The sequence below is a fragment of the Bacteroides sp. NSJ-39 genome (assembly GCF_014287315.1).
Lineage (GTDB): Bacteria > Bacteroidota > Bacteroidia > Bacteroidales > Bacteroidaceae > Bacteroides > Bacteroides finegoldii.
In genome coordinates this window covers 1-56,959 of record NZ_JACOOB010000019.1, presented here as the reverse complement: position 1 = coordinate 56,959, position 56,959 = coordinate 1, and the positions used below count along the sequence as shown (strand labels likewise).

Genomic DNA, 56,959 nt, shown 5'->3' with positions numbered 1-56,959 from the left:
AGAAAATGAGTCATAACGAATAAAAAACCGGAAACATGGAATTTAAAAGTTTGAAAAATATCGAAACGAGCTTCAGGCAGATACGGCTCTTCACGCTGGTATTCGCCAGTCTGTGCGCCGTGGTGACGGGCTTCGCCCTGTGGAAGTCGTACAGCTTCGCCGAGGCGCAGCGGCAGAAGATCTACGTGCTGGACAACGGCAAGAGCCTGATGCTGGCGCTCTCGCAGGACGTGCGGCAGAACCGCCCGGTGGAGGCACGGGAGCACGTGCGCCGCTTCCACGAGCTGTTCTTCACGCTCTCGCCCGACAAGTCGGCTATCGAGGGCAACATCAGGCGTTCGCTGCTGCTGGCGGACAAGAGCGCCTTCAACTACTACAAGGACCTCTCGGAAAAGGGGTACTACAACCGCATAATATCGGGGAACATCAACCAGATGATAGAGATAGACAGCCTGCGGTGCGACTTCGACAAGTACCCGTACAGCGTGCGGACATTCGCCCGGCAGATCATCCTTCGGGAAAGCTCTGTTACGGAACGCAGCCTTGTAACCCGCTGCCGCCTGCTGGATGCGGTCAGGAGCGACAACAACCCGCAGGGCTTCATCATCGAGGGCTTCGAGGTCACGGAGAACAAGGATTTGCAGACCCTTAAACGCTGACGGCTATGATAAGGAAATTCATCGTAAAGGCGCAGGATTGGGCGGACGGGAAGCTCCGCCGCCTCGCCGGGCGTATCTCGCCCGACATGCGTGTGGCAATCATCCTCGTGATGCTGGCGGCGTTCGGCGCACTGTCGGTCTATATGACCGTCTCCTCCATCTACCGTATCGGCAGAAACGACGGGAAGGAACTGGGGATAGAGCATATCAGGCGCCTGCAATTGCCCAATGACAGTATTATCAACCCTTTTGAAAGCGGACGGCATGGGACTGGCGGAGAAGTTGAGTGAGTGGCTGCTCCGCCGCCGGGAGCGGCAGGAGGAGCGGAACATGAGGCAGGTGGCGGCGTATTTCGGGAGCCTGCTGAATAAGAGGCGTGCGGATGCCGGTGCAATCCTCCAGTCCGTCAGGGACTACCGGGACTGCCCGGAGGTGACAAGGAAACAGGCGGAGCTGCTGCTGGAACACAGGTTCTTCCGGTACGTGTACCAGACGGGCTATCCCGAATGGCGGGCGGTCATGGACGCCCTGAAAGAGACCCGTTACGGGATGCGTGAGGGGGCGGCAATCCCCCGGAGCGTGAAGGAGGCGGCGGAAAGCCCGATGCTGCGTCTGTCGGCGCAATACAAGGTGCTGGAGCACGAGTACACGAGGCGCAACGCCCCGCAGCCGCTATCCCCCGAAGCGCAGGCGGAACGGGATGCGGCGCACCGGCTGCTGAACTGCTGCATGAGGGAGGGCGACCTCGACGCACTGAAAAGGCTTGCCCTGAAAGGCGAGAAACCGGACGACTCGGTGGCCATCCGCCACGGGCTGGCGGAAGGCTACCGCAGGCTCGAAGAACTGAGCCGGGAATGGAGCGAGGAGATGCGGGGCGACAACCACACCGTCATGGAACAGATCGAGTTGCGGGAGGCGGACGAGCGGGGAAAGCTGATGCGGCAAGCCGCCGCCCTTTACGAGAGGAAGACGGGCGGCAAACTGCCCGGCGACTATCTGGAAGCGGTGAAGGCGGAACGGGCATTGCTCCACGGGCTCGCCCGCCACGGCTGGGACGGTCAGCGGGAAGTCCCGAAGGAGACGGTGGAGAAGTACGGGCTGACGGAGGACTTTGCCGGTATCGCCCGGCTGAGGTGGGACTACCACCTGAGCGAGGACAACGGGGACCTCTCCCGGGACTACCCGGAAGCCGCCATCGGACGCCACAACCGTGCCATCCGGGAGCGTGCGGCGAAAGAACTGGCAGGGCTGGAAGCGAGGCTGTTCCCCGAAAAGGCGGCAAGCCGGGAACGGAAGGCTGCGCACCTGCGGGCGGACAACCGGGCAAGCCCCACGGCATCGCTCAAACGGGAACGGAAGGAGCCGCCCGGCAAGCGGCAAACCGGAGAGACAGGCAGAAGGAAGCCTCCGGGGAGAAGAATCAGAATGTAGGACAACCATAAATTTTTGACATGATGGAAGAACAGAACCAAGAAAAAGCAACGGCAACGCAGCACGTAAAGGCGGCGGATGCCGCAGCCCCGGAGATGGGGAACGGAAAGAAAGAGGACAAGGGCGGCGGAAAAAAGGAGAAGAAGACAGCCAAGCCGCTCACGCCGAAACAGTTGCAGCAACGGAAGAAGCTGATGGTATATCCGCTGATGGGCTTGCTGTTCCTCGGCTCGATGTGGCTGATATTCGCGCCTTCGGAAGAGCGGGAGGTGAACCGGGACACCGTGGGGGCGTTCAACGCCGACATCCCCCTGCCGGAGAACGACGGGATCATCGGCGACAAGCGGAAAGCCTACGAGCAGGCGCAGGCGGAAAGGCGGCAGGCGGAGAAGGTGCGCTCGCTGGAGGACTTCGCCTTCTCCGGGGAAAGCGATGCGGACGGGGTGGAAATGGAACTGCCGGACAGCGAGCCGGAACGGGAACCGTTCAGGGACTACTCGGGCAACGGCGGCAGCCGCTCCTCCGTCGCCGCCTACCGGGACATTAACCGGAAACTCGGCTCGTTCTACGAGGAGCCGAAGGTGGACGGGGAAAAGGAGGAGTTGAAAAGGCAGGTGGAGGAGCTGACCGCCAAACTGGAAGAAAGGGAACGGCAGGCGGGCGGAATCGACGATCAGGTGGCACTGATGGAGAAGAGCTACGAGCTTGCCGCCAAGTACATGGGGCAGAACGGGCAGGACGGCGCAACCGTGCAGGCACCCGCCACCGGGCAGGGCGGCAACGGTCTGGGACAGCCCGCCGTGGCGGTGCAGGCGGCACGGGAACGGACGGTATCGGGGCTGCAACAGCCATTGAGCGATGCGGAGTTCATGCGGCGGTACAGCCAGCCGAGGAACTACGGCTTCAACACGGCGGTGGGCAGCGGGTACGCCCTCGGGAAGAACACGATAGCCGCCTGCATCCACCAAGACCAGACGGTTATGGACGGTCAGCAGGTGAAGCTCCGGCTGCTCGAACCGTTGCAGGCGGGAAACCTGATTATCCCACACAATACGGTGGTATCCGGTACAGGCAAGGTGCAGGGGGAACGGCTCGACATCACGGTATCGTCCGTCCAGTACCAAGGTAACATATTGCCGGTGGAATTGGCGGTCTATGACAACGAGGGAATGAAAGGGCTGTGCATAGAAACCTCACTGGAGCGGGAAGCGGCAAAGGAGGCGATGGCGAACATCGGCGGCGGGCTGGGAACGAGCATCTCGTTCGCACGGAGCGCCGGGCAACAGGTGGCGATGGACATCACCCGTGGGCTGATGCAGGGCGGCAGCCAGTACCTCGCCAAGAAATTCCGCACGGTAAAGGTGCACCTGAAAGCGGGTGATCCGCTGATGCTCTACGCCAAACAGCAATAAATCAACAAATTATAAAACCATTAAAAAGTAAAGACAATGAAAAAGATTTTTGGATGGGTCGCCCTGCTTGTGGGCATGGTGACGGGTGCGAACGCACAGGTGAACGACACGATACAGCGGACCACGGGCAACGACCTGTATCAGGGGATTACACGGAAGCTACCCTACCGGCAGATGGTTACGCCCCACGGGGTGCAGGTGACGTTCGCCAAGACGGTGCATATCATCTTCCCCTCGGCGGTGCGGTACGTGGATTTGGGAAGCGACCGGATTATCGCCGGGAAAGCGGACGGTGCGGAGAACGTGATCCGGGTGAAGGCGACGACCGAGGGGTTTCCGGGGGAAACGAACTTTTCCGTCATCTGCGAGGATGGGAGCTTCTATTCGTTCAATGCCCGGTATGCGCATGAGCCGGAGATGCTGAACATCGAGATGAAGGATTTTTTGGAGAACGGGGACACGACGGACTTTTCGCATACCCGCATGAACATCCATTTCCGTGAGCTGGCAGGCGAAAGCCCGCTCTTGGTGAAGCTGATCATGCAGAGCATCTACAAGGAGGACAGGCGGGAGATCCGGCACTTGGGCTGCAAACGCTTCGGGGTGCAGTTCCTCCTGAAATCCGTCCACTCGCACAACGGGCTGTTCTATTTCCACACGGAAACGAGGAACAGGTCGAACGTGGCTTTCCGGACGGACTTTATCCGGTTCAAGATCGTGGACAAGAAAGTGCCGAAGCGCACCGCCATTCAGGAGCGGGTGATCGATCCGGTGCGCAGCTACAACGAGGTGCTGGTGACGGAGGGGAAAAGCGACGTGCGCACGGTGTATGCCGTCCCGCAGTTCACCATACCGGACGACAAGCTGCTGGTCATCGAGCTGTTCGAGAAGGACGGCGGCAGGCACCAGACCATCCGGGTGGAGAACGCCGACCTCGTGGCGGCAAGACAGATTAACGAACTGAAAATCAAGTAAGCGATGAAAAGGTTACTGTTCATTATCCTGCTTTTCGGGGTGTGCCTGCATGTGAACCAGGCACACGCCCAACGGTGCCTGCCCGGAATGAGGGGCATACAGCTCACGGGCGGGCTGTCGGACAACATGCGCTGGAAAAACGGCGACGGCTTCGGCTACCACGCCGGGATAGCGGTGAGCACCTACACGAAGAACGCCCACCATTGGGTGGTCGGTGCGGAATACTTGGAGAAGCGGTACGGCTACCGGGACTGCCTCTATCCGGCGAGCCAGTTCACGGGCGAGGGCGGCTATTACCTGAACTTCCTGTCAGACCGGAAGAAGACGTTCTTCGCCGCACTGGGGCTGTCCGCCCTTGCCGGGTACGAGACGGTGAACTGGGGCGAGAGCCTGCTGCCGGACGGCTCCCGGCTCACGGATGAGGACAATTTCATCTATGGGGGTGCGCTGACGCTGGAGCTGTCCGCCTACGTGACGGACAAGATTGTCTTGCTGGTAAACGGTCGCCAACGGGTGCTGTTCGGCGGCGACTGCGGGAAGTTCCACACGCAGGTCGGCGTGGGAATACGTTTTATGATTCGATAACTGCTATATTATAATAATGTATATATGAGGACAATGATTTATAAAATACTCACGGGCTGCTACATTGTGGCCGCCCTCGTGCTGGTCGCAGCCTGTAATGACGGGCTGGATATTCAGACGAAATACCCGTTCACGGTGGAGACGATGCCCGTCCCGAAGGAGCTGAAAGTGAACGAGACGGCGGAGATACGGTGCGAGCTGAAACGGGAAGGACGCTGGGAGGACACCCGGTACACGATCCGCTGGTTCCTCTTCGACGGGGAAGGCACGCTCAAACTGGACGACGGCACGGCGTTGCTGCCCAATGACCGCTACCCGCTGGAGAAAGAGACGTTCCGGCTCTATTACACCCCGCTGTCGGACGAACAGAGCGGCTTCACCGTCTGGGTGGAGGACTCGGACGGTCAGGTGGTCGAACTGGAGTTCGACTTCAATGCGGACAACGACAAGGAGGACGGGTATGGAACGGAATGATCTGGTTCTATACCTCGACATACCGGAATTTTCCGAAGCCCTGCATGCCTCGAAGTGGCGGACGGACATTGTCCTTCCACAAGCGGGGGACAATATATGTCCGGAAAACCTGCTGTCGGAGAAAACGCTCGCCATGCTGGAGACGGTTTCCGCCGGGGAGGTCTGGGAAGACATGAAGGACGACTGCCGGACCATGCGCCGGGTCGTGGAGCACGAGCTGTTCCGGGTGACGGAACGGGGATTTCACCTGCGCAGGGACGGGACACCGTGCTGCACGCTGACGCTGCAAAGATACCGTGTGCACGATGCCGGAAGGCGGATGAAAACAGAAGTGCCGCCACCTTGTCCAGCCCGGGGCGTGGAACGGAAAAGCGGGAAAATCCGGTTTTATTTCCGGAAATACTTTGTGCATATCGACGTGCCGGACACGCTGCCGCAATACCCGGAGGTACGTGAGTTCGTGAACATAAAGTCGCTGCTCTCGGAGGCGGATAAAAAACTGCTGGCGGAAACGGAATGCGATGAAGCGGAAAGCCTGCTGGAGTGGATAGAGAATGAAGGCTATTGCCATGTCCGGGCGAGGTGCTGGACGCCGGACGAGGAGAGCGGCGGATGGATGTGCGTGTTGTCGGTGGATGTTTAAAGGGGTTTATAACAAGAAAAAATGTAAAAACATGGAACGAGAAGAAAGAATGTATCAGGTGCCTCTGGAGATGATATGCAGGCACGACCGCACGGCGGAGGTCTGCCGTGCCGCCGTTGAAGAGGACGGCTGGCAGTTGGAGAACGTGCCCGAGGAGATGAAGACGCCGGAACTGTGCCGGAAGGCGCTGGAAACGGAAGCGGGGTTCGGGAACGACTTCCACCGGGGGCTGGTCCAGCATATCCCGTCCCCGGAGGTGTGCATGGAGGTGCTGAAGGAGTGCCGGGAGAACAACCCGGAAGAACTCTACGGGGTGGCGGTGGCTATCCGCCCGGAGGTGATGAACGGCGAAATGGCGGACTTCCTGCTGCCGCTGGACGGCAGGTGCATCAGCATCCTGCCCGTACACCTGCAAACGCCGGAGCGGGTGCGGGTGGCGGTGGAAACGTCGGGGATGTCCGCCGTCGGGCGTGGCGGAGTGCCGAAAAGCCTGCTCACGCCCGATGTGTATGTCAGGTGCGCCGCCCACAGCCGGGAGTCGCTGATGATGATCCCGTGGGCGGAACGCTCGCCGGAGGTCTGCCTGATGGCGAAGACGCTGTACCCGGACTGGGTGAGGAATCACCCGGAGTTCGTGCCGGAGAGCGTGCATAACCAAGACAGCGTATATACGCTGAACAGCCTGATGGAAAGCCTGACGGGGGAAAAGTTCAGCTACCGGCAAATGACGGACTTCTACAACGGGAAACCGCTGAATGTGAAACGGATGGAGACGCCGGACGGCGTGCAGAAGGACAAGTCGGTGAAGTTCGACAAGGAGACGGGGAAGTTCTCCTTCTCCGACATCCGGCAGGAGCGGAAACGGGGATTGAAGATGTAGCGTGAGCTGTGCAGCAGACGAAATGGAAAAGCATCCTTTGGGATGCTTTTCCTATTATTTTAGAACTAATAGATGTTTAATCGAAATAAGCAGGACTTAATTATGGAAATACATATACCTTTATTATCTTTGCAAAAGACGGAATATCTAAACGGTAACTGTCTCAAAATGAAATTAATTGTGATTGTATGTCAAGGCTGTATTATATAAAGAATTTAGTTGTATGAATAAAGATATTAAAAATTATTTCAATTCTATTTGGAGTAAAAATCATCAAGTAGTAGTTGCACCTCCCCAAAGTACAGATTTTGCTAATTTTACATATTGTGGTTGTGGATTTGTTGTACAATATAAAGGCTATAAATTTTTTATAACAGCAGATCATGTTATTCATGGAGAACATTTTGAGGCTGATGAAAGGAATGTAGAAGATAATGTTGTAGGTGTGTTACAATGTAAAAATGATATGGAATGTTATGCTTCATTAGTTGTTCCTCTTGGGGGAATATATGATTTTACAAAATATCAAATACCAAAATCAAAAGATGATTTAGTATTTCCAGAATTAGTTGATGTAGCTTTTTGTAAAGTAGATGAGGAGTTAGAAGCATGTGTTACAATAGAACTTCGTATAGAGAATGAGATAATTGTGTCAGCAGGAGAACCCAAAGGATTTATAACCACAGAGCTGTTTCTTGAACATCCTTCTAAAGATGAATTATATGTAATTACTGGTACTATTTTGAAAGTACATCAGAATGGTATTCGTTTTTCCCCATTAAACGCTGTCTATTGTGGATTAAAATATATAGAAACTGAAAATAATTTGTTTCATCTAAAATACCCCCAAATAATAGATTATCAACAATGGGCAGGATTGAGTGGTTCACCTGTTTTCAATAATGAAGGGAAATTATTAGGAATGTTACTTAGAGTAGAAGATGGAGGACATGCTGTTTGGATAAAACCAATTAGTGAGATTGTTAAATTATTAGATTATAGTTTAACCATAGAAAAGCTCGATTTAGATAACAAAATACAGTAAATTGAAATTATTACAGTTATGTTACAAGATTATAAATTGGAAATAGGATTTGATAATTGTTCATACGATAGTCCATATTTAGTAGAAGGCTGTGCAAACAGCTGTATTACATTAATTATAGATTCTGAGAAGTTTCCGACACTTCAGTCTAAAAAGAATGTTCAGGAGGAACTGCAAAATGTAATAAAAGCGGAATTAGCAAAAATTAAATGGATTATATACAATGATGTCAATCTTGAATTTTTTTGGTACTTTTCATGTTTGCGCAAAAAGGAGTCAGATAAAATTGGAGATTTAGACAACCTGATAAAACCCATTATTGATACATTTTCTGGCTGTAATGGAATATTCATAGATGATTCTCAAATAGGTTCAATAAATAGCTTATGGATGTCCAGAGATGTTAGTTCCTCTCGAAATTCTATTTTAAAACTCTGTATTCATTTCAATAATGATGATTGCTGTATAAAAGAGAATATGCGATTTGTTCAGATAGAAAAACAAATGTATGCTGTATATAATTTTGATATAAATAGCATTAATGATTTGCATTGTATATTAATATTGCATCATATACAAAGAAAAAGAAGAAAAAATTTCGAGAAAATGTTGCAGGAAAATCCTAATATAGAAACGTCTTTAACAGATTTCAATTTATTTCATAGAACCCGGTTAAAGGATATTCCTAATAACCAAATCTATACATTGGATAAGTTTAAGCAATTATGTATTGATGCAGGATTAAATTTCAAGGAATTAATTAAAAGAGAGCGAATAAGATTGCAGAAGAGGTAATTTGTTGATCTAAATTTATTCTTATTTCAATTTACATTATTTTTTCACTCGTTAAAAGAAAAGAAGTGTAAAGTAGCTGGCGAACAAAAAAGGGGGTGCTTAAAGCATCCCCTCGTCCGTGTAGCTGAGGTAGGTGTCCTCGGTCAGTATGATGTGGTCCAAAAGCTGTATGCCGATTGCCTCGCAGCCTTTCTTCAACTGGCTGGTCAGGTTGTTGTCCTGTGTGCTTGCCACCGTCGAGCCGGACGGGTGGTTGTGCGAGAGGATGATTCCCGAAGCATGGGAAACGAGAGCCGTCTGGAGGACGATGCGTATGTCCACCACCGTACAGTCTATCCCGCTGCGTGAGATGCACGAAACGCCCAGCAGCTTGCCTGCCCGGTTCAGGTACATCGCCCAGCACTCCTCGTGGTGCTGCATACAGTCCTCGTAGAAGGGCTTGAGGATGTCGTAAGACTCCTTGGAAGAGCGGATTCTAACTCTCTTGGATGCGTCAGCGTCCTTGTAACTTACGGTGATTTGAGGAAAAGACAGTGTATTCATAATGCAAAAAATTAAAAGTGAAACATTTATTTTTTGCTTTGGGGCACGGGGAAAGAACGGACTTCATGCAAGGCTTTTGCGTGGAATACGACCCGAAGGTGTGGAGATTGCGCGCAAAACCGTCAGGTTCAGCCTTGCTGCTTGTCCGTTTTTCCCCGTAGGTTTGCTAAAAAATGAGTGTGGAGCTTGGCTAAAAATCCGGTGGGTCAAAGGGGTTCTTTTTGCTTCTTTCTCTTTTCCCGCCCACGGCTCACCGAAAGAAAAAGAAGTGCGTCCGAAAATCGGGTCAATCCTTTCCCACGGGCGGGTAAAAAAAGAAGTCCGGGCGGATCGCTACCCGTCCCGGACTTCCGGCGATGAAACACAAGGGGGGGATGTTATGGCGTGATTTCCCCCGTTGCGATTAGGTTTCCGTCCGAATAATACGCTATCTTCCCGTAGGTAAACCCCATGTCGGGAATGGCTACGAAAGCGATATAGTCCGAATACTCCCTGCCTTTGAGGTTCTTTCCGACAAGGTTGTTGAATATCATGGGGATGCTATGACCGTCCCCGCTGTAAAGGACGGTTTTCCCGTTCTGTCTGATTTCCTGCTTCATGCCGTTTCCTTGAAAAGTGTCCCGTCGATAAGGTACTCCCAATTATTCCTGTGGCTCTCGTCCGTGAAATATTCCTCGCTCTCGCAATACTCGCAATCGTCTCGGCACGAGCGGAAGAAGTTTTCCAGACAGTCACGCATGAGTTCCTTGAAATTCCGTGTGTCGGGCGAGCGCATGAAGTCCATGAGGGGTTGCAAGATGATTTCGTCCGACACAACGCCCGTGAAGGGGCATTCGCAAGTGACGGAGATACGGCTCCTGCGCCTTTTCTTGCGGTCTTTCGTCCAATAGACCTTGGGCTTGTACAACCCCGCATGGAAGTTGTTATAGAGGTAAGCCAGCAAGCGGACGCCTGAAAGTTCCTCCGTGTCCGCCTCGTGCTTGGTATAGAAACGGTAAGCGTATGTGCAACTGTCGTAACGGTAGTTTGTGCAGACGATACGAAAAAGATTGCAGAAGGCTTCGAGCGTGTCGCAGTTCTCGGAAGCATACGGGTAATCGTTTCCCTTGGCAAGCCAGTCGGTATAGGCTCTCTGACGGGCTTCGTCCTCCAGTTCCGCAATGCCGAATAGTGTATAGGTTCTTTGTACGGTTCGCATAAGTTTGAAAATTTGAAAGTTTGAAAATCGGTTTCTTTGCTATCTTTCTTTTTCGCTACGGCTCACGAAAGAAAGTAGCGGGCGGATTTCTCCGCCCTGCCCTTTGTCCTTAGGCTGCAATCTCTTCGGGTTGCGGTTGTTCCTCGGGTTGCGTTACCTTGCGCTCCCTTGCCCGTTCCTGCACCAAGAGGACGGCTTTCTTTTCCTCGATGCGCTGGTGACGCTTCTCGTACACCCCGTTGTACTCCCTTTCGATGTTGGCGAGTTCCTCCGGCATGTGCCTGCGTGCGAAGTCAAGCAAGAGGGTCGCCACGGTGTTGTTCCCGTACGCTCCCTTGAAGTTGGCTACAAGGAAGTCCCTGCGGATGATGGTCTTCATCCTCACGGTGAGGTTGCCGATAATCCCCATCTTGTCCTCGTCCGTGATATACTGCTTGTCTTCCGCAATCCCCACGGCTGCGAAGTGTTCCTTTCGGAGAGAGGACAGAAGGAAGAAGTACAACATGGTATCTTCATCGGCACTGAACTTACCGCCCGTGATGTCGGCTTCGAGGATTTGCTTCTTGGTGTCCTCCACCGTGCGTTCGAGTGCGATTTCCTTGTTGCGCTCGTCCTGCTTCTCCAATTTCTCCACGGGTGAGAGCGGTGCGGGTGCGGGCGTTCCGTCCGCTGTCTGCGCTTCGGTCATGTTCTCCACGTAACAGAATGTAATCTCCTTCTGCCCGATTTTGGCATAGACGGTGATTTCCCCCGTTCCGCTCCTGCGGGTGATTTCCTCCTCCTGCTCCATGTAGTCCGCCCATTGCTGCTCGTAGCGGGTGCGGGCTTCCCCGTAGCGTTCGGGGTCGTTGAAATTTTCGGCTTTGGGTTCTTTCGGGCAGCTTGGAAAGGCGGTGTACCTGTCAAGGGTCTCCACCTTGTAGCCCGAAGCGGTTAGCCGTTCTACCACCGTCTCGTTGGCGGTGTAGCGGTCACGGCAGAGCGACACCTCCGGCTGGTTCCGCATGATTTGCACGGCTCGCTCCATGAGGTAGGATGCGTTCATCTCGGCAAGGCACGTGCGATTGGCGCAATGCCCGCACCCGCCATCATGGAACAACAGCAAGTTATTGGTGTTGTGTGCGCACGTGGCGCACTCGGTCTTGTCGAAGCGGTAGTATTGCAGGTCGGTGGTGAAGTTCTGCTCGATGCGCCTTGCGACATCGGCGGCTTTCAGTCCCCGCCAACTGTTATACGTTCCCTCGTCCTGCAAATGCTTCTCGTACACCTCACGCTGAATGTCCTCCCCGTATCGGCAGATTTCAGCCGCCACGCTGATGGTGATTTCATCCGCATCCAAAAGGGCGGCGATTTCGGGGATAAGGGCGGTGAATTTCAGCCGTGTGCGGATATAGTTCTCGTTCTTTCCGAAGAGTTGCGCCAAGGTCTGCACGGTGTGGCGTCCGCTCTCGATAAGCCGCTGATAGGCTGCGGCTTCCTCCACGGGTGTCACATCCTTGCGCTGCAAGTTCTCGGTAATCGCCATTTCCTCGGCTTCCTCGTCCGACAACTCGGTTACGATTGCGGGAATTTCGTCCCTGCCCGCAATGACGGACGCACGGTAACGGCGTTCCCCGAAAACAATCCCGTAACGGTCTGTCCCGTCAACGGGGCGCACGGTGATGGGCTGCAACACGCCCTGCCGCTTGATGCTCTCGGCAAGCTCGTAAAGGCTCGTTTCATCGAAACGCTTGCGTGGGTTGAAACCGCTCGGCTGAATGTCTGCCAACGCTACCATCGTGATGTTTTTCTCTGCTGCTGATTGATTTGCTTTTGTCTTCATAATCTGTTATTTTTAAGTTGATTGTTTATAGTTGTTCTTTTTGATTTTTGACAAACCGTCCCGTTCGGGAAATCGGTTTCTTTGCTATCTTTCTTTCCCCGCTCCGGCTCACGAAAGAAAGTAGCGGGCGGAAAATCCGCCCTTGCGGGGCTACCTGCGGTTATAGCATACGTTCGCGAACTTCTTCTTTTGCTCTACCGCCCGTTTGAGGGTGTAGAACGTACCGCCCACGGCTACCGCATCGTAATAGACCATCAGAAAAGCGGAGTTTTCCAAAAGGTAGTCGTTACGGCGTAAGAAACAGCCCTCGGTATATCCGTCCTGCAAGGTTACCACTTCATCGGCTTGCGCCAAAATGGTGTCGTAACGCCGCTTGTCGGCTTGGGTGTACCGCTCGGCTTGTCCCTTGAAGGGGACAACGCATTTCAAACGGATATGCGGGTATTCCTTTTTGAGGTTCAAGACTTCCTCTGCTGCGATAAGGTCGAAGCCCTCGCACATTCCCGACAAAAAGGTGTCGTAGCCTTTTTTGATACAATAACTTTCGATGGCTACAAATGTGTCGAACGCCACCTCCCTGAAGAGTTTCTCACGGTCTGCCGTGAACTTGGCTATACGGTTGGTGCGGTGTCCCGAAAAGGTTACCGTCTTTTCCTTGCTAACGGGTGTTCCGTTTTCTGTCCATGTCCTTGTTTCCATATCGGTAAATTTTAGAGTATTAAAAGAATGATTATCAAGATGAACACGAAACCGACAAACAGACGCCACGCAAGGGCGAAAACAAGCCGTGCCACGAAGTAAAACAGAGCCACGACAAGCGACAAGGCGAAAAACCGCCCTGCGGTGGTGGTGAGGAAATAAACCATCGAAGCCCAAAGGATTAGGCGGTATATCAGTTTGTAAACGGGTGTCGTTTTCATGTTCTTTGGTATTGTCGGGCGGATTGCTCCGCCCGTGGTTCTTTAACAGTTTCCTTTCGGGATATAGCGGTTATCAGCCAACAGCCGGAAAGTGTCGTAATCAGCCGTTCCCCGATAACTTAGGGACAGTTCAAAGGAGAGGTGTCCTTTCTCTATGTAGAAAGTGAAGCGCAAGCCGTTGCGGGTTATCGTCCCTTCCGCACGGTTTCTCCCTTCCCATCTTACGGGTTCGTTCTCGATACTTTTCAAGAAGTCGGCTACCTTTCGGGCGTTCTCCGCATTTTCCTGCTCCACCTGCCTGTATATCTGCGTGCAGTAGTTTATCCAATCGTTTATTTTCTTGGCGGTGAACACACCGATATTGCACGGCTTTTCGTATTGGTTGCCCGCCCTTTCGATGTCGTAGCGGTTGACATACTCAAAATGCCCCATGTCGGCGGCTATCCTGTATTTGTTCTCTTTGTTTATCCTGTACACATGGAAACGGATGCCGTTGTACGTGAACTCTATGCGCACGCCGTAAAATGCGGGGTATTCACCGCTTACCACGTGGTAGCCGTATTCCGCTTGGGGTATGTACTTCCTTACCTCCTGCATGAGTGGAGACAGTTCTTTTTTTGCCTGTTCCACCTTCTCGGTAAACATAGCTTTTATGTTTAACCCGTTAAATTCCTTTTCCGATAATGTTTTCATCGTCTTATGTCTTTAGTGGGGCGGACTGCTCCGCCCGTTGGTTTATACTCTTGTTCCTTTGCCGTCCCGCTTAGGCTGCTGCGGGTTCGTTTATCGGTTCGGTTACCTTGTCGGCAATCATCTTCGCCGCCTTGTTCACGTCCCCCAATATCTCCACCAAAAAGGCGGGTTCTTCCTTTAGCTTGGTGAGCCAGTGTTTCAGATAGGCGGCGTTGTTCTCCTGCGGTGCGGCTGCGTAGCCGAAGAACGCACCGCAAAGGGCTGCGGTAAGTTCCGCCACAAGTTCCTCACGGGCATAGAGCGCATCCCCGAAGAAGCTGCCGAACGTGCGGTTCAGCCGTTGGGGGCTTCCCGTGCTGTGCGCCATCTCGTGCAGGAGCGTGCCGTAATATTCCGCTCCCTGCGGGAACTGCTCACGCTGCGGGCAAATGATATGGTCGGAAGAGGGCGAATAGTAGGCACTGTCCGAATACTGCACCTTGATGGGGCAATACCAATTTTGCAGATAGACAAGCTCGTCCAACGCCTCGTAAATCATCCCGTCCGAACAGTCTTCGGGCTGCTCTCCCTTTTTCATGCGCTCGTAGCGTTCGGGCTGCTTTTCGGCAAAATCGGTCTGGTCGATGTTGAAGACATTGTAATACTTCATCTGCGGGATGACCTTGTAATTTTCCTGCTCGGTTGCGGGCAACTTGCGGTATTCCTCGTACTTGATTGTCTTTTTCGTTTCCTTGTGTACCACGAACTTAAACCAATAATAGACGGGAAACGAGCGTGCGCCCTTGCAAACACTTAAATCCTCTTCCTTCGCTTGGTTGAACGTGAGGAACACGGGCAAAGTGAATTTCATGAACTCGGTGTAGAACAATAACATCAAGACATTCCCGCCGTTATAGAGCGTCCCTCTGATGTTGCGGGGCAAACCTTGTTCAAGGCTCGCTATCCACGGTTTTTGCCAATCCGTTTTCAAGCACTCGATTTTCTTGATTAACAAATCGGTGAACATCGGTGCAATCTTTTCGATGGTGCTGTTCGTTGTTGCCATAACTCACAAATTTTAATCGTTATTACTCTGTTTTCATCGCTTGTCGTCCCAACCAATTTTTTTCCCTTGGCTGATTGGGAAGAACATTGACCATCATTGATAGCGGAAAAGGTGAATTGCAACCATCTGAAAAAATGGTAAATACTACCCGCAGGGTGGAGATTTGGCATTTTTTGCGGATTTGCTTTCACCTCCGCCTACCTTCGTCAATGTTTTTCCAATCAGCTTAGGGAAAAAATGCCCTGTCAGTCATTCCAGTCAATGGTAAGTTACTTGCCGGGTGCAGGAAAAAGAAGCCTTCCGGAGAGCCGGGAACGCCCGTTTCCCAAGGCAAGGAGATACGGGCGGGAGAAGTATATGTGAGCACGGTCAGGTTCCGGCTGCCGGACAAACACCGGGGAACTCTTTCGGGCGGGACGGACGGATGTGTTCCGTTTGTCCTTCCGCCCCGATGTCCGGCTTCGGCCATGCAGTCTCACGGAGTGGTCGGAAACGGACGCCGGGACGGGACAGCCCGTGCGCCAAGGTGTAAGCGCAAGACAGTGAAAGCCCTTTCACCCACGTTAGGGATTGCAGGGGAAAGCCCACAGCATAGCGAGGACTTGCAGCGGAAAGCCCGACCCGAAGGGGAACGCCCAAACAACCACCCGCAAAAACTGCTTTTAAGCATACCATAGAAAAAAAGGAAGACCGAATATTCCGAAGTTTCGCCCTTATGATATATATTTGTAATTGAGCGAAGATAATAGCGGAAAACGTGGATAATTACATATTACCGTTCATAAAAAATAAATGGAATGAATAAAATAGAGTCATTTAAATATATTCGCCCAATTTCTCCGGGTACAACATCATGTTACTCTGTTGGAGATATTCTTCCTATTGAGATTTCATGGGAATGTAATGGAAAGGTGTATAATCGGAAACAAGAAAAAGGTGGTTTGTGCGCTATTTTATTAGAACATGATAATGTAGTCGGTGTTGTTGAGAATCCATATACAGGTGGATTCAATTTAGCTTATGTATTGAACGGAGCAAATCAGGTAGTTTGGAATGTGTCTGATTTGTTTATTGCTACTTACGGGAATCTATATTATGGTAGAGCACTACATTTCGTTGATGTGAGAGTTGAAAATGGAATTTTATACTTTTTCATCAATATATCAAATTGCGATTTTCGCTTTTCAATTAATGTAAAAACAGGAGAAATAGGGCAATTAATAGAAACAAGATAACAGAACGATAACAATCGGCTAAACCTCCCTTAATGGTCGGTTAGCCACCGGACATTATCAATCAATAGAAATTTATGAGCATTGGAATTGTAAATAAATTAGATACTCCTTGGGGATTTACAAAAGATATACAACAAGATAACTGGCATATTCAATACACAAATTTGAATGAAATATGCCAAGGTGGTCCTCTGGTTGGCAATCTTATCGTAAATGGGCAGAAAGTCTTTTGTGACAAACGCTTTGGAGGTCCATTATTGTATCACGAAAATTTAGTATTTATTCCAATGTATATTCGTAAATTTTGTATTTCAGGATTTATGCTATCTGTAATAGAACTTAATTCCATGCGATTAATACGGGTAAAAGACATTTATGATTTAGTATATCTTGATAGTATTAATGAAAATGAAATACTATTCTATAAAGATATAGATAGAACTAAATTACATAGAAAGAAGATTGATAACAAATGGCTTAACATCTAAATAATAAGTTAGACACCGAACATTATAATAAATAAAAATCAAAGCATTATGGCAAAATATGAGTTGGGGGCAATTTATAAAATTAATGGTCGAAATGGTGAATTATATTATGTAAGACTTTTGACAAACGAATGTTATGGCGTTTTTTCATCATTAGAAGGCGAACTGAATGAAGAGACATTTGCTCAAACCCATTATCGTCTCTATTTTAGCTGTAACTCTTTTCCTATAAAACGAGGTATATGGGGAAAAGTCGTATCATCTCCAGACAGTACAGATATTGCGCGGTGGCAACGCCCTCAATATTTAGCTAATTTTGCTAATTTCAACATGAAATTATTTCTTGATCAATGCAGAGTTTTTCATGAAGATGGGAACCTTTATCAATGTGAAAGTAAAGAGGAGTTTATTAGATTAGTAAAATCTGGTAAGATTTTATTTTGTTTTAATACTTATAAAATTATACCAGACTTTCTAATGAGGTATTACAAGGATTTCCCTAATAGCTATATTGTAAATAAAGATTTTATCCATAGTGGAACTTTAGAATACCAAAAAGAACAAACAAATGTATTAAAAGAATTAGGCTTTGATATTGGAAACTTATTATAACAAGCGGCTGAACATTCCTATAAAGGTTAGTTAGCCACCAAACATTAGTGTTTAACATGATGAATGAAAAATTACAAGATAAAGTCGTTGCTATTGAATTGGCTGGAAATAATATATTTATAGCCAATGATAATGACAATTTTAAGAATGAACTTATCAGTATTGGATTTGAAAAAGTAGAACCATACTATTCTATTTCAATGCCTACTGGCGATGTAGAAAAGCGAGCAGTTCTTTTTCAAAAGTTAATAGAAATCGGAACATTATTTTCCGATGCCAAGGATTGGTCGCCCTCTGAAATAGTTAGACATTACCGTGATAAAGGTTTAATAAGAGGTAATTATCTTAGGATAGCATGGAGAAATAAACAAGATCTTAATATTACTACTGAATAGGTTCTTAAAATTACAAGGAATAAATAATATGAAGTTATGATTGCCGACAATAAAGAAATAAAAAAGAGGATTATAGAGCTTCAAGCAAAGCTCAACATTATTTTTCCGCAACTTTACATTGATTTTCTGGCTAAAATCAATGATGGTGATGTGTATGAAGTGGATGATTCGGGTATATGTCTGTATTCATACTCTGATTTAGAGGAAAGAAATCAAACATATCAAATAAAAGACTTTGAGCCAAATTATTTTATGATAGGACAAGATGGGGATTTAGGGTACTTCATAAATGTCGGTAACCCCACTGATAATTCTATATATTCAAATGATTTAGGCGCTTTGGGTTCTTTGGAAATGGAAAAGGAATCAAACAATATCTTTGATTTCATAGGTCAAAATGAAAAATAAATACTAACACGCACCTCAATTGCCCATAAAGGTCGATTAGCTGCCAGACATCATGAACTCTAAAAAAACAATAATATGAGAACTGAAATTTTACAGTTGAAAGATTTAGGTCGTATGCCTAATGAAAGCATCAATGATCCAGATAACATTGTTGAAGTTATACGTTCTTATGATGAATTATTAAAGCGAATACAACTCCCCATATCATTTGATGAAGCTGAAGTATTGGTACAAATTTTTCCCGAGAGTTCTTTTTATGATTTGCAGTGGGACTTATTAAAACTGGGGGAATCTGTCATACGTATTGATGATGGCGACAAATATATCCAGTTAATAAACGCCTGTCCAAGTCAAGAATGGAAAGGTGTTCTAAACATTCGCTATAAAAATTATAAAAAGGAGAATATGGAATTTTAAGACCTACAAAAGCCCGCCCGAAGGGGAACGCCCAAACAACCACCCGCAAAAACTGCTTTTAAGCATACCATAGAAAAAAAGGAAGACCGAACGCTCCGAAGTTTCGCCCTTATATATATATTTGTAATTGAGCGAAGATATACAGCGGAAAACGTATATAATTACATGTTATCTATTTAATAATAAGCATAAAACTATGAGATTCTTAAAAACTATGGGAATATTTACTTCTATCTTAAGTTTATTGAGTTGCGGGCATGGGAATAAACGAGTGACGCAAAACGACGGTATAAACTCCAATATCCCGGTTGCTGCCCGGATTACGATAGACAAACTGCCGGATGTATTGAGAAACGTGCAGGCAGGAAATACTGATTATGATTTTATAGGTATTTGTTCCAATGGTGTGGACTGCATCTACTTTGTGCTGGAGAACGGAAAGTTTTACATAGATTTTGAAGCTATGGGTAAAGAGCAGCTTCCCTACATAGATACCTTGAAACAGTTCGCAAAGGAACATAATTATCCTATTGTCGAAACAACCTATAACAATACTCCGGTCGATTACGAACATCGGAAATACGCTCCCGTCCTTAGCCTGAAAGTCAATGCGGACATAGACAGTATCGTAAAGGTCGGAAGCCAGATTGAGCATACCATTTTCAGGAACAATGAGCGAACCGTTTACGAAATAGTGCCTTGATTTTGCCAATAAAGACATTAAGATTTAGATAACAAACAGCACTGCCGCTTAAAGCGAAGCGCTGCCAAGCATCATCTACATAAGAATATGAGAACATTCGCCATAATCCTGCTTTTAGCAAGCCTGTTTGCCGCAAGTTGCGGAGAGCCGCCCATGCCGCCGAGCGACGAGGAAATGATACGCCACTTCGCCACGCACGAGGCGGCGTTCCGCAAGGTGTACGAAATCATGGCAGAGAGTTCAGAAGGCAGTTTCCACTATCCGCCGCTTTCTCCGGAAGAGGTCATTATACTTGATTCAACAGAGCAAAGCGATACATCCCATGAAACGAATGACGAACAAGACCTCCCGGTATATGGGCTGCTGAAGCCAGACCGAATACAGCTCGATTCCTTGTTGTCAGAGATTGGATGCGGTCTTGTCCTTGTTGACCGCAGGGAATGGGAAACGGCGGATTCGGTATATGTGAGCCTCGTTATGCCGTACTATTCCCACGGCATCGTGGATGCGGGAACGTCCAAGAGTTTCATTTACGATCCCGGATTGGAAAGCCGCCGGAACATCCGTATCACCGAACACGGCGACCTGAACGAGATCTATCGCAGGACGTACAACGACACCACGCTGTACAAGCCCGTCAGGGAAGGCTGGTACATTGAGTTAGACCATTCACGATAACCTGCAAAGAGGGACGCATGAGGATATTCCAATACATGCGCCGATTCTTCCAGATGATGACAAGGATGCGTAAGGTCATCCATATCGTTTCTATGACCTGTCGGCATGAACAACGCAAGAACGGGCTGGTTCCGGTGGAATCCTACAAACGGGAAACAGACCGGAATCTCTGGATACGCAGCATAGGAACCCGTCATTCCACACGGTACAGCATCGTTCTTTTTACAGCTGGATGATGGTATTGCAGCCGCCCTTTGGACTTCCCGATCTGAATGACATTCCGGGGACACCAGTGTACGCAAGCATGGCAAGCCTCGCAACCGGTTCCCCACCGGGGCACTCCGTTTTTCAGCGTAATATTGTTCACGGGACATACACGTTCGCAGACACCACATCCCATACAACCATTTTCCAAGGAGAAGTTCAAGTGCGAGCGACTGAAAAAAGCATTGAACAGCCCTTTGTGCAACAGATCCGATAACCTGCAATACGGGAAAGGCTTTTTCCGTTTGCCTTTTTTCAAGTCGTCGATTATTCGTGAAGTGTAAAGCTCCGCCCGTTCCAGTATCTTCGTCCTCCTTACTGAAGATACCTCGTATTCCTTCAGGCAGTTCCCTACGGTGGGCAGGTTGTAGCCATAGTCCAGACGCACGCCTTTGCCGGACATGATTTTGTCCACAACGGACACCGCACAGCCCTTGTACGTGTAATATGTGCCTATGGAGAAATAGTACACGCCTTTCCTGAACGGATAACTTTCCAAGAACCGGCGGACAATGCCGGGCAGTCCGCCCATATATACGGGGAATATAAAACCTACGATTCGGGAGTCCGATGCGGTGATTCCAGCTGACGGTGTCATTCTGAACAGCCCGGCTCCTCCAAAAGCCGCCGCAATATCCTGCGACAATTTCAGGCTGTTGCCTGTGGCGGAGAAATAATAGATGGATATTTCTTTGTCGTTTGCCGTTTTGCTTTTATAGTCCATAACATTTATTTTTGCGACAGCAAAGTTAGTAGGTCTCTTTAAAAAAAAGAAGAACTGTCTTGGTTATCAGTAACTTACATTTAGGTTAGTTTTCCTGTATATCAATTTGTTGGATAAAAGAAAAATGAGAAAAAAGTTAGATTACGATTATTGTTCTGCTTCCCCTATACTGGAATGGCTGGGTGACAAATGGGCTTTAGTTGTCTTATTGAAGCTACATGAGAATGAAGTAATACGTTTCAATGAACTATACAAAACAATCCCCTCTATATCGGAAAAGATGCTATCTACTGTTTTGCGGTCATTGGTAACGGACGGATTGGTAAATAGAAAAATATATCCCACAGTTCCACCCAAAGTGGAATATTATGTATCTGAATTTGGAGAAACTTTAATCCCTTATTTAGAGCAGTTGAAACAATGGGGGCAAGAAAATTTTGAAACGATAATGGAAAATAGACGGAAAAATAAGTATTGAAATTTAGTGCAAGGTACAAGTATATATTTATATATAGCTTGCACCTTGCAATAACCTTAAAATGTTTATTTTCAACGATTTGCATAATCCAAAAATAATGCGAACATCTGAACCCAAGATGTTGGCAGACAGACACCGGACAACAGCAGATAGCTTTTAAGGACTAAAAGCGTGACGGATGCAAAGCCAAAATTTCAGAAAGTGCTGATATTTAGGAATAAATAACGCTTAATTTATAATCCAAGCGGCACGATGCCTGTTCTCCTGAATCGCCCGGATACAGCTGCCGGAATCAAGCCTGTACATGAAGCCCGCCAAGTTCCCGCTCTCGTACAAGCCCATGCCGATGGTCAGGCGGCTGTTGAAGTCGGTCTGGCTGACGACGTACCAGCCGCACCGGGCGAAATGCTCCTCGTAGCCGGAACGGGTTTCCAGCAGGAAATAGAACTTGCCGTCGTCCTCGAAACGGATGACGTACTCGCAACGCAGGCGGCGTGCGATCTTGCCCAAGATGCGGCTCTCCTCCTCGATGACCGCAGGAGTGGCAAGGAAGGTGTATTGCGCGATAAAGACAGCCTCGTCCATAGTGATGATGTTTGGTCGGTTACAAATATGCGAAATGTCCGGCACACGGCAAGCGGAAGAGACGGGAAATATGCGGAAGGGCGTGCGGATATGTAGAGCTTCTCCCTGCTTTTCACCGCCCGGAACGTGACAAGGCTACAAACGTGAAGCAAAACGAGGACAAGCGGTACGGTTTTGATACACGGACATATACAGACCGGTATATTTGCAGGGAAGTATAACAATAAAAACGTATCGGGACAATGGAAATAGTAAGCATCGAGAGAAAGACCTTCGAGGAGATGAAGGAACGGTTCGGCAGCTTCTCGCAGCACGTGAGGGAGCTTTGCGCCCGCTACCGACCGCCCGAAAAGATGAACTGGATGGACGGGGCGGACGTGTGCGAGAAACTGGGCATCAGCAAGCGGACATTGCAGACCTACCGTGATCGGGGGCTGCTGCCGTACAGCCAGATCAACCACAAGATTTACTACCGGACGGAGGACGTGGAGGCGTTCGTGGAAGCCATGAGCCGGGAAATGACGGAGGACGAGTGAGATGGAAGTGATCACAAGGGACACGGAAGAGGTACGGGCGTACTTCGAGGCACTGGAGGAAGGCATGAGGTACCTTGACACGGTAACGGCGCACTTCCGCCCGGCGATGAACGGCGAGGTCTATCTCACGGGCGAGGACGTGTGCAGGCTGCTGCACATCACGCCGAGAACGTTGCAGGACTACCGCACGCAGCGGCTGATCCCGTACATATCGCTGCCGGGCAAGACGCTCTACCGCCAGTCGGATCTGCTGCGTATGCTGGAGGAGAACTACGTGGACATGCGCCCAAAGCGCAAACGGGGGAAAAGTCCAACATAAACGCACGGGGGTGTGCATCGGGAAATGCAGCAAAGGCAGGGACACCGCATCGGAAGTTCCTGCCTTTGCCGCATTCTGCACCGGGGGAAGGCGTCAAGCCGTTTCCCGGAGGGAGCGGCGCACCCGCTTCCCGTCCTGTTTCCTGTCCTTCTTCTCCAGCACGCTCCGCTGCATGGCGGCGAGGTTGCCGGAGATCGCCCGGAAATCGGAGCTTACCATCCTGTTGGTCACCTCGGCGTAGATCTGGGTCGTGGAAATGTGCTTGTGCCCGAGTATCTTGGAGAGCGCCTCGATGGTGCCTCCGTTGCAGAGATAGACGGTCGTGGCGAAGGTGTGGCGGCTTAGGTGGAAGCCGATCTCCTTGTGGATGCCGCAGGCTTTGGCTATCTGTTTGAGGTGCCTGTTGCACACGCTGTTGCTGGGCATGGGAAACACGAGGTCGCCTCCGGCAAGCCCTTTGTAACGTTCTATCAGCTCCTTGGCAATCTCCATGAGGGGGACGTTGCTCGACACACGGGTCTTGGTGCGCCGGGTGATGATCCATTCCTCGCCGTCGAAGTCCATGCGCTGTATCTTGTCATGGGTGAGCGTCTTTATGTCAATGTAGCTAAGCCCGGTGAAACACCCGAAGAGGAACATGTCCCGCACGAGGCTGGTCTGTTTCTTGACGAACACGGCGTTAGCCAAGGTACGCAACTCCTCCTCCGTGAGATAGCCCCGATCGGTCTCCTGCATCTCAAGGCTGTACTCGCCGAAGGGGTCGGTGCGGACGATTCCACGCCGCCACGCCTTGTCGGTCAGGCTGAGCAGGGGCATGGTGTATATCCAGAGGGTGTTGGCGCTCAATCCCTTCTCCACCCGCAGGTACTTGTCGAAATCGGCGATGATCTCCTTGGTCAGCTCCTTGTAAGCCATGTCGGTGCGCTTCTTCTTCTCCCAAAGGAAGGTCTTGAAATGGTTGTAAACAGCCAGATACTTGTTGTAGGTGGACTTGGCTCGCTGCCCTTTCTCCACCATCGCCCCGAACTCCTTGTTCATATTCTCGAAGTCTTTCAGTATGCAGTTCTCCATCACGCCGACACCGAGGAAGGCGTTGCGCAGCTTCTCGGCGGTGACGAAATCCTCTTCCCGGAGGATGCGGTGGTAGTGGTTGGTGAGCCGGGCGGAGACCTCCTTCAGTTGCCCGTTTATCTCGTTTGCCTCTGCGGACTTGCCTTTCGCCTTGCCGTTCTCCCAGAGGTCGGGAGTGACGAACAGCTTGGTTCCCACTGCCTTGTCATCCCCGTCAACGGAGATTTTCACCATGATGGGGGCTTTCCCGTCCCGGTTTCTCACTGCGGATCTCTTGATGTAGAACGAGGTCGCAAACGTACTTCTCTTTGTTTCCATAACTCTAAAATTTTCGTTTCTAAAGGTAGTTACTTATTTCTTACCAAGAGCTATGCAAAACAAGGCAAAGCGATGAAACAGAACTTGTTATGCCGTATATACCCCGTTTCGGAACCGGTAGCTGTTTAGTAGCCGAACTTTGTCCGAAAGGGGTGTTTTCAGGCTTTTTATGCCGAAGCCTGCTTCCACCCGCTCTGCATACAAGATGCTGACCTGCATTTATTTATGTAGAACTTTGCTTTTCTTTGCGCCTTATGCCGATTTTTTATTCAAAAACAGTCAAAAGATACACTATAAATAAACTTATTGACAATCGTTTCTTTAAAAGGAATAACCAGTTCCTTTTAAAGGAACGATTCATTGATCGGTGAGAAACACTTTATTCCTTTAAAAGGAGCATATAAAACTTTATTTTAAGTGCTATCCCAAAGCTAACCCTACACCTGAAACAGCCAACACTCCACATATCAATTTGAGACAAAATAAAGGCAAGTTCTATACATCTATTCTATAAAAGACACAGACTAAAACAAATTATTCCAAAACACAATCGATTTATTTCTTTTCTAAATTCGTAAACAGCAAATCCTTCTCATTTTCAACTCATGCCTAAATATATCCTGCATATATGGAATTATACAACGATAAAATATACGTTTTTTCATATATTATCGCCAAAACCGTATATACTTATCTTTCTCACGATCCAACGCACATTCATCAACACAATCATCCAACCGGAACCATGAATGTTCTATCAATGAGCCTCTCTTTTTAACAGACTTATCCCAGTTTCCTATCACTTGTCCTTCATGAAGAACAATCGGATAAAACAGACCATTATTGGTAAATGCTTTCGAGTAATGCTCTTTAGGTAAAACGTCTGTCCGGTCTTTATAGCCAAGCAAATATTCATCATAAGAAGGAAGAAGATGCAAACTGCCGGTAACTTTTCCACGAGTCCGGCAATCTTCATGAATATACCATGTCTGTCCATTCCATTCTTCTGCCGTTAATTCCGAATCAATCAAATAAATAGCTTGACGTGCATCTGTAATAGGCAGCCCCGACCACCAGACAAAATCTTGCAAAACAGCAGGAGCATGACTACGAAAATAGCTTCTAGCCAAACGAGCCAAAGATTCATCTTTGGTCAATTCCGGCATCGGCGGAACACGCTCTTCCAAAAGCGCATACGTACATTTACTTCCTTTATCTTCCCCACTACATACAATCCCCACCTGCTCCGCACGAGCCATAAAGCGGGTCATACGATGATTATCCGCTACAATCCCCGAACGGTTAAAATGTTCGGCAATCTCCTGCCTCGTCAGGTTTTTCTTCCCACAAAGAATTTTCTCCAACAGATTATGACTTTTCGTATAGAGTTCTTCAGAAATTTCCAAGTCATGCCCCTTCGCATAAGACTCATTAGCAGATATAATACGCCCGGCGGAAAGTTTCAACATCCACCGGATATCTTCTGCTGCTACGAGATGCCATGTCGGACGCATTACATGAGTCCGCAGGATTTCACCATCACGCAGTGCTTTTTCCACAGTTTGAATCGTTGCTGACTTCAAACGCATTCCTACTGCCCATTTCACCATGGAATAATTCTGCGCCTGCATAGCTCCCATCCAGGACACAAGTTCTTTGGGTTGAGAGAAAAGGGGACTTAATAACTGTTGGTTGAGTAAACGTATATTCGGTATTCTCATTTTAATTTATTGCTATTTTATCAATATAAAACAATAAGGCACACAACGATTTTAGTTTCGTGAGCTTATTATTAGTATATTGCAAATATAAAATTTCTTTCCATACAAATCATTGTTAATGATAAAAAGAATAAATAAGAAGATACAGATATTGCCTCAACTCCCTAGCCAAGAGTCAAAACCAGTTGGAAGTCTCCGAATAAATCTCTACTTTTGTACTCCATAACAAAGAATAGATCAAGAAATGATGCTCTATAAACTCATCCCTCCTTCAGTAGTAACAGCAACTATCCAGTTGCCGACTTCTAAAAGTATCAGTAATCGTGCATTAATCATCAATGCGCTGGGCAAAGGTATTTATCCTCCTGAAAACCTGTCCGATTGTGACGATACACAGGTGATGATAAAAGCTCTCACCGAAGGGAAAGAGACGATTGACATTATGGCTGCGGGCACTGCTATGCGTTTCCTTACCGCCTATTTAAGTGTGACTCCGGGGGAACGGACAATCACAGGAACAGCCCGTATGCAGCAACGCCCGATACAGATATTAGTCAATGCGCTCCGGGAATTAGGAGCTGAAATAGAGTATGTCCACAATGAAGGATATCCTCCCTTATGTATCAAAGGTGCAGAGTTGAAAGGAAATGAAATAACCTTGAAAGGAAATGTAAGTTCCCAATATATATCTGCTCTATTGATGATAGGTCCGGCACTCAAAGACGGTTTGACTTTGCATTTAAGCGGAGAGATTATTTCCCGTCCTTATATCAACCTTACATTGCAACTGATGCAGGACTTTGGAGCCAAAGCCGCATGGACTTCTCCCAGTAGCATTTCCGTTGCTCCACAACTCTATCAGAGCATTCCTTTCAAAGTGGAAAGTGACTGGAGCGCAGCTTCTTATTGGTATCAGATTGCCGCCTTATCTCCCAAAGCAGAAATTGAATTATTGGGGTTGTTTCCTAACAGTTATCAGGGAGATAGTCGGGGAGCAGAAGTTTTCTCACGCTTAGGTATAACTACCGAATTTACATCGCAAGGTGTGAAACTGAAAAAAACAGGCAAAGCGCCGGAAAGACTGGAAGAAGACTTTGTCGACATTCCGGATTTGGCACAGACATTCGTTGTTACCTGTGCCTTGCTGAATATCCCTTTCCGTTTCACCGGATTACAAAGTCTGAAAATAAAAGAAACTGATCGTATTGCCGCATTGCGCACCGAGCTTAAAAAGTTGGGATATGTTATTGAAGAAGAAAATGACAGCATATTAATGTGGAATGGCGAACGATGTGAACCGGAGGAAATTCCGGTAATTGACACTTACGAAGATCATCGTATGGCAATGGCATTTGCTCCGGCAGTTATCTGTCATCCTAATTTGCTTATTGCCGATCCGCAGGTGGTCACCAAATCATATCCCGGATATTGGGGGGATTTGAAGCAGGCCGGATTTCAGGTGATAAACGAAGGGTAACCTTCGGACATTATAGTCTGTCAGCAGGCTAATAAAGGATTATAATTACCCCACTGGCTGATCGATACTATCTAAATAAAAACGAGAGCATATATGAATACTGATTTCATAAACTTAACAGCAGAAAATCTTTCTTATGAGCATTTATGCTGCATTATCCGTAGCAAGAAATCCCATCCGGGCATTGAAGCAAAACAGCAATGGCTTTCCGACCGACTGAAGGAAGGTCATGTTTTTAGAAAGTAAAATGCAAAAGCTACAGTCTTTATTGAATATGCTCCTCTCGAAAAAGCTTGGGTTCCGATAATGGGAGATAACTACTATTACCTCTATTGTTTATGGGTTTTAGGTAGTCCCAGAGGAAACGGATATGGAAGTTCGTTGATGGAGTACTGTATAGCCGATGCCAAAGAAAAAGGTAGATCCGGCATTTGTATGCTTGGAGCAAAAAAACAGAAGAACTGGCTTTCTGATCAATCATTTGCAAAGAAAGTTGGTTTTAAAGTTGTTGACACTACTGATAACGGATATGAATTGCTTGCTCTTTCTTTTGACGGAACAGCACCGGAATTTGCGTCAAATGCCAAGAATCTGAAAATAGAAAGTGAGGAACTGACGATTTATTATGATATGCAATGCCCCTATATCTATAAATACATTGAAATGATCAAACAATATTGTGAAACAAATGATGTCCCTGTTTCTTTTATTCAAGTAAATACGCTACAGAAAGCAAAAGAGTTACCTTGTGTTTTTAATAATTTTGCTGTATTTTATAAAGGAAGTTTTGAGACAGTGAACTTGCCAACTATCGACTATTTAAAAAGAATACTTAAAAAATAAGAAATACAATCCTGACTTTTCCCGTTAATTATCAGAATTATATTTTATCTGCCATTAAAAAGACTTCTCATTTGCCATCCTCCACATATAGAGAAAAAAGGCTCTGGTGGTTTGTCGTCAATACTTTACTTATTTTCAACTATCCAGTTCTTATCATTCAAGATACTTCTATTACAATCATCTGCTCCCGGATTATCATTAAAAGAAATCCGATATTGGCGGAGAGAAGTCGGATAATAAATGGCAGGGTTCACCACTTGCCCCAAGGAATCAAACAGCGTATTCAGGGCATCCTCATCCAATTGATTTGAGTGACAATAAAGATGTTCTAACAAACTTCCTTGCGGTACCATTAAACGAGTTAGCTGATTATGTTCACAACGCAACTCACTGATATTAGAGCAACCGGATAGATCAAGTTCGGTCAATTTATTATATGAACAACTTAATTCCCTTAAAGAAGAACAACATTTCAATATATCAGTAATTGATTGGAAAGCACATCCTTGTATCAATATCGCAGAAATTGAAGTCTCCTCGTTCAATTCCAGACGTGACAATCGTTCATTAGAACTTAAATCAATATTGCGCAATGCCGGTAAGTTTTTAAGGGAAAGGGAAGAAAGGCCATTATAAGAACAGTATAAACTTTCCGTTTCCGGATGACTGCCAAACTCTATTGAAGTTAATTTTGGATTAGAATAAATTTGTATAGATCGCAATCGGGAGCAGTTCCCAATCTCCAGACGCTCCAAATCTGCGAGACTACCGATATTAATACTTTCCACGTTGGGACAAAAGGTATTCAAGTCCAATTTTCGGGTATCAGAAATGCTATTCAAAGCCAGAGATTTCATTCGCGGCATATTTCCCAAATAAAGATTACTCAAAGGAAGAAGCAAACCACTTATATCGATAAGCTGCAGCTCTTCTGCCCAAATCTTCACTTCGTATGATCCCTTATTTCCATATCTATATACCACTCCGCCAGTCATTGAAGAAGGGTCTTCTATTTTCTGTATACGACCGTTTCCCCAATCTATCACCATTCGTCCTCCACTTGCCACAATGTCCAATTGCCGCCAGTCTCCTACAACATTTACTGTAAAGCGAATCGTGTTTTCATCTGTCAACGCCGGAAAATCAAAATCATCTCCAAACACTCTGTTGTCTGTATCTTTACAGGCAGCAAGAGTAATGAATAAGATAACCACACACATACTCCGAACGAATAATATACTCTGTCTTTTCATGTTATATTTAAGTTAGCAACATACAAAAGTAAGAAAAGAAATAGATACCATACTCAATAGAATGAAATTTATAAGTAACTTTGCACAAATTTGATTCGTAATTGTTAATTGGTATGTGGATACTCATTATAAGTCTGGTACTGCTGGGTGTTATCGCGCTGATAGCCGGAATCATCCGCAACAAAAGACTAGAAAAGAAAATAGAAAAAGGCGAACTGGATCGTATGCCGGAAGTGAAAGAAGTAGATGCGGAATGCTGCGGACAACATGAAGTATGTGAAAGGGATAGTTTGTTGGCCGCTGTCAGTAAAAAGATAGAATACTACGATGATGAAGAGCTGGACCAATTCATCGGCAGACCAGGAAATGCATATACGGAAGAAGAGACAGATATGTTTCGGGATGTACTGTATACAACATTGGATATAGAAGTAGCCGGATGGGTACGTAGTCTTCAACTCCGTGGCATCGAACTGCCAGATGACCTCAAAGACGAAGTCTTTCTGATTATCGGAGAAAGAAGAAACGGAAACAGTTGAGAGTTGACAGTTGAGAGACGATAGTTCGTTGCTGTGATCTGATTACGGTCTTTAATTTTTAATCTTTAATTTTTAATTTACTTGGATTTACTACAATATACATTCTTTCAACACGCCTTATTGGGTAGTCTGCTGGCAAGCATTGCCTGTGGGATTATCGGTACATACATCGTTACCCGCCGCCTGGTATTTATCAGTGGAGGAATCACTCATGCTTCTTTTGGCGGTATTGGGTTAGGATTGTTTGCCGGAATTTCCCCGATACTCTCGGCGGCTGTATTCTCTGTTTTATCAGCCTTCGGTGTGGAGTGGCTTAGCAGACGGAAAGATATGCGTGAGGACTCTGCCATTGCAGTGTTCTGGACGTTGGGGATGGCACTCGGAATCATGTTCAGCTTTTTGTCACCCGGATTTGCACCCGACTTATCAGCTTATCTTTTCGGGAATATCCTGACCATCAATCAAATTGACTTATGGATGCTCGGCATATTGGCACTCATACTAACCGGATTCTTTTATCTGTTTATCCGCCCTATCGTATATATTGCCTTTGACCGTGAATTTGCACGTTCGCAGAAGATTCCGGTAGAGATATTCGAATACGTGTTAATGATGTTCATCGCATTGACTATTGTAGCATGCCTGCGGATGGTAGGTATTGTGTTAGCCATATCCCTTCTCACCATTCCACAAATGACGGCTAACCTCTTCACTTATAGTTTCAAGAAAATCATCTGGTTATCCATCGGCATCGGTTTCTTAGGATGCTTGGGCGGATTATTTATTGCTTATCATTGGAAAGTCCCCTCGGGAGCTTCCATCATATTCTTCTCTATTCTGATTTATGCTGTCTGCAAAATCGGAAAGAGTTGCTGCAGGAAAAAGTCATCATAATAGATATAGTATATGGAAATCAAAATTCAATCACTGGAAAGTATCCATGAAGCAGTCCGGGAATTCATCGCTGCCATGGGAGACAACACTGTATTTGCTTTATACGGAAAGATGGGTGCCGGTAAAACCACATTTGTGAAAGCACTCTGCGAAGAATTGGGTGTAGCCGATGTCATCAGTTCTCCGACTTTTGCTATTGTCAACGAATACCGTTCGGACAAAACCGGGGAGTTAATCTATCACTTCGATTTTTACCGTATCAAGAAACTAAGTGAAGTGTACGACATGGGATATGAAGATTATTTCTACAGTGGTGCTCTCTGCTTTATCGAATGGCCGGAACTGGTGGAAGAATTACTGCCGGGTGACGCCGTAAAAGTAACGATTGAAGAACTGGAAGACGGAAGTAGAGTGATTAAACTATGACCGGACAATATATCGTACAAGGAATCTTTGCGCTGGCAGGAACTGTCTCCCTGCTGGCGTCATTGCTTAACTGGGACTGGTTCTTTACAACACGTAATGCGCAAACCATTGTCAGAAATGTAGGACGTAACCGGGCACGACTCTTCTATGGGATATTAGGGATTATCATTATAGGCATGGCTATCTTCTTTTTTGTAGAAACACGAAAAGTCATGGGATTATAAGCTTTATAAGAAATAAAGAAAAGTCAGACCATTATTGATTTATATTACAATAGTTGCCGTGCTTTCATCTCCAAATATTTATTAATCACATCAATTGAAAGATTTTCCGGTGTGGTCAACAAAGAATAGATCCCGTGCTGCTTCAAAGTAGATACGATGAGCCGTTTCTCGTAAGCAAACTTCTCTGCAATCACATGGCGATAATAGCCTTCCGTATCTTTTGCCGGTTGTGCAATGTATTCCTTCAGATCGGCATCCTCGAAAAAGACCACGAGCAAACGGTGACGGTGATTCAGCTGTTTCAGATAAGACAACTGGCGATTCATGCTGCCTATACTCGAAAAGTTGGTATAGAGCACTAACAAGCTCCGTTTACCAACGTGTTTGTTCAGATGCACACAAAGAGCCGAGAAATCCGTCTCCCCGAAAGTAGTCTGCTGACTATACAGATTCTCCAACAACGTTTGCATATATCCCGACTGCCTGGAAGCAGGGACAAAAGTATCGAAGTGTTCATCAAAGGTCACCAATCCGGCTTTGTCTTCTTTTCGCATGGCAACATACGAAAGCACCAGCGAAGCATTAATCGCATAATCCAACAAAGTCATCCCACGAAAAGCCTGTTGCATCACCCGTCCTTTATCTATCACATTGTAAATCTGCTGCGAACGTTCATCCTGATATACATTCACCATAAGCTCATGCCTGCGTGCACTCGCTTTCCAGTTAATCGTACGATAATCGTCTCCCTTTACATACTCTTTGATTTGTTCAAACTCCGTATGATGTCCCACCCTGCGAACACGCTTTATTCCCAGCTCGGTCAGATTATCGCTCATCGCCAACAATTCATATTGATGAAGCATCAGATAAGACGGATACACCTTGATATCCAAAGGTTCCGCACAGGTATAACGACGAGAAACCAGCCCAATCCTTCCGGTCACAAAAACTCTGACATACCCAAACGAATAAACACCGCGACGGGTAGGACGCAGACGATAAGTTATCGTCTTTCCTTCATTCGCCTGTAACTTCGTACGAAAGTCAACATCACGTTTCTGAAAAACGATAGGAATCTCATCAATAACCTCTAAAGAAACAGGATACGTATAGCTGCTTTCCACACGAATACTTACCTCATTCTCATCACCATTGGAGAAGCGGTCGGCACACTGACGGAAAGCCTGTATTCCCCGAATACGATAAAGAGAATACACATCTGCCGATACCACCAGAAACAAGAAAAAAAGTATCCACTGCCCGATGACAAAGAACGGAGCAAGAACGTATCCGCTACCCAGCAACAGGATAACTACGATCAGGGCAATATAGAAGCGACGAGTTAAAAACATCTATTTCGGGACTTCCACTTTATCAATCAAACGCTGTGTCACTTTCACCGGAGAATAACCTTCCATTTCAGCTTCCGCAGTCAGGATCAGGCGATGCTGAAGCACATACGGAGCAACGAACTTGATATCCTCCGGTGTCACAAAATCCCGTCCTTGCAAAAGAGCATAGGCCTTTGAAGATTGCAACATCGCTACGGAAGCACGTGGAGAAGCTCCTAGATACACTGCCTTGCTAGTACGAGTCTGCTGCACAATCAACGCGATATATTGAAGCAGCGTACGGTCTACAAACACCCGGCTCATCAAGGCACGAAGAGAAAGAAGTTCTTCTCTAGTAAGTACGGGGGTCACATCTTCCAGTTTTACCAATGCCGCATTCGTATGGTGGCGTTCCAGAATATTCACTTCCTCTTCCAGCGAAGGATAATCCATCGTTATCTTCATCAGAAAACGGTCGAGCTGCGCTTCGGGAAGTTTGTATGTCCCCTCCTGCTCCACCGGGTTCTGAGTAGCCAGAATCGTATAAAGTTCCCCCATCCGGTGAGTGGTCCCGTCGATACTGACCTGGCGTTCTTCCATCACTTCAAACAAGGCAGCCTGTGTCTTCGCAGGAGCACGGTTGATTTCATCTACCAATACGATATCTGCAAAAATCGGCCCCTGATGAAAGTCAAAACCATTGGTTTTCATATTAAACACAGTTGTACCCAACACATCACTTGGCATTAAATCCGGAGTAAACTGAATACGACTGAAGTCAGCATCAATCAGACGGGCAGTCAAACGAGCCAATAGTGTCTTCGCAACGCCCGGAACACCTTCTATCAATACGTGTCCATTCGCCAGAATAGCCGTCAACACCAAATCGACAGTCTGCTCCTGTCCCACAACGACAGATGCAATCCGCTCCTTCAACTCCTGTATCTTCTCGGAAAAAAGAGTTAAATCTAACCGTTGTTCTGTATTCTCTTCCATAAATTTCTTCTTTAGATATGATTGATTATTTCATTCATTTTATCAATAAGCACTTTCATTTGCTCCGCATTAATCCTGCGTCCTCCGTAAATCACCGGCCGCACTTCACGAATAAACTTCGCAATCTCTTCAACCTCCATCCCCGTTTTCTGGGCAATCCGGTGAAAAGAGCGTTCATCATCCGCCACCTCTTCAATGTCTACCTGAATCTCCCTTCTCAACTCTTCGGCAAAATAAGTAAACTTCTTCCGCACCAAGTCGTCATGGTCCTTCTTTTGAAAATACAGTGTACCTATCAGTTCAGTAAATTCGAGAGATCTATTTGCCGGTTCACGTATGACGGGGATAACCCGCTGCCGCCTCTTTGCCGTAAATATCATAAAGAGAAGAATGGCAATCATCGTCAGATACAAAGCCCAGCGAAGCGGTGGCCGCGAAAGGAAATAGCGGAAAGGGGATTTCTGCACCTGCGCCGTTTCTTTCATATATCCTTCCGTGCGAAGAACAGGAAGATCTCCCATGTGCGACAGCAAACGGAAGAGATAGGCTCCATTTCCTCCATCCAACATCCCATAGTTTGTAAAAAGCAAAGGAGTGGAAACTAAAATAATCTCTCCTTTACCATGCCGATAGGACATCGCGACAGGTATACGCGAAAGACTATCCGTCACCAAAGAATCCGCTTCGGTCTCATAGCGAAACTCGTTCGAGTCAATCACCCTTTGTGCCAAGACCTCACTCCGGAGCGAATCCATCCAAAAGTAGGACGAGCAGAATTGAGGATAAAAATAAAAAGTCCGGCGTGAATACACTGTAGAATCTCCCACCCAGCATATACTGTCTTTTGCCAACAGAGAAGCGGCATATTTCTTTAAAGCCATCGGGCTGAAATAAGAATAGTAAGTTCTGAAATCCAACGTATCTTCCAAATTTGTGCCAAATAAGGTACTCACTAACATTATTTTATTGCCCCGATCAGCCATCCGCAGCAAAGCCTTCACGTCCACGCTCGACAATATCAAGTCATCAGCTATAGCTAATATACCTTTACACTGTCCTACCGTATCCTCTTGTTCCAACTGATAGAAACTTTTCTTCGACAGCGCATATCCATGCGGCAAGGAGGACAACAACAGGCTATCGAACACCTCACAACCGAAAGGCTGTTTGTCGTAATGACCGAAAGTCGGTTTCCACACAAATTTCTTCGGCAAATGATATTCTACCGCAAACATGACCAACAAAAAGACTATGATAAAGATAATAAACCAACGGCTTCCTTTCACGAGACGCCTCCTTTCTCTATTTCTTCCTGTAAAGCCCGCATTGTCCGGAAAAGTTCTTCCGTCGCTTCAAAATTTCCATAGCGCACCTGCAAAAAATGGTTTGTCAGTTGCCGGAAAGCAGGGAGTCGCACTTCATACAGATATTGCGTAGGAGTCTTATAAGGTTGCCATTCGATACGGGCCGCATCACTCAACCGCTTCAATGTCTGCAAATAAAGCAACCGTACAGCCTCCCGATAGTTCCTTTGAGAAAGAGCCTCGTTAATCCCTTCCGGAAAGTCGACTCCGTAAATCGTATCTTCTTCCACCGTATAAGGCAATGTTCTCTTACCGGAGCGCATGAACAGTTCGGGACGTTTCTTATAGACAAACCAACTAACCAAAAGCAGGATAACGACAGAGATACAAACCAGAATAAGTTCCGAATACTCATCAGCAAAACGGCTGCCGAATATTTCACGCAGAAATTCCCCAAACTGTTTATTGATCCATTCGAAGAGATTAATCTCCGGAGCAATCAACTCACGGTTATAGTTATACGCCGGATCAGATTGCCATCGGACAAGCTGCGCCGTATCACAGACCAACGTGTCAGTCGGGGAAGTCAGATTCATTTCTCCTGCGTCTGGTGTTAGAGTTTATCAAAATTATCTATGTCACTTTCCACCGTTATGCTGTCCACCACCTCAGATGCGTGACCGTACTGATAGACCAGACCGACAACCGTAAATATGGCTGACAAGTAGGAGCCATACAACATCAGGACAGAGAACAGATATTGTGCAAAGTTCAGTCCGACAGAAGACCCTACTTCACCACCGTCACTCATGGTAAATACCATTTTCACGATATAGATTATATACCACGGTATGGAAACGATTCCCTGCAACACGCTGGCAATAAGTCCCATCACAATAAGAATAAGGAAAACCCCTCCCCAAGTGGCAAATCCCAACCGGAAGGTCTTCCTGAATGCCTCCATTAACGAAATATCCTCAAACAAATAAATCGGAGCCATCAAAGCAAGAGGTATGGCAAATGCAAACAATAACGGAAAAGTGAGCAGTAACGTAAATGGGGTCAACACTGCCAACAGAACTATAATGATAACGGCAAGCAGAAGCAAAAAGCTACAGAACACCCCTATAATGAATAATCTTTTGATATTACGAAGTAATAACGGTTTTATATCGTTAAAGAGAATTCCATTCAGACGTTCTTCCCGTTCAATGTATAACCGGATCATGGCATAAATTAAAGAGGTCAACAACAAGGCTCCCAAAAATGAAAAAAAGACAAGTCCTGCATAATTGAATGCGAACGAAGGTCCGAAAACGGATAACGGATCATCTCCCATTCCACCTGCCGCCTGCATAGCGGTAAGATCCGTCATACCGCCCATCAACCCGCTAAAATTTGCCGCTTGAAGCAAACAGACCGGAAGTATCAGATACGTTACATACTTCAGCAACTGCTTCCAATTTTCCTTTATAAAATCAAAAGAAGCATTCAGCTTCTCACCGAAAGGACGTTTCACATACATCGCAATCTTAGGTTTCTGTGATTCCATGTTTTTTCTTATTTGGTAAATAAATATAGTAGAAAATAATAAATGCCAGTGAAGTGAGAATTACGCCAAGCCTCAACATATCCGGAAGTTCCGTATGACGGGTTATAAACCCTTCTATAAATCCTGCCATTATAAATACGGGGACAGTGCCTATAACTATTTTCAGCCCGCGCTTTGCTCCCCGACGGAAGGATTCAATCCTCGAATAAGTCCCGGGAAACAGCCATCCGTTACCTAAAGCTAGCCCGGCAGCACCTGCCACAATAATTGCCCAGATTTCGAGCGTACCATGCAGCCAGACGGCAAGGGTAGACTCCCAAAGCAAACCGTGCTGATAAAAGAAAGTCTGAAAGGCTCCTATCATAATCCCATTGGAGAGAAGCATATAGCCTGTACCGAAACTGGTCAGCAGTCCCATTGCAAAACAATTGAAAGATACCATAACATTGTTGAGCGTAATCCCCAGAAACATCGGAACTTCATCCGAACCGTTATAAACCGCCATCGGCTCACCATTGGCTATATTGTCCAATGTCATGTCCACATAGCCGTTTCCTAGAATCAAGCGGACGAAATCCGGATCGTTCGCAGCAGACAATACTCCAATCAGTACGCTGGCAACGAAAATAATAAAAGAAACCAGTAACTCGCGATGTGCATCATACATTGTTTGCGGCACTTCCTGCGTCCAAAAGGTGATAATCCGTGTCCACTTCTCGCGTTTGTTCCGATAGATTTCATTATGCAACGCCGAAGCCAGATTATTCAGATAAATAGTGATGCGGGAAGTCGGGAAATGTGTCTGGGCGAATGCCAGGTCAGCAGTCAGGTCTGTATACGCATCCGCAAGTCGGTCGGGAGACAAGCCGACAGCCTGCTCCACAATCTTCTCTGTCTCTTTCCATTTTTCAATGTTCCGACGAATAAACGTAATCTCTTTCATGCTTTTCAGTAAATTCCGGATAAGTTTTGTCCGAAACCAGAAGCAAAAGTAAGAGAATTATAATATATTTGCAACGGAATCCTAAAATGTTTAACCATAAATGGCAGAATCCACGATAATAACCGGACAATTTGTTCGTATCAGCCAAACACCCGCCAGTATTGGTGAACGTCTGATCGCTTTGATCATTGATTATTTTCTGATCGGGCTTTATCTCTATTCTACAATTGCCCTTATTGCAAAGTTACACTTGCCATCGGGATTCAACCTGTTCTTTTTTCTGTTTATCGTTTATCTGCCCATACTCGGCTACTCCTTTCTCTGCGAAATGTTCAATCACGGACAGAGTTTCGGAAAAAGATTGATGAATATCCGTGTGGTAAAGTTGGACGGTTCTACTCCCAGCATTGGTTCTTACCTGCTACGGTGGCTCCTTTTCATAGTTGACGGACCATTGACAAGCGGTTTAGGCATCTTTGTCATCCTACTGACCAAGAATAATCAGCGTCTAGGTGATCTCGCTGCCGGAACAATGGTGATTAAAGAAAAGAACTATCGCAAAATACACGTCAGTCTTGACGAATTCGACTATCTGATGAAGAATTACCGTCCGGTCTACCCTCAATCCGCCGACTTATCATTGGAACAGGTAAATGTGATTACCCGTACACTGGAGTCCGGAGAAAAAGACCGCATACGGCGCATCTCAGCGCTTGCCAAAAAGGTACAGTCACTTCTTTCCATCACTCCGCAGGATGGTAATCAGGAAAAATTTCTCCAGACGGTATTAAGAGATTATCAATATTATGCGTTAGAAGAAATATAGGAAGTTTGTCCGATGACCCTACATATTTACAGCTTAACAACCAGATATACAGTTCCTTTGTTCATATATCTAGAAGAGACACGTTTCGCACGATTAGATACCTTTTTCACCAAAAACTTCTTCATCACCCGCAGAGAATACAGTCAAATAACGGGTTATTGAAAGGAAAAGCACTGCGTGAGCTCAACCTTATGGTCGAAAAGGGCATTCTTAAGACACGGGGAACCGGGAATCGGATAATACACTTAAAGGCTGACAATCAGCAGAATGACCAGTTATTCAGTAATAATTAAGGTGATAATAGAAAATACGTTTTCTTCTATTATCACCCGCTATTGTCACCAAATTTCACCTGGCTATCAATAGATTAAGCCAGAAAAGTGACAAGTGACAATTAAAAGAGGGGTTTATCTCACAGTGAGACCGGACACCGTTTAGTCCACCTGTCCCAGAGAATTTCCGTATTCCATTTCTCCTTGAACCACAAAGAGAACTTCTTCCGGATCGTATTCTCCCATTTCATCCTTTTTGGCTTCTTTCACAATGTAAGCCACAACCTCTTCCAGATCAATATCAACATATCCATCCGCATCGGGCTGAGCATCAAGGATTCCACTTTCAGAGTAATACTCGTCAATCAAATCGAGGAAATAATACAACTCGTCATCCGAGAATTTCTCCTTCAGTTCTTGAGGCAGATAGTTTTTGATAAACTCGATGGTCTTTTCGTCATCGGCATCTGCTAATAAAAAATCTTCTTCCAGTCCCATGATCATTTAAGTATTAAGTGATAGATATTAAGTAGACTGCTTATAACAGCTTCTTTACTTTCTCTACAAATACAGGTTTGCCGACAGCGCCTACTTGCTTGTCTACAATCTCACCATTCTTGAAAAACAATACGGTAGGGATATTACGGATACCATATTCAGCAGGCAAATCGCTATTTTCATCCACATCACACTTGCCGATGATTACCTGTCCTTCAAACTCTGCCGCCAATTCTTCAATAATAGGAGCTACCATTTTGCAAGGGCCACACCAAGGAGCCCAAAAATCTACCACAACCGGTTTTCCTTCTGCAAGGATCTCCTTATAGTTGCTGTCTGTAATTTCTAAAGCCATTTTTTTTAAATATTAAGTATTAATTATTAAATAGTATTTCACTTGCTATTACCGCCACAAATATAATCAATTTATCCCACTTGGATAAACTTTAATAAGAAGTTTTATAATGAATATTGAAAATCAGCAATTTATCTGAGGGGCTCCTATTTTAGCCTAAAAAACTAACCATAAAAACTAATCATTATAGTAATATGGAGCAGATATTTTTTGATTTCAAATTAAACTTTAATTTGTTCGATCCCAATACGAAGAAAGCAACTTCAATTTATGCTGTAGTCTATTTTAAGTGCAAACAGTATAAAATTAATACTGGGGTTAAAGTGTATCCAAGTCAATGGAATAAAAAAGGCAACTGGCTATAATCAATAGTAAACAGACTAAGTTGGATAACTATAACAATACAATTGTGAATAATAAATTAAAACAGATACTCCTTTCTTTTGAGCAAAGTAAACTCTATCTTTGTGAACACATAGAATCTATACCAAACTTATATGAATTACTAAAACAATATATTAACCCCAGTATGGCAACAAAAAAGAAGACAACAAATGGCGTCTCTGCCACTGCTCAAATGAGCCTATTACTCTCCACTGTGGATAAAGACAGCACTAGAAATATCTATCGTGGAAATATCAATGTATTCAAACGATTTCTAGAGGATGAAAATATTACTGATACATGGGAAAAATATTACTGAAGATAACCTAGAAAAATATAAGGAATATCTAATCGGTAAAGGACAAGCTGTGACAACAATCAATAACTGCCTAAGTAGCCTTAAAATATACTTCGGAAGGCTGATAAAGAGAAGAGTATCTGTTTTGACTTTCACACTTCAGGCTGTGATAAAGTTGAAAAAGTAAAAGCCCTACGGAGTAAAGAAGAGAAGAAATCCAAGCAAATACCACTAACAGAAACACAGATTTATGAGTTATACAATCTGGAATTTTCTGGACGTGATGAGGAGGTTCGGGATGTATTTGTAGCGCAATGCTTACTCGGATAAAGAATATCCGACATGCCTAAACTCTTCGCCGGAAATTATAAAAAGATTGATGATCATACAGTTGAAATAACAGTGCAAAAAACTCAGGAACAAGCTGTTATTTATCCGTTTCCTGTAGCTAAAGAGATTCTGAACAAATATAGTCTAAATGGTTTCAAGCATCTGAATATCAACACAAATCCAGATGAGCAGGAAGACAAAAGCCGTGAATATGTCAGAAAAACAGATGACCACATAAAAAAATATGTAAGGATGCAGGGTTCGATGAAGAAATCACCTACACAGAACAACGTAGAAGTAAAAAGACCACTGTAAAGAAAAAGCAACACGAACTTATACATACACACGTTACCCGTCACACTTTTATTACTTTGATGTGTAAAATGGGGGTTCCAAAAGAAACATTGATCATTGCAACCTACAGAAAAGCCCAAAATGATAAATGAAGTGTATTTGCATATTTCTTCTCATGACAAAGCTATGCAGCTAAGCGAGGCTATTGAAACAAATGCCTGTGGAAGTATGTTTGTTACCCACAAAAAGCAAGAGGAGTTGAAAGAAGAAACCGACATATTCAATTATATAAATATCTTACCGGTCGTTTTGTAGATGTCTAACAATTCGTTTTGCCGTTTATATATAAGGTATAAACAATAATGTATGTATTTAGTATAAGTAAATAACACTTTTAACACATTAGCAAAAAGTCATTTAAAAGTGTATATTTCGTAACTACTAAGACACTACGAATATACACAAAAAAAACATATATAAGAAAATGATAACACAAAGACAATGAATGTCATTTTTTGCACATTTTTATCATAGTTAAAAAAATAACATTTTTACCATTTTGTTCTGTTTTATAGTATTTTTGCAAACCAATTAGTAATATTTTAATAAAATGAAAATTTTTCTTTCTATCTTATTTATCTGTAAATCAAGTATAAAATTTAAAAACATCAAATCAAGAGATTCATTTCAAATTTTCATTGATTGTCTTCCGGTAACAGCAAAGAAACCTGTATTTATTTAATTTATAATTTCAAAATGAAAAGATTATTTTTCGGAGTAGTCTTTTTAGCAATCTTAAGTGTTCAATTAATAATGGCGCAATCATTTGTTGTCAAAGGCAAAGTTGTCTCCAAGACAGATGGTATGCCATTGATTGGTGCTTCGGTATTGCAAAAAGGGACTACCAATGGGGTAGTTACTGATATTGACGGTAATTACCAACTACAAATTCAAGGCAAGGACGCAATGTTGAGATTTTCATACATTGGAATGCAGCCTCAAGAGTTTAAAGTCAATGCTCAAACAAATGTTTTAGATGTGACTTTAGTTGATAATACCGAAATGGTAGATGAGGTTGTAGTTGTTGCTTACGGTGTACGTAAAAAAGGTACAATAGCTGGTTCGGTATCAACTGTAAAATCAGAAAAATTAGAAAATGTACCGGCTGCCGGTTTCGACCAGGCACTGCAAGGGCAAACCCCGGGACTTATGGTTGTATCCGGTTCGGGTGAACCCAGTGCAGCCTCCACGTTCCAGATTCGTGGAACAAACTCCATCAACTCAGGCACTTCCCCTCTGTTTATATTGGATGGAGTACCTATTTCCAGTTCAGATTTCAATACAATCAGTCCGAGCGACATCGAATCCATTTCTGTACTGAAAGACGCTTCTTCTACTTCTATTTACGGAGCTCGTGCCGCCAATGGTGTTGTAGTCATCACCACCAAGCGAGGACGTTCAATGGATGGAGCCAAAGTAACTTTCCGTGCACAATACGGTTTTTCACAACTGACCCGTTCCAAATGGAATATGATGAATACAAAAGAACGCATTCAATATGAAAAAGAAATCGGAATAGATGCCGGAAAAGATTATGATGTATTAAGAAGAACCAATGTCAACTGGCTTGACCAGGTATTCAATGACAGCGCCCCTTTGCAAAATTATGAATTGTCGGTAAATGGTGCTACAGAAAAAACAAACTATTTCGTATCCGGAAGTTTCTTTGATCAGGACGGTATCACCACAGGCTCAACTTTTCGCCGGTATAACATGCGTGCCAATGTAGAAAACAAAGCTACCAAATGGTTGAAATTAGGCACAAACTCTATGTTTGCCTACGATGAGACAGAACAGGCCGAGTCCGGAAACGGTTACGCACTGAATGCCCCGATTCCGGCTGCACGCTTTATGCTACCTTACTGGAATCCTTATCGTGAAGACGGTTCGCTTGCTTCCATCAACGACGGAAGCTGGACAGGAACAGGAGAAAACCCGTTGGAATGGATGGCCAATAACCCTGTAAAATATAAGAAATATAAAGTAATGTCTACGCTTTTTGCTGAGGCGACACTATTGGAAGGGCTGACAATCCGCTCTCAATTTGGTATCGATTTTTCTCACCAGTCAGCGTTTATGCAATCATTCCCAAGCTATAAACCGAACAACCTGCAAGGTAGCTCCGGCAGAAGTTCTACGGATATATTGAACCTGACCATTACCAATACGGCTAATTACCGCTTTATGTTGAAAGACATCCATTCTTTCAATTTTATGATTGGACAAGAAGGCGTTGACTTCCGTCAGGAAGGTTTTATGGTAAGTACCAGAGGGCAGAATAACGATTTCCTGACCAACGTCACTTCCGGTACACGTGCTACCAGCTGGAGTGATGTAGCTGCCGCTTATGCATACGTATCTTTCTTCGGTAGAGGTGAGTATAACTATGACGACCGTTATTATGCAGACTTTTCTGTCCGTACGGACGGTTCTTCCCGTTTCGGTGTAGACGGTCGCTGGGCTACCTTTTGGTCGGTAGGTTTAATGTGGAACTTGCGTAAAGAGAAATTCATGCAGAAATACGATTGGCTGACCAACGCACAGGTAACATTCAGTACAGGTACTTCCGGTAACTCTACCATTCCCAATTATGACCACCTGGCTTTGGTATCCGGCGGACTTGATTATATGGGAGAAGCAGGTATCGCCCCTTCTCAAAAAGGTAATGAAAAATTAGGTTGGGAACAGTTATGGACCACCAATATCGGTTTGCACCTGGGATTATTTTCCCGTATCAACTTTGACTTCGAGTTCTATAACAAACGTACTTCCAATATGTTGATGGAAGTTCCTGTATCCTACTCTGATGGAGGTTACTCCTCTCGTTGGGACAACGTTGGCGTGATGGTCAACCGCGGTGTCGAAATGTCATTAAATACCGACATTATCCAAGCAAAAGACTTCACGTGGAATATCAATGCCAATGTTTCTTACAACAAAAATGAGTTGAAAGAGCTGTATAACGGTGCAGATGAATACATTGTAGGTACCACCGCAAGCAAACTGACCGTAGGGCATTCTGTCAGTGAATTTTACATGAACCGCTATGCTGGTGTCAATCCGGCTAATGGTGATGCGTTGTGGTACACCAAAGACGGTGAAGTGACTACTGAACTCAGAGAAGCAGACAAAGTGATGACCGGTAAAAGCTATATCGCTCCGTGGCAGGGTGGTTTCGGCACTACACTGACTTGGAAAGCCTGGTCACTAAATACACAGTTCAGTTGGATGGCCGATCGTTGGCTTTACAACAACGACCGTTATATGGAAGAAAGCAACGGACAATTCTCTATGTACAACCAATCGAAAAGACTGCTTTACGACCGTTGGAAAAAGCCTGGAGACATAACGGATATTCCCCGTCACGGTGTTTATGCACAGCATGATACCCGTTTCTTGGAAGACGCATCATTCCTTCGTCTGAAAAACCTGATGTTGTCCTATACCCTGCCGCAGAATTGGCTGAAGAAGACCAAATTCATCAGCTCTGCGCGTCTTTACGGACAAGCTCAGAATCTGTTGACATTCACCAAGTTTACAGGATTGGATCCGGAAACGAACTCAAACATGTATCAGGCTGCCTATCCGATGTCACGTCAGTTCAGTTTCGGATTAGACATTACATTCTAAAAACATAGTAATCATGATAAAAAAGATAAAGATATATATCACCTTGGCTGCTGTCGCTTTCTCTTCGGTGTCTTGTCTAGACAAATATCCTGAAGATGCGATTCCGGAAGGAGATGCAATCAGAACGGTAGAAGAAGCCAATCAGGCTGTGATTGGAATTTATGCCTACATGAAGAATCCTAATCTTTATAGCGGCTTACTGACATTATTACCCGACTTACAAGCCGATCTGGCTTATGCCGTAGAAGGATACACCAATACATACGGCAACATTTGGCGCTGGGATATCCTGCCTACCAATACAGAAGTGGAGGCCGTTTACGGAACACTAAATGCTCTGATCGGTAAATGCAATTTCCTGCTAGAAAGAATTGCCATATTGGAGCAGGAGGTTGACGATGAAGATTATGAGAAATTACAACAGTTCAAGGGAGAGGCTCTCTTTGCCCGTGCCCTCGCATATTCGGATCTTATCAAGATGTATTGCAAAGCATACGATCCTGCCACTGCCGCCAATGAACTGGGAGTAGTATTGGTATCAAGCTATTCAAACACTGGCACATTGAAACGTGCTTCCTTGAAGGACTCTTATCAATTCGTACTAGACGATCTAGCTCAATCTGCAACTTGCCTCGAACCGGATGAAAACGAGAATGACGAATCTTATTATGATACTCCCTACTTCACTATATATGCAGTAAACGCTCTTTACGCACGTGTTTATCTGAATATGCAAGAATGGGACAAGGCAATTGAGTATGCTTCGAAAGTAATCGACAGCCGTAAATTCAAGTTGTCCAGTACAACCGAAATGATTGATTCCGAAACTTCCTATTATCAGTATATGTGGCAGTACGACCATTCCACGGAAACCATCTGGAAAGTAGGATTCACCACCACATCATATGGTGGAAGTTTAGGACAGATATTCTTCAATTATGATTTCAATTCGTTCAAACCGGATTATGTTCCGGCAGAATGGGTGTTGAATCTGTATGCAGATACTGATTTGCGTGCTACTACTTTCTTCCAGTCTTATAGAACCGGATACGAACACGGTCTGCAATGGCCTTTGCTGGCTAAATATTTCGGAAACCAAGAATTCTATGAACAGAACATCCTGCATGTTACCATGCCGAAAGTATTCCGTCTCTCTGAACAGTATCTGATTCGCGCAGAAGCTTATTGCCAGAAGTCGAATCCTGAATATGGAAAAGGAGCAAGTGATCTTACCACATTACGTCAGGCACGTTATTCAAACTACGGTTCCGCTTCTTTAACGGAAGAAAACTGGTTTAAGGAAATATCAGAAGAGCGTGTAAGGGAACTTTATATGGAAGGCTTCCGTTTGAATGACCTGAAACGTTGGGGGCAACAAGGACTTGTTGACGGATTCACCCGTAAACCACAAGCGAATACGATTGCAGTAGGAAGCAGTCTGAAAGTAGATGCTTCCAATCCTTTGTTTGTATGGCCTATTCCACAACACGAACTGGATTTACCCGGGTCGCAAGTTGAACCGAATGAGAGCAATAAATAAGTAACTAAACAGAATATATGACAATGAAACACTATCTAGCAGGATTATGCACGACTGTCATCATAGGATGCAGCCTGGCAGGATGTGACGAAGATCATGTCACATACGACGGTCCGAATTATGTCATGTTCTCCGATACATTATCGACTATTGCCATTCAGAATAATGACTACCATGATGTATATATATCAGCTACCCAAGCATGCGGTTACGACCGCACCTACGGAGTAGAAGTAATAGACAAGGAGAGCAACGCCATCGAAGGGAAACATTATTCAATCGAGTCCAACTCAGTGACGATTAAAGCCGGTGAGTACTCTACAGCGGTGCGTATCCGTGGTAATTTCGACAAAATTGCAGACACGGATTCTATCGGTGTCACGCTGCGCCTGGTCAATAAAGAACAGATATGGAGCGTATATGGTGATAAGGCACGCGTTGTCTTGCGCAAAGTATGTCCATTCAATCTGAATACCTTCACTCGCTACTGTCGTGTTACTTCTACATATTTTGATAGCCACATGCCGGGTGTAACAGAACGTATCATTATGACCGAACCCGATCCGGAAGAAGAAAATGCAGTCATACTCAAAGATTTCTTCTATAAAGGATATGACATTAAAATACGCTTTAGCACCGAAGATCCGCTCCAACCGCTAATCGACTTGGAGCAAGGTCAGGTGATAGCCAGTACGAATGAAGTTTTCGGAGGACCAATTGGAGATGGTAATCTAAGAATACAGCAACCTGTCAATATGCTTTCTTATTATAATGTATGTCAGCATTATTGTATGTTATATTTTATGCTGTATGCACAAAAGGGAGACGAAGTACAGACAGAAAACACCTATCTGACTATTCTTGAATGGATCAGTGATGCTGAAGCCGGAGTTAAACCGGAAGAACCATCAGATGAGAATAACTAAATAAACGGAAATTCAAATGAGTATGAAAAATATAAAATGGCTCTTGGGAGCATTTTCAATGCTGCTGGCTATGACTACCTTTACTGCTTGTTCGGATGACGACGACAAACTGGAAGTTCCGGTATTCCCGGAATCGGTAGTACTTAATTGCCAGCCGGGAGAGAATGAGCCGGCCGAGTTGGTATTTACCGCCAACCAGCCTTGGACACTCGCTTCTTCCAAATTATGGTGCAAATTCTCTGTAGACGGTGAATTGCAGAATTCATTGGCCGGTAAGGCGGGTGAACAGAAGGTGCAAATAATCGCTACAGACGATGTGTGGAATTTTGAAAATTCTTTGGCTGAAATCACATTATCAATGGGAGGGCAGACGCAAGCGATTGCTGTAGTGAACCGTTCTGCCAATACACGCGATTTAAAGATGTATCAGGACATCGAACATCCTTTCGGAGAGGAAAATCCGGCTACATTGAAATATTCAGTTGTAGGAATCAGTTTGGAGAACATCAGCGTAGTTGCGAATTTTGATTGGGAAATACAAAGATATCCGGAATGGATCTCCATCGATGGCAAATACAGAGTAGGGAAAGCCGGAAAGACATCTGTTATTGCTCTTGATTTTGCTGAGAATGCAGATGTGAGATATCCGTTAGAAGCAGGAGATATAAATAACAAAATTGTATTCGTAAATAAGGACGGACAAGAATATTCTATCGAGATTCCGGTTGCGTATGAAGGAATGCCGGAAGATGCTGTGCAGTTCCCGATGAATACGTATGGGTGGACTTTTTCACAGGATGGCAACCAATATTGGACTGCCAGTTTATCCGGTGAAGAAGTGGAGAAAAAAGAGGCCCCAATGAAATTACAGGTTATTACCCGCGATGATGAATATAAAACGGTATGCCTTTCGTTTGATGAAAAATGGGGGTATACACCGTTGGACGAATCTACTTGGATCTATCCAAAAAAAGACGAACAAGACGTCCGCAATATTTCTATATCTGTCAAATCTAATGAAGAGGATATGATGACCGGTAATAGCGGAGACCCTCGTAAAGGAATGGTGTTAGTGCTTCCATCTAAAAAATATGAAGAATTAGGGGGAGATATGTATAATCTTTTCGATGATTTAGACGGTTTCTTTGAATTAAAAGCGCAATACACTCCATATATTTTAGTAGACTTTACTCAAGAAGGTAAAGCGGCGATAGAAAAGGGTGGATTTATTATTGAAGGTTTGCCTGAAGGTGAAGATCCTGTGAAAGTAGAAGTCGATCCAGATAAGTATGGTACATCGAATGTTTGGGCGGTTGCTTTGGATCATATACAAGCTTATGAAAACCTCCAAGTAACGGTAGCCGGATGTGATATTATTATGCCAGAGTGTGCAAATCCATGGACAGGTGCAAGTATTGAATCATGGGGTGGCAATATGTGGGGATTGACAGTTCCGGCATATCCCGAAGTACAAACACCACCTATGGTTGTGACCATCAAAGAGTATGCACAAGATGATATGAATATGGAACATGGAGAAATCGTAAGCGTACTTTTGATTGAACAGTATTAATGCTTAGTTAAAAAAGATATTTTCAAATTATGAAATTAAAATCATTCTTTTCAAAACTGAATATAGTCACAGTTATTGCCCTGCTCTGCACAGTGGCAATAACCGGATGCTCCGATGACAACGAAGAGATGCAGGTAGGCAACGGCTATGTGCAGTTTAAACTCTATAAGAGTATTGAAGATGGGGAGGAGTCTGCCACTCGTGCAACTACTGATAAATTGGATTTCTTGAATGATGCCAAGAAAATGCAGGTTGTACTTTTGCATAACAACACAACTATTACTCAAAGTGTTCCTCTGAATGCTTATAACGATCAGTTGGCAGAATATGGCTTGCGTAGCGATAAACTAGAGTTGCTTCCGGGAGATTACAAACTGATCGGTTATTACCTGTTCAACAAAGTGGAAGAGAAAATATTCTCTGGAGAACCGGCAGAGCCTACCACTTTCACCATACAGACAGGTGGATTGATCGTACAGGACATTTATGTGAAAGCTGTCAACAGTGGTTTGGTAAAGTTCAAATTAGTGAAAGACTTTTATGAAGGCACTTCTGAAAATACACGTGCTGGAGGAAACGGAGGTGGAAAGACGTATCTTTTCTCTGAGATAGCTAAAGTGGATATCAAAGTAAGAAACCTTTATACGCAGCAGGACAGCACTTTCACCAACTTGAAAGTGAAATATAAAGAGGGATTTGATGGTACGGAAGCCGGAAGTCCGGGAATGGCAGTCGGCGTTATCGACACATTAGTTACTTTAGAGGCCGGTGAATATGAAGTCATCTCATACACTACTTACAATAAGACAAGTAAAATACCTTTGGAATCGACTGCATCACTGAAAGAAAACAGTTTTATTATCAAGGAGGGTGAAGAGACCCATGCAGAAGTTCCGGTGAAAACCAATCGTCTGGCTGCAGATATCCAGGATTATTATGCTTTGAAAGCGATTTGGGAAGCTTTAGGAGGAAAGAACTGGTCGTTCAATGGCGAGGGATATCCACGTGGTACCAACTGGGACTTTAACAAGGAAGAAGATATGTGGGGAAATCAGCCGGGAGTCGCAGTGAACAGCGAAGGTCGTGTAACAGCCTTGAATATCGGCGATTTCAATCCCAAAGGAGTTGTCCCCAAAGAGCTCGGCTTGCTTACCGAACTTACAGTCTTGACACTCGGTTCTCATAACGACAAGATCGGCTCTATCAGTCCGCAAATGAAATACGGAGCGGAAGCCGCTACTACTTATCTTGAGGAGACACGTAATGACTATTACAATAAGTTTTTGAAAAAAAGTCCGTACGCCAACTTCTCTGCAACATTGCAACCGGATTTCAAAGTTGAGGACTTGAAGAAAAACAAGACTAAAGAGACAAATATCATGCCGGCAGATGTGCAGCCGGGTGACTATACAAATGGTATTACCGGATTTGAGGATGGAGATAACATCTTTAAGAATCTGACTAAACTGCGCCAGTTCTATATTGCCAACGGTAAGATTAGCTCATTACCTTCTTCTATGAAATACTTGGAAGAGTGCCGCGACGTAGAAATTTACAATTGCCAGAAAATGACAGAATTCCCTGAGGAATTAAATGAATTGAAGAATCTGGAAGCATTGAACTTGGCCATGAACCCTCAGTTTTCAAGTGAAGAGTTATTGGATGGATTGAAGAGTCTGGCAACATCAGATGCCGGAAAGAGTATACAAATCTTATACTTGGGTTATAACAACCTGACAGAAATTCCGAAAGAATTTGCTGAGATGAAAAAGTTGTCCAAGTTGGATTGCGTACACAACAAAATCAAAACCCTTTATCCGATGGGTGCTGATATCGATTTAACGCAACTGACCATGGACTATAATGAGATTGAAGAAATTCCGGATAATTTCAGCGGTATCAACAACATCGAAACATATTCATTCTCTCACAACAAGCTGAAAGTATTGCCCGATATGTTCGATGCCAGCTCCATTTATGTCATGAGTTCTGTCAATTTCTCATACAACGAAATAGCAAGCATTGAAAATGATGGCAACGGCTATAAAGGGATCAATGCCTCTACGATAGACTTATCATACAACAAGCTGACTAAGTTTCCGGGGGCCATCATTCAGGCGGGTTCTCCGGTAAGTTCGTTGACTCTGGCAGGAAATCAGATTTCCGAATTTCCTAAAGGAGCTTCAAAAGGTCCGAGAGCCAATATGCTGAATACACTCGATTTGACTTTCAACTGCCTGACTGAACTACCGGAAGATTTCTCTACCAACTTCTACTATATAGTACAGATGGATTTAAGTTACAACCGATTCAATAAGTTCCCGTTCGAGGCACTGTATATTCAGACATTGCGTTCTATCGCAGTCCGTCATCAACGTGACGCGGACGGTTATCGTTGCATGAAAGAATGGCCTACCAATGTAGCTACCTGCCCGGTACTGCAACGTCTCTTCTTAGGTGGTAATGATATCGGTGAAGTGCCCGAAACTGAGGAAATCTCTTACCGCATTTACATACTCGATATCAGCGACAATCCGGAAATCGTAATTAACATATCAGCCGTTTGTCCTTATATCACTGCCGGAATGTATACATTGATTTACGACTCTTGGCAGAATATCCGCGGATGTCCTGCATTAAAGTTGGAGAATAAATAAGTTGTATTGCAGTAAAATAGAATTTTATGAAGAAATATATAGTAAAACTGACTTTAGGCTTGATGTTGTCTGCTGCTTTCATTACGGCTTGCACAGACGATGATGACGATGATCAAGCAATTGCTTTCGGGCTGAGTACGGAGGAACTGGTTTTTCCGGAAAATGGCGGAACAGAGAGTGTGACAATTACTGCTGCCAATACCTGGAATATAAATGCAAACGCATCCTGGTTGAAGATTACACCGGCAAATGGTATGGGAAGCGGAGAGTTCACCGTTTCAGCAGATGCATCGGTATTGGCAGAACCGAGAACAGCCTCCATCCGTATAGAAGCTTCCGGAGAGATGCCTAAGACCATCAAACTGACCCAGATGGGATATCAACTGGGAGTGTATCCTTCCACCACTGATACGCTGATTGAAAATTCGGCACTAAAAGACAAGCGTTTCTTTGAACTGTCTGTCGTAACCAACGTGAGATTTAGCGTAGAAATAAAGGAAGCTATTTTGGATGAATCCGGAAACGACACCGGTGAAATGGGCGAAAAGGCCAAATGGCTCTCTACGACTTACAAAGAGAAAGATTTGAATCTTGACTATGGTCAGCGCCCGGTTGCCGCCAAACTGCGCTTTGACTGGAATGTCAATGTAGAAGACCAGAAACGTGCGGCTAAAATTGCTTTCAAATTTACAGACAATGACGGAAATCCTCAGGAAACGGTTGTGACGGTAACGCAAAAAGCAGCTCCTACCATTACGGACAACCGTGCAGGAGACTCATTGGCACTGCTGATTATCAGCGAACGTCTGAATGTGATGTCGCCTTGGGACGGTAGCCGCAATATGAGATATTGGAACGGTGTAAAACTTTGGGAAAATACCGATCAGGAGGTAAAAGATAATCCTCAAATGAAAGGTCGTGTGCGTTCCGTTCTCTTTAGTATGTTCCATACGGAAGAATCGGTTCCTGCTGAAGTCACCCATCTGAAATATGTAGAAACATTAGAATTCTTCAGTAATGTGAATAACGGATTGAAGAGTATCAAATTAGGAAATGAAGTCTGTCAGTTGGAATATCTGAAAAATCTGAGGTTGGATGCTTATGGCTTGACGGAATTGCCTGATATCAACGAATTAAAGAAGCTGGGAGACAAATTGGAAGTTTTAAGTCTGTCCAGCAATAATTTCAACAAGATACCGGCTGTGCTCAATAAAGAGATACTTCCGAACTTAAAAGTGTTGAAAATGAATGCCAACAGAAGAAGAGACGTTGTTTCCGATCTGACTACGCTGGATAAAGATAAGGATGGCTTATATTTGGATTTGAACAGCTATGCAGATAAACGGCGCTTCATGGAAATACTGGCATGGGAATTGGATACTTTACAACTTTCCAATAACTATATCGAGGGTGAATTGCCAACTGATAAAGATCTGTCTGACTCCGGATTGTTTGATCTCTATACAGAGGAAGATATTAAAGCATCCCACAATACAGGAGATAAGAAAGATGAATTACCTGAAATTCTGGTAGGTACACCGAAGGTAATGTTCAAGACCAAGGGATTTACTGTCAACCTGAACTATCTGCATGGTGAAATTCCCAATTGGGTTCTGCTTCATCCTCAAATGGCTGACTGGAACTCATTCACTTTCATCTTTACTCAAGAAGATGCAAAGAGTGATACAAAAGGAAACCTCCCGGGCTTTGTCAATATACCGAAAGATTTTGAAGAATATTACAAGTTGTATCCTAACAAACGCCCGACTTGGGAAAATTAAACAGTTGAAGAATTATGAAAAAGATATACTATAAAATAGCGATTTTGTTTACTGCTTTTTTCGTGTCCTGCACAGACACGGAAATGGTAACAACGAATGACCTGACTACTCCGGTAACTTCCATTCCGGCAGATGCATGCCGGGGAGAATTGTTAATCAAGTTCAAACCGGAAGTTGCTGATTTATTGGATCAGGCACAGACACGTTCAGAACGAGGTGTGATGACTCGTTCCAGTATTCCCACTGTAGATGAAGTGCTGGATGTTGCAGGCGCTTATCATTTTGAACGTATTTTCCCGGTAGATGTACGCCATGAAGAACGTACTCGTAAAAGAGGGCTTCACCTTTGGTATCTGGTACGTTTTGATAAGGATGCGGATTTGCAGAAAGTAGCTCAAGACCTGTCCAATGTTGGAGAAATTGCAGCTATCGAATACAACCGCACTATAAAGCGGGCTTACAACACTCAAAAGCGTCCTTTTATGCTCGACGAGCAAACCAAACGTGCCATTGCCATGTGTACAAGTGAATCAGCCGAAACACCGTTTGATGATCCGGGACTGGCTTTGCAATGGAGCTACATCAATAACGGAACAATAAAAGAAGCCAAAGAAGGAACCGTAACGGTCGGTGCAGACGTAAACTGTAAAGAAGCGTGGAAAAAATGTACCGGTGATCCGTCTATTATCGTTGCTGTTTTGGATGAAGGAGTAATGTACACTCATCAAGACCTGGCTCAAAATATGTGGAAAAATCCGGGAGAAGATGATGTTACTTCTCTTATAGATAATGATGGGAACGGATATGCAGGAGACGTATACGGCTATAATTTCGTATCAGGAAACGGGTATATATCCTGGTCGGAAGCTGCGGATACCGGACACGGTACACATGTTGCTGGAACAATCGCCGCTGTCAACAACAACGGAATAGGCGTATCCGGGATAGCAGGTGGTGACGGAACAGACAATTCGGGTGTGAAGATCATGTCTTGCCAATTATTTTCCGGAGATAAAGGAGTGACTCTTTTTGCTGAGGCTCAAGCTATCAAATATGCGGCAGATAACGGTGCTGTTATTCTGCAATGTAGCTGGGGATATAACTCCGGACGTTCCAACGCCATGAATTATACTCCGGGACCTACAACAGATGAAGAATGGGCATCCACTACCCCATTGGAAAAGGAGGCATTAGATTATTTTGTCAACAATGCCGGTTCTCCGAACGGAGTAATTGAAGGCGGAATCGTAGTCTTCGCAGCAGGAAATGAATTTGCTCCGATGTCTTCTTATCCGGGAGCATACAAAGACTATATCTCAGTCGCCGCAACAGCTGCCGATGAAACTCCGGCTTGTTACTCCAATTACAGCACAGGAGTTGACATTTCGGCTCCCGGTGGTGACAGTTGGTATCATTGCACTGAATATGGTTCTATACTCTCTACCCTCCCGGGAAGAGGAACTGCTACACCCGATGAGAATGGATCTACCTCAACCTATTTCGGTGATAACTATGGATACTACGAAGGGACTTCGATGGCATGTCCTCATGTGTCAGGCGTAGCTGCTTTGGGATTGTCTTATGCAGTGAAACTCGGCAAGCACTTCCGCGCCGAAGACTTCCGGAAATTATTATTGAAATCCACACAACCGATTACTTATTCCGATGAAAGCAAACTATATTACGAAAACTGGTCGGTTAACGGAACTAATCATCCTACCCGTCTTCAGTTAAGTGATTATGTCGGTCAAGTAGGCGGCATGATCGATGCAGCTCTATTGTTGAATAACATCGAAGGTTCTGGTGTAGACATGAAAGTGCCCAACATTTATCTGGGAACAGGCAAGACGACAATCATTAATTTGGCTACTTATTTTAAACCCGGAAATGCAGACTTCACTTGTCAGGTAGCTGACGAAACGGTTGCGACAGTGACTGAAATAGCTCCCGGCAAATATACAGTAAAAGGATTGAAATCTGGTTTGACTAAGGCTGTAGCCACCGCCAAGCTAAATGGAGGAAGCGCTACCACTCAAGAGTTCTATATCACTGTGCGTACCAATGCCGGTGGCAATGGCTGGTTATAAATTGATTCTATCGCAAAAGGACGGATATGAAAAATATTCATTAATCACTTTTCTGCTGATATGGATTGCTACGCATTGTGCCAATGCACAGGAAAAAATCTTGCAGTTTGTTACCGGACAAGAGATCAACATCGGTACATTGTCCGAGGATGATGAAGCATCCGCTTATCGTTTTGTTTTTCACAATTCAAGTAAACGGAGCATCAAACTTACCAAGGTGACTACAACCTGCGGATGTACAGCTGCCCAATTTACACAAAAAGAGTTGAATCCGGGTGAAAAAGGTGAGATTGTACTCACCTATCATCCGGACGGACATCCAGGAAAGTTATATACCCGTGCTTTTGTGTATACCGACCAGTCTTCTTCAACTCCGGTAGCAGAACTTGTGCTGACAGGCATGGTCACTCCTTCCAAAAAGCAATGGAGAAATTTTCCCTATAAAATGGGGGATTTGAGACTTAGAAGAAAAGTGGTCCATTTTACAGAAGCAGGTCCTGAAGGCATTGCCGCCGAACGTCTCACCTGTATAAATAGTGGGAACAATCCGCTGACGGTAACAGCCATGAAAATCCTGCTCCCTGATTATGTAACCGTAACAGTAGAGCCTGAAGTCATACCGGCCGGAATGGAAGCGAATATTTTCATCAAGGTAAACAAACACCTGATACCTCAAGGCCTAAAATATCCTCTAAAGTTTCCGGTCATTCTGGAAGGAATCAGCTCCATGCCCTCAGAACGCACAGTTACCGTGTCTATAGAGAATGGATTTTGAGAATAGAAACTAGTAAAGAAACAAGTAAAAAAGAAAAGTAATGAACGTATTTTTTAAAATGCTGTTATGTACCATGTTACTCGCCACATTTGTAGCCTGTAATGATGACGATGATGTAAAAGACGCAATATTGGAAGTAAACTATAAGAATCTCAACGGTACATGGCGTTTGAGTGAATGGAATGGAAAGGAAATGAATGACGAACTTTATTGCTATATCACCTTCGACCGGAAAGAACATACTTATATAATGTATCAAAACCTCAATAGTATGTATTCACGAAAACTGACTGGTTCATTTTTGATAGAAGAAAAAGAAGATGGCTTTATTCTGAGTGGTACATATGATTTTGGTAAAGGTGATTGGGCTAATAAATATATAGTGACTGAAATGTTGGACAATTCAATGAAATGGATTGTTAAAGATAATCCGGAAGATATTTCAGTATATGTACGTTGTGACAAAGTCCCCGATGATATTTTGACAGGAACTCGTTCTCTGAAATAAAGTCATCTATTAAATTATATCTATAAAAAAATTATAGATATATTAAAACTAGGATTTTACAAATATCTGTAAGAAGTTGTATTGTTATAATATAATTCTTGCAGATATTTTATTTATCGACTAATATACTGCAATCTTTGGTCAAATCCGCCCCAGTTATTGATGAATTAATGAACGTACACAATGTATTTAACGTGAGTTCGAAATAAAATTAGAAAATAGACAGTTGTCCGTCATTGACAAAATTTACGTCAATGGCGGGCTTCTTTTCAAAAAAGCAGTATGCCGCGATAGCCGACAAGGAGTTG

Annotated in this window: 63 protein-coding genes and 1 pseudogene; 44 read left to right on the top strand and 20 right to left on the bottom strand. The window is 44.9% G+C overall.

Going from position 1 to position 56,959, the window contains the following annotated elements; all coding sequences use genetic code 11:
• Positions 1–35 precede the first annotated feature (35 nt).
• The 11 genes from traK (at position 36) to H8S63_RS16985 (ending at position 8,899) form a co-directional block, all read left to right on the top strand.
• Complete coding sequence (traK, locus tag H8S63_RS17035; protein WP_004327368.1) at positions 36–659, top strand: conjugative transposon protein TraK; 624 nt, start codon at positions 36–38, stop codon at positions 657–659.
• Between the two features lie 5 nt (positions 660–664).
• Positions 665–949, top strand: coding sequence for a TraL conjugative transposon family protein (locus H8S63_RS17030; protein ID WP_117902683.1), 285 nt, complete (start codon positions 665–667; stop codon positions 947–949).
• Entirely contained in the window at positions 924–2,090 is a 1,167-nt protein-coding gene (locus H8S63_RS17025) for a hypothetical protein (RefSeq protein WP_118430347.1), read from the top strand. The genes H8S63_RS17030 and H8S63_RS17025 overlap by 26 nt, the downstream gene beginning before the upstream one ends.
• Positions 2,091–2,110: 20 nt before the next feature.
• Positions 2,111–3,502 (top strand): conjugative transposon protein TraM, encoded by a 1,392-nt coding sequence (gene traM / locus H8S63_RS17020; protein ID WP_186927454.1) that lies wholly within the window; start codon positions 2,111–2,113, stop codon positions 3,500–3,502.
• Positions 3,503–3,538: 36 nt separating this feature from the next.
• Positions 3,539–4,477 carry a conjugative transposon protein TraN gene (gene traN, locus H8S63_RS17015; protein WP_032581424.1) on the top strand — a complete coding sequence of 313 codons (939 nt, stop codon included), beginning with the start codon at positions 3,539–3,541 and terminating at the stop codon, positions 4,475–4,477.
• A 3-nt stretch (positions 4,478–4,480) separates the two neighbouring features.
• Complete coding sequence (locus H8S63_RS17010; RefSeq protein WP_032581425.1) at positions 4,481–5,062, top strand: conjugal transfer protein TraO; 582 nt, start codon at positions 4,481–4,483, stop codon at positions 5,060–5,062.
• A 24-nt stretch (positions 5,063–5,086) separates the two neighbouring features.
• A complete protein-coding gene (locus H8S63_RS17005; protein WP_032581427.1) occupies positions 5,087–5,536 on the top strand; it encodes a DUF3872 domain-containing protein in 450 nt (149 codons plus the stop codon).
• Complete coding sequence (locus H8S63_RS17000) at positions 5,523–6,179, top strand: hypothetical protein (protein ID WP_032581429.1); 657 nt, start codon at positions 5,523–5,525, stop codon at positions 6,177–6,179. The genes H8S63_RS17005 and H8S63_RS17000 overlap by 14 nt, the downstream gene beginning before the upstream one ends.
• A gap of 31 nt (positions 6,180–6,210) precedes the next feature.
• Positions 6,211–7,059, top strand: coding sequence for a hypothetical protein (locus H8S63_RS16995; RefSeq protein WP_032581430.1), 849 nt, complete (start codon positions 6,211–6,213; stop codon positions 7,057–7,059).
• A gap of 223 nt (positions 7,060–7,282) precedes the next feature.
• On the top strand, positions 7,283–8,104 hold the full coding sequence (locus tag H8S63_RS16990) for a serine protease (protein ID WP_032581432.1): 822 nt from the start codon (positions 7,283–7,285) through the stop codon (positions 8,102–8,104).
• 18 nt (positions 8,105–8,122) lie between these two features.
• Positions 8,123–8,899: a RusA family crossover junction endodeoxyribonuclease gene (locus H8S63_RS16985; protein WP_118058762.1), complete on the top strand. Its 777-nt coding sequence runs from the start codon at positions 8,123–8,125 to the stop codon at positions 8,897–8,899.
• Between the two features lie 99 nt (positions 8,900–8,998).
• Here H8S63_RS16985 and H8S63_RS16980 read toward each other — a convergent pair whose 3' ends face one another.
• On the bottom strand, positions 8,999–9,442 hold the full coding sequence (locus H8S63_RS16980; protein WP_118430349.1) for a RadC family protein: 444 nt from the start codon (positions 9,440–9,442) through the stop codon (positions 8,999–9,001).
• Positions 9,443–9,518: 76 nt separating this feature from the next.
• Here H8S63_RS16980 and H8S63_RS16975 point away from each other — a divergent pair, with 76 nt between their 5' ends.
• Complete coding sequence (locus H8S63_RS16975) at positions 9,519–9,830, top strand: hypothetical protein (RefSeq protein ID WP_255467676.1); 312 nt, start codon at positions 9,519–9,521, stop codon at positions 9,828–9,830.
• Here H8S63_RS16975 and H8S63_RS16970 read toward each other — a convergent pair.
• The 7 genes from H8S63_RS16970 to H8S63_RS16940 all read right to left on the bottom strand — a co-directional run bounded on the left by H8S63_RS16970 (position 9,820) and on the right by H8S63_RS16940 (position 15,795).
• Positions 9,820–10,041, bottom strand: a complete 222-nt coding sequence (locus H8S63_RS16970; protein WP_004326125.1) for a hypothetical protein — start codon at positions 10,039–10,041, stop codon at positions 9,820–9,822. The genes H8S63_RS16975 and H8S63_RS16970 overlap by 11 nt on opposite strands.
• On the bottom strand, positions 10,038–10,640 hold the full coding sequence (locus H8S63_RS16965; RefSeq protein WP_004326128.1) for a hypothetical protein: 603 nt from the start codon (positions 10,638–10,640) through the stop codon (positions 10,038–10,040). The genes H8S63_RS16970 and H8S63_RS16965 overlap by 4 nt, the downstream gene beginning before the upstream one ends.
• Before the next feature lie 109 nt (positions 10,641–10,749).
• Positions 10,750–12,462, bottom strand: a complete 1,713-nt coding sequence (locus H8S63_RS16960; RefSeq protein WP_186927453.1) for a ParB/RepB/Spo0J family partition protein — start codon at positions 12,460–12,462, stop codon at positions 10,750–10,752.
• A gap of 150 nt (positions 12,463–12,612) precedes the next feature.
• Positions 12,613–13,161, bottom strand: coding sequence for an SLOG family protein (locus H8S63_RS16955; protein ID WP_186927452.1), 549 nt, complete (start codon positions 13,159–13,161; stop codon positions 12,613–12,615).
• 263 nt (positions 13,162–13,424) lie between these two features.
• Positions 13,425–14,075 carry a hypothetical protein gene (locus H8S63_RS16950; protein ID WP_118430353.1) on the bottom strand — a complete coding sequence of 217 codons (651 nt, stop codon included), beginning with the start codon at positions 14,073–14,075 and terminating at the stop codon, positions 13,425–13,427.
• A gap of 70 nt (positions 14,076–14,145) precedes the next feature.
• Complete coding sequence (locus H8S63_RS16945) at positions 14,146–15,120, bottom strand: ArdC family protein (RefSeq protein ID WP_118430354.1); 975 nt, start codon at positions 15,118–15,120, stop codon at positions 14,146–14,148.
• Between the two features lie 369 nt (positions 15,121–15,489).
• A complete protein-coding gene (locus tag H8S63_RS16940; RefSeq protein ID WP_032581447.1) occupies positions 15,490–15,795 on the bottom strand; it encodes a hypothetical protein in 306 nt (101 codons plus the stop codon).
• Positions 15,796–15,917: 122 nt separating this feature from the next.
• Between H8S63_RS16940 and H8S63_RS16935 the strand changes: the two genes are divergently transcribed.
• The 9 genes from H8S63_RS16935 (at position 15,918) to H8S63_RS16895 (ending at position 20,292) form a co-directional block, all read left to right on the top strand.
• Positions 15,918–16,355 carry a hypothetical protein gene (locus H8S63_RS16935; protein WP_032581449.1) on the top strand — a complete coding sequence of 146 codons (438 nt, stop codon included), beginning with the start codon at positions 15,918–15,920 and terminating at the stop codon, positions 16,353–16,355.
• Between the two features lie 74 nt (positions 16,356–16,429).
• Positions 16,430–16,843 carry a hypothetical protein gene (locus H8S63_RS16930; RefSeq protein WP_009017698.1) on the top strand — a complete coding sequence of 138 codons (414 nt, stop codon included), beginning with the start codon at positions 16,430–16,432 and terminating at the stop codon, positions 16,841–16,843.
• A 48-nt stretch (positions 16,844–16,891) separates the two neighbouring features.
• Complete coding sequence (locus tag H8S63_RS16925; RefSeq protein ID WP_004319187.1) at positions 16,892–17,455, top strand: hypothetical protein; 564 nt, start codon at positions 16,892–16,894, stop codon at positions 17,453–17,455.
• A gap of 56 nt (positions 17,456–17,511) precedes the next feature.
• Positions 17,512–17,850, top strand: a complete 339-nt coding sequence (locus H8S63_RS16920; RefSeq protein WP_050441492.1) for a hypothetical protein — start codon at positions 17,512–17,514, stop codon at positions 17,848–17,850.
• Between the two features lie 36 nt (positions 17,851–17,886).
• The gene (locus H8S63_RS16915; protein WP_029427320.1) at positions 17,887–18,258 is read left to right on the top strand and encodes an SMI1/KNR4 family protein; all 372 of its coding nucleotides are present in this window, start codon (positions 17,887–17,889) and stop codon (positions 18,256–18,258) included.
• A gap of 75 nt (positions 18,259–18,333) precedes the next feature.
• A complete protein-coding gene (locus tag H8S63_RS16910) occupies positions 18,334–18,675 on the top strand; it encodes a hypothetical protein (RefSeq protein WP_118430355.1) in 342 nt (113 codons plus the stop codon).
• A gap of 196 nt (positions 18,676–18,871) precedes the next feature.
• Positions 18,872–19,378: a hypothetical protein gene (locus H8S63_RS16905; RefSeq protein ID WP_118430356.1), complete on the top strand. Its 507-nt coding sequence runs from the start codon at positions 18,872–18,874 to the stop codon at positions 19,376–19,378.
• An 87-nt stretch (positions 19,379–19,465) separates the two neighbouring features.
• Positions 19,466–20,056, top strand: coding sequence for a DUF4948 family protein (locus H8S63_RS16900; RefSeq protein ID WP_032581693.1), 591 nt, complete (start codon positions 19,466–19,468; stop codon positions 20,054–20,056).
• Positions 20,057–20,073: 17 nt separating this feature from the next.
• A complete protein-coding gene (locus tag H8S63_RS16895) occupies positions 20,074–20,292 on the top strand; it encodes a hypothetical protein (RefSeq protein WP_173023019.1) in 219 nt (72 codons plus the stop codon).
• Here the strand turns inward: H8S63_RS16895 and H8S63_RS16890 are convergent.
• Positions 20,250–21,044 (bottom strand): EFR1 family ferrodoxin, encoded by a 795-nt coding sequence (locus H8S63_RS16890; protein WP_004326137.1) that lies wholly within the window; start codon positions 21,042–21,044, stop codon positions 20,250–20,252. The genes H8S63_RS16895 and H8S63_RS16890 overlap by 43 nt on opposite strands.
• 124 nt (positions 21,045–21,168) lie before the next feature.
• On the opposite strand from H8S63_RS16890, the gene H8S63_RS16885 reads away from it, so the two are divergent.
• The 4 genes from H8S63_RS16885 (at position 21,169) to H8S63_RS16870 (ending at position 22,962) form a co-directional block, all read left to right on the top strand.
• Positions 21,169–21,522, top strand: coding sequence for a helix-turn-helix domain-containing protein (locus H8S63_RS16885; protein ID WP_004326138.1), 354 nt, complete (start codon positions 21,169–21,171; stop codon positions 21,520–21,522).
• A gap of 252 nt (positions 21,523–21,774) precedes the next feature.
• Positions 21,775–22,203 carry a hypothetical protein gene (locus H8S63_RS16880; RefSeq protein ID WP_032581697.1) on the top strand — a complete coding sequence of 143 codons (429 nt, stop codon included), beginning with the start codon at positions 21,775–21,777 and terminating at the stop codon, positions 22,201–22,203.
• 146 nt (positions 22,204–22,349) lie between these two features.
• Entirely contained in the window at positions 22,350–22,643 is a 294-nt protein-coding gene (locus H8S63_RS16875) for a helix-turn-helix domain-containing protein (protein WP_008629224.1), read from the top strand.
• Position 22,644: 1 nt separating this feature from the next.
• Positions 22,645–22,962: a helix-turn-helix domain-containing protein gene (locus tag H8S63_RS16870; protein ID WP_005858007.1), complete on the top strand. Its 318-nt coding sequence runs from the start codon at positions 22,645–22,647 to the stop codon at positions 22,960–22,962.
• Between the two features lie 93 nt (positions 22,963–23,055).
• Here H8S63_RS16870 and H8S63_RS16865 read toward each other — a convergent pair whose 3' ends face one another.
• Together H8S63_RS16865 and H8S63_RS16860 are read right to left on the bottom strand one after the other, a co-directional pair.
• Positions 23,056–24,351, bottom strand: coding sequence for a site-specific integrase (locus H8S63_RS16865; RefSeq protein ID WP_032581699.1), 1,296 nt, complete (start codon positions 24,349–24,351; stop codon positions 23,056–23,058).
• Between the two features lie 668 nt (positions 24,352–25,019).
• The gene (locus H8S63_RS16860) at positions 25,020–26,072 is read right to left on the bottom strand and encodes a winged helix DNA-binding domain-containing protein (RefSeq protein ID WP_186927451.1); all 1,053 of its coding nucleotides are present in this window, start codon (positions 26,070–26,072) and stop codon (positions 25,020–25,022) included.
• 247 nt (positions 26,073–26,319) lie between these two features.
• Here H8S63_RS16860 and H8S63_RS16855 point away from each other — a divergent pair, with 247 nt between their 5' ends.
• Together H8S63_RS16855 and H8S63_RS16850 are read left to right on the top strand one after the other, a co-directional pair.
• Complete coding sequence (locus tag H8S63_RS16855) at positions 26,320–27,549, top strand: 3-phosphoshikimate 1-carboxyvinyltransferase (RefSeq protein WP_186927457.1); 1,230 nt, start codon at positions 26,320–26,322, stop codon at positions 27,547–27,549.
• Positions 27,550–27,642: 93 nt separating this feature from the next.
• A pseudogene (locus H8S63_RS16850) lies at positions 27,643–28,392 on the top strand (GNAT family N-acetyltransferase).
• Positions 28,393–28,517: 125 nt separating this feature from the next.
• Here H8S63_RS16850 and H8S63_RS16845 read toward each other — a convergent pair.
• Positions 28,518–29,645 (bottom strand): leucine-rich repeat domain-containing protein, encoded by a 1,128-nt coding sequence (locus H8S63_RS16845; RefSeq protein ID WP_186927450.1) that lies wholly within the window; start codon positions 29,643–29,645, stop codon positions 28,518–28,520.
• A gap of 113 nt (positions 29,646–29,758) precedes the next feature.
• Between H8S63_RS16845 and H8S63_RS16840 the strand changes: the two genes are divergently transcribed.
• From H8S63_RS16840 to H8S63_RS16825, 4 genes are all read left to right on the top strand, one after another.
• Positions 29,759–30,184 carry a phospholipase gene (locus H8S63_RS16840; protein ID WP_186927449.1) on the top strand — a complete coding sequence of 142 codons (426 nt, stop codon included), beginning with the start codon at positions 29,759–29,761 and terminating at the stop codon, positions 30,182–30,184.
• Positions 30,185–30,265: 81 nt separating this feature from the next.
• A complete protein-coding gene (locus H8S63_RS16835) occupies positions 30,266–31,078 on the top strand; it encodes a metal ABC transporter permease (RefSeq protein WP_186927448.1) in 813 nt (270 codons plus the stop codon).
• A 12-nt stretch (positions 31,079–31,090) separates the two neighbouring features.
• Positions 31,091–31,504: a tRNA (adenosine(37)-N6)-threonylcarbamoyltransferase complex ATPase subunit type 1 TsaE gene (gene tsaE / locus H8S63_RS16830; RefSeq protein ID WP_186927447.1), complete on the top strand. Its 414-nt coding sequence runs from the start codon at positions 31,091–31,093 to the stop codon at positions 31,502–31,504.
• Complete coding sequence (locus H8S63_RS16825) at positions 31,501–31,728, top strand: immunity 17 family protein (RefSeq protein ID WP_007757860.1); 228 nt, start codon at positions 31,501–31,503, stop codon at positions 31,726–31,728. Before tsaE ends, H8S63_RS16825 begins: the two co-directional genes overlap by 4 nt.
• Before the next feature lie 44 nt (positions 31,729–31,772).
• Here H8S63_RS16825 and H8S63_RS16820 read toward each other — a convergent pair whose 3' ends face one another.
• The 6 genes from H8S63_RS16820 to H8S63_RS16795 are packed head-to-tail and all read right to left on the bottom strand — an operon-like array spanning position 31,773 to position 37,857.
• Positions 31,773–33,083, bottom strand: a complete 1,311-nt coding sequence (locus H8S63_RS16820) for a DUF58 domain-containing protein (RefSeq protein WP_186927446.1) — start codon at positions 33,081–33,083, stop codon at positions 31,773–31,775.
• Positions 33,084–34,058: a MoxR family ATPase gene (locus H8S63_RS16815; RefSeq protein WP_186927445.1), complete on the bottom strand. Its 975-nt coding sequence runs from the start codon at positions 34,056–34,058 to the stop codon at positions 33,084–33,086.
• Between the two features lie 11 nt (positions 34,059–34,069).
• Entirely contained in the window at positions 34,070–35,344 is a 1,275-nt protein-coding gene (locus H8S63_RS16810) for a DUF4350 domain-containing protein (protein ID WP_186927444.1), read from the bottom strand.
• On the bottom strand, positions 35,341–35,958 hold the full coding sequence (locus H8S63_RS16805) for a DUF4129 domain-containing protein (protein ID WP_186927443.1): 618 nt from the start codon (positions 35,956–35,958) through the stop codon (positions 35,341–35,343). Before H8S63_RS16805 ends, H8S63_RS16810 begins: the two co-directional genes overlap by 4 nt.
• Positions 35,959–35,975: 17 nt before the next feature.
• A complete protein-coding gene (locus H8S63_RS16800; protein ID WP_186927442.1) occupies positions 35,976–36,914 on the bottom strand; it encodes a hypothetical protein in 939 nt (312 codons plus the stop codon).
• Positions 36,895–37,857, bottom strand: a complete 963-nt coding sequence (locus tag H8S63_RS16795) for a stage II sporulation protein M (protein WP_186927441.1) — start codon at positions 37,855–37,857, stop codon at positions 36,895–36,897. The genes H8S63_RS16800 and H8S63_RS16795 overlap by 20 nt, the downstream gene beginning before the upstream one ends.
• Before the next feature lie 100 nt (positions 37,858–37,957).
• Here H8S63_RS16795 and H8S63_RS16790 point away from each other — a divergent pair, with 100 nt between their 5' ends.
• A complete protein-coding gene (locus tag H8S63_RS16790; RefSeq protein WP_143865233.1) occupies positions 37,958–38,683 on the top strand; it encodes an RDD family protein in 726 nt (241 codons plus the stop codon).
• Positions 38,684–39,117: 434 nt separating this feature from the next.
• On the opposite strand, the gene H8S63_RS16785 is transcribed toward H8S63_RS16790, so the two are convergent.
• Both H8S63_RS16785 and trxA read right to left on the bottom strand, forming a co-directional pair.
• A complete protein-coding gene (locus H8S63_RS16785; protein WP_007767155.1) occupies positions 39,118–39,453 on the bottom strand; it encodes a hypothetical protein in 336 nt (111 codons plus the stop codon).
• Positions 39,454–39,493: 40 nt separating this feature from the next.
• Complete coding sequence (trxA, locus tag H8S63_RS16780; RefSeq protein ID WP_004299247.1) at positions 39,494–39,808, bottom strand: thioredoxin; 315 nt, start codon at positions 39,806–39,808, stop codon at positions 39,494–39,496.
• Between the two features lie 409 nt (positions 39,809–40,217).
• Here trxA and H8S63_RS16775 point away from each other — a divergent pair, with 409 nt between their 5' ends.
• The 12 genes from H8S63_RS16775 to H8S63_RS16720 all read left to right on the top strand — a co-directional run bounded on the left by H8S63_RS16775 (position 40,218) and on the right by H8S63_RS16720 (position 56,651).
• Positions 40,218–40,511 carry a hypothetical protein gene (locus H8S63_RS16775; protein ID WP_186927440.1) on the top strand — a complete coding sequence of 98 codons (294 nt, stop codon included), beginning with the start codon at positions 40,218–40,220 and terminating at the stop codon, positions 40,509–40,511.
• 321 nt (positions 40,512–40,832) lie between these two features.
• A complete protein-coding gene (locus H8S63_RS16770) occupies positions 40,833–41,135 on the top strand; it encodes a hypothetical protein (protein ID WP_186927439.1) in 303 nt (100 codons plus the stop codon).
• A gap of 120 nt (positions 41,136–41,255) precedes the next feature.
• On the top strand, positions 41,256–41,429 hold the full coding sequence (locus tag H8S63_RS16765) for a hypothetical protein (RefSeq protein ID WP_186927438.1): 174 nt from the start codon (positions 41,256–41,258) through the stop codon (positions 41,427–41,429).
• Positions 41,430–41,870: 441 nt separating this feature from the next.
• Positions 41,871–44,804 (top strand): TonB-dependent receptor, encoded by a 2,934-nt coding sequence (locus tag H8S63_RS16760; RefSeq protein WP_186927437.1) that lies wholly within the window; start codon positions 41,871–41,873, stop codon positions 44,802–44,804.
• A 13-nt stretch (positions 44,805–44,817) separates the two neighbouring features.
• Positions 44,818–46,344: a RagB/SusD family nutrient uptake outer membrane protein gene (locus H8S63_RS16755; protein ID WP_186927436.1), complete on the top strand. Its 1,527-nt coding sequence runs from the start codon at positions 44,818–44,820 to the stop codon at positions 46,342–46,344.
• 23 nt (positions 46,345–46,367) lie between these two features.
• Positions 46,368–47,270 (top strand): DUF4984 domain-containing protein, encoded by a 903-nt coding sequence (locus tag H8S63_RS16750; protein WP_022275999.1) that lies wholly within the window; start codon positions 46,368–46,370, stop codon positions 47,268–47,270.
• A 22-nt stretch (positions 47,271–47,292) separates the two neighbouring features.
• A complete protein-coding gene (locus tag H8S63_RS16745; RefSeq protein ID WP_186927435.1) occupies positions 47,293–48,843 on the top strand; it encodes a DUF5003 domain-containing protein in 1,551 nt (516 codons plus the stop codon).
• Between the two features lie 29 nt (positions 48,844–48,872).
• Positions 48,873–51,500 (top strand): DUF4458 domain-containing protein, encoded by a 2,628-nt coding sequence (locus H8S63_RS16740; RefSeq protein WP_186927434.1) that lies wholly within the window; start codon positions 48,873–48,875, stop codon positions 51,498–51,500.
• Positions 51,501–51,526: 26 nt separating this feature from the next.
• Positions 51,527–53,281, top strand: coding sequence for a BACON domain-containing protein (locus H8S63_RS16735; protein ID WP_186927433.1), 1,755 nt, complete (start codon positions 51,527–51,529; stop codon positions 53,279–53,281).
• A 14-nt stretch (positions 53,282–53,295) separates the two neighbouring features.
• Positions 53,296–55,368, top strand: a complete 2,073-nt coding sequence (locus H8S63_RS16730) for a subtilase family N-terminal domain-containing protein (protein WP_186927432.1) — start codon at positions 53,296–53,298, stop codon at positions 55,366–55,368.
• Positions 55,355–56,143, top strand: a complete 789-nt coding sequence (locus tag H8S63_RS16725) for a DUF1573 domain-containing protein (protein ID WP_186927431.1) — start codon at positions 55,355–55,357, stop codon at positions 56,141–56,143. Before H8S63_RS16730 ends, H8S63_RS16725 begins: the two co-directional genes overlap by 14 nt.
• 40 nt (positions 56,144–56,183) lie before the next feature.
• Positions 56,184–56,651: a lipocalin family protein gene (locus H8S63_RS16720; protein ID WP_022275994.1), complete on the top strand. Its 468-nt coding sequence runs from the start codon at positions 56,184–56,186 to the stop codon at positions 56,649–56,651.
• Positions 56,652–56,959: the final 308 nt, after the last annotated feature.

Excerpts from the sequence above, each read along its gene's own strand:
- traK (WP_004327368.1), top strand. The coding sequence starts at position 36 with ATGGAATTTAAAAGTTTGAAAAATATCGAAACGAGCTTCAGGCAGATA.
- H8S63_RS17030 (WP_117902683.1), top strand. The coding sequence starts at position 665 with ATGATAAGGAAATTCATCGTAAAGGCGCAGGATTGGGCGGACGGGAAG.
- H8S63_RS17025 (WP_118430347.1), top strand. The coding sequence starts at position 924 with ATGGGACTGGCGGAGAAGTTGAGTGAGTGGCTGCTCCGCCGCCGGGAG.
- traM (WP_186927454.1), top strand. The coding sequence starts at position 2,111 with ATGATGGAAGAACAGAACCAAGAAAAAGCAACGGCAACGCAGCACGTA.
- traN (WP_032581424.1), top strand. The coding sequence starts at position 3,539 with ATGAAAAAGATTTTTGGATGGGTCGCCCTGCTTGTGGGCATGGTGACG.
- H8S63_RS17010 (WP_032581425.1), top strand. The coding sequence starts at position 4,481 with ATGAAAAGGTTACTGTTCATTATCCTGCTTTTCGGGGTGTGCCTGCAT.
- H8S63_RS17005 (WP_032581427.1), top strand. The coding sequence starts at position 5,087 with ATGAGGACAATGATTTATAAAATACTCACGGGCTGCTACATTGTGGCC.
- H8S63_RS17000 (WP_032581429.1), top strand. The coding sequence starts at position 5,523 with ATGGAACGGAATGATCTGGTTCTATACCTCGACATACCGGAATTTTCC.
- H8S63_RS16995 (WP_032581430.1), top strand. The coding sequence starts at position 6,211 with ATGGAACGAGAAGAAAGAATGTATCAGGTGCCTCTGGAGATGATATGC.
- H8S63_RS16990 (WP_032581432.1), top strand. The coding sequence starts at position 7,283 with ATGAATAAAGATATTAAAAATTATTTCAATTCTATTTGGAGTAAAAAT.
- H8S63_RS16985 (WP_118058762.1), top strand. The coding sequence starts at position 8,123 with ATGTTACAAGATTATAAATTGGAAATAGGATTTGATAATTGTTCATAC.
- H8S63_RS16980 (WP_118430349.1), bottom strand. The coding sequence starts at position 9,442 with ATGAATACACTGTCTTTTCCTCAAATCACCGTAAGTTACAAGGACGCT.
- H8S63_RS16970 (WP_004326125.1), bottom strand. The coding sequence starts at position 10,041 with ATGAAGCAGGAAATCAGACAGAACGGGAAAACCGTCCTTTACAGCGGG.
- H8S63_RS16965 (WP_004326128.1), bottom strand. The coding sequence starts at position 10,640 with ATGCGAACCGTACAAAGAACCTATACACTATTCGGCATTGCGGAACTG.
- H8S63_RS16960 (WP_186927453.1), bottom strand. The coding sequence starts at position 12,462 with ATGAAGACAAAAGCAAATCAATCAGCAGCAGAGAAAAACATCACGATG.
- H8S63_RS16955 (WP_186927452.1), bottom strand. The coding sequence starts at position 13,161 with ATGGAAACAAGGACATGGACAGAAAACGGAACACCCGTTAGCAAGGAA.
- H8S63_RS16950 (WP_118430353.1), bottom strand. The coding sequence starts at position 14,075 with ATGAAAACATTATCGGAAAAGGAATTTAACGGGTTAAACATAAAAGCT.
- H8S63_RS16945 (WP_118430354.1), bottom strand. The coding sequence starts at position 15,120 with ATGGCAACAACGAACAGCACCATCGAAAAGATTGCACCGATGTTCACC.
- H8S63_RS16940 (WP_032581447.1), bottom strand. The coding sequence starts at position 15,795 with ATGGTATGCTTAAAAGCAGTTTTTGCGGGTGGTTGTTTGGGCGTTCCC.
- H8S63_RS16935 (WP_032581449.1), top strand. The coding sequence starts at position 15,918 with ATGAATAAAATAGAGTCATTTAAATATATTCGCCCAATTTCTCCGGGT.
- H8S63_RS16930 (WP_009017698.1), top strand. The coding sequence starts at position 16,430 with ATGAGCATTGGAATTGTAAATAAATTAGATACTCCTTGGGGATTTACA.
- H8S63_RS16925 (WP_004319187.1), top strand. The coding sequence starts at position 16,892 with ATGGCAAAATATGAGTTGGGGGCAATTTATAAAATTAATGGTCGAAAT.
- H8S63_RS16920 (WP_050441492.1), top strand. The coding sequence starts at position 17,512 with ATGATGAATGAAAAATTACAAGATAAAGTCGTTGCTATTGAATTGGCT.
- H8S63_RS16915 (WP_029427320.1), top strand. The coding sequence starts at position 17,887 with ATGATTGCCGACAATAAAGAAATAAAAAAGAGGATTATAGAGCTTCAA.
- H8S63_RS16910 (WP_118430355.1), top strand. The coding sequence starts at position 18,334 with ATGAGAACTGAAATTTTACAGTTGAAAGATTTAGGTCGTATGCCTAAT.
- H8S63_RS16905 (WP_118430356.1), top strand. The coding sequence starts at position 18,872 with ATGAGATTCTTAAAAACTATGGGAATATTTACTTCTATCTTAAGTTTA.
- H8S63_RS16900 (WP_032581693.1), top strand. The coding sequence starts at position 19,466 with ATGAGAACATTCGCCATAATCCTGCTTTTAGCAAGCCTGTTTGCCGCA.
- H8S63_RS16895 (WP_173023019.1), top strand. The coding sequence starts at position 20,074 with ATGAGGATATTCCAATACATGCGCCGATTCTTCCAGATGATGACAAGG.
- H8S63_RS16890 (WP_004326137.1), bottom strand. The coding sequence starts at position 21,044 with ATGGACTATAAAAGCAAAACGGCAAACGACAAAGAAATATCCATCTAT.
- H8S63_RS16885 (WP_004326138.1), top strand. The coding sequence starts at position 21,169 with ATGAGAAAAAAGTTAGATTACGATTATTGTTCTGCTTCCCCTATACTG.
- H8S63_RS16880 (WP_032581697.1), top strand. The coding sequence starts at position 21,775 with ATGCCTGTTCTCCTGAATCGCCCGGATACAGCTGCCGGAATCAAGCCT.
- H8S63_RS16875 (WP_008629224.1), top strand. The coding sequence starts at position 22,350 with ATGGAAATAGTAAGCATCGAGAGAAAGACCTTCGAGGAGATGAAGGAA.
- H8S63_RS16870 (WP_005858007.1), top strand. The coding sequence starts at position 22,645 with ATGGAAGTGATCACAAGGGACACGGAAGAGGTACGGGCGTACTTCGAG.
- H8S63_RS16865 (WP_032581699.1), bottom strand. The coding sequence starts at position 24,351 with ATGGAAACAAAGAGAAGTACGTTTGCGACCTCGTTCTACATCAAGAGA.
- H8S63_RS16860 (WP_186927451.1), bottom strand. The coding sequence starts at position 26,072 with ATGAGAATACCGAATATACGTTTACTCAACCAACAGTTATTAAGTCCC.
- H8S63_RS16855 (WP_186927457.1), top strand. The coding sequence starts at position 26,320 with ATGCTCTATAAACTCATCCCTCCTTCAGTAGTAACAGCAACTATCCAG.
- H8S63_RS16845 (WP_186927450.1), bottom strand. The coding sequence starts at position 29,645 with ATGAAAAGACAGAGTATATTATTCGTTCGGAGTATGTGTGTGGTTATC.
- H8S63_RS16840 (WP_186927449.1), top strand. The coding sequence starts at position 29,759 with ATGTGGATACTCATTATAAGTCTGGTACTGCTGGGTGTTATCGCGCTG.
- tsaE (WP_186927447.1), top strand. The coding sequence starts at position 31,091 with ATGGAAATCAAAATTCAATCACTGGAAAGTATCCATGAAGCAGTCCGG.
- H8S63_RS16825 (WP_007757860.1), top strand. The coding sequence starts at position 31,501 with ATGACCGGACAATATATCGTACAAGGAATCTTTGCGCTGGCAGGAACT.
- H8S63_RS16820 (WP_186927446.1), bottom strand. The coding sequence starts at position 33,083 with ATGTTTTTAACTCGTCGCTTCTATATTGCCCTGATCGTAGTTATCCTG.
- H8S63_RS16815 (WP_186927445.1), bottom strand. The coding sequence starts at position 34,058 with ATGGAAGAGAATACAGAACAACGGTTAGATTTAACTCTTTTTTCCGAG.
- H8S63_RS16805 (WP_186927443.1), bottom strand. The coding sequence starts at position 35,958 with ATGAATCTGACTTCCCCGACTGACACGTTGGTCTGTGATACGGCGCAG.
- H8S63_RS16800 (WP_186927442.1), bottom strand. The coding sequence starts at position 36,914 with ATGGAATCACAGAAACCTAAGATTGCGATGTATGTGAAACGTCCTTTC.
- H8S63_RS16795 (WP_186927441.1), bottom strand. The coding sequence starts at position 37,857 with ATGAAAGAGATTACGTTTATTCGTCGGAACATTGAAAAATGGAAAGAG.
- H8S63_RS16790 (WP_143865233.1), top strand. The coding sequence starts at position 37,958 with ATGGCAGAATCCACGATAATAACCGGACAATTTGTTCGTATCAGCCAA.
- H8S63_RS16785 (WP_007767155.1), bottom strand. The coding sequence starts at position 39,453 with ATGGGACTGGAAGAAGATTTTTTATTAGCAGATGCCGATGACGAAAAG.
- trxA (WP_004299247.1), bottom strand. The coding sequence starts at position 39,808 with ATGGCTTTAGAAATTACAGACAGCAACTATAAGGAGATCCTTGCAGAA.
- H8S63_RS16770 (WP_186927439.1), top strand. The coding sequence starts at position 40,833 with ATGCCTAAACTCTTCGCCGGAAATTATAAAAAGATTGATGATCATACA.
- H8S63_RS16765 (WP_186927438.1), top strand. The coding sequence starts at position 41,256 with ATGATAAATGAAGTGTATTTGCATATTTCTTCTCATGACAAAGCTATG.
- H8S63_RS16760 (WP_186927437.1), top strand. The coding sequence starts at position 41,871 with ATGAAAAGATTATTTTTCGGAGTAGTCTTTTTAGCAATCTTAAGTGTT.
- H8S63_RS16755 (WP_186927436.1), top strand. The coding sequence starts at position 44,818 with ATGATAAAAAAGATAAAGATATATATCACCTTGGCTGCTGTCGCTTTC.
- H8S63_RS16750 (WP_022275999.1), top strand. The coding sequence starts at position 46,368 with ATGAAACACTATCTAGCAGGATTATGCACGACTGTCATCATAGGATGC.
- H8S63_RS16745 (WP_186927435.1), top strand. The coding sequence starts at position 47,293 with ATGAAAAATATAAAATGGCTCTTGGGAGCATTTTCAATGCTGCTGGCT.
- H8S63_RS16740 (WP_186927434.1), top strand. The coding sequence starts at position 48,873 with ATGAAATTAAAATCATTCTTTTCAAAACTGAATATAGTCACAGTTATT.
- H8S63_RS16735 (WP_186927433.1), top strand. The coding sequence starts at position 51,527 with ATGAAGAAATATATAGTAAAACTGACTTTAGGCTTGATGTTGTCTGCT.
- H8S63_RS16730 (WP_186927432.1), top strand. The coding sequence starts at position 53,296 with ATGAAAAAGATATACTATAAAATAGCGATTTTGTTTACTGCTTTTTTC.
- H8S63_RS16725 (WP_186927431.1), top strand. The coding sequence starts at position 55,355 with ATGGCTGGTTATAAATTGATTCTATCGCAAAAGGACGGATATGAAAAA.
- H8S63_RS16720 (WP_022275994.1), top strand. The coding sequence starts at position 56,184 with ATGAACGTATTTTTTAAAATGCTGTTATGTACCATGTTACTCGCCACA.